This is a genomic window from Prescottella sp. GW823-FHT02E09 (assembly GCF_058797375.1).
Map to the genome: position 1 here is coordinate 111,760 of NZ_JBXAJP010000012.1, position 55,855 is coordinate 167,614.

At 68.4% G+C, this 55,855-nt stretch carries 52 protein-coding genes and 1 tRNA gene (1 of these 53 cut by a window edge); 33 read left to right on the forward strand and 20 right to left on the reverse strand.

Annotated elements, in window-relative coordinates; translation table 11 throughout:
- Positions 1 to 109 carry the start of a hypothetical protein gene (locus AC1RIF_RS24440; protein WP_492603964.1) on the reverse strand. The gene continues 251 nt to the left of window position 1, outside the view, so 109 of the gene's 360 nt are visible here — the first part of the coding sequence; the start codon lies at positions 107 to 109; its stop codon lies beyond the left edge, outside the window.
- Between the two features lie 203 nt (positions 110 to 312).
- Positions 313 to 386 (reverse strand) — tRNA-Leu (locus AC1RIF_RS24445).
- A gap of 109 nt (positions 387 to 495) precedes the next feature.
- Here AC1RIF_RS24445 and AC1RIF_RS24450 point away from each other — a divergent pair.
- Together AC1RIF_RS24450 and polA are read left to right on the forward strand one after the other, a co-directional pair.
- Positions 496 to 1,116, forward strand: a complete 621-nt coding sequence (locus AC1RIF_RS24450) for an ANTAR domain-containing response regulator (RefSeq protein WP_492603965.1) — start codon at positions 496 to 498, stop codon at positions 1,114 to 1,116.
- Between the two features lie 92 nt (positions 1,117 to 1,208).
- Positions 1,209 to 3,947: a DNA polymerase I gene (polA, locus tag AC1RIF_RS24455; RefSeq protein WP_492603966.1), complete on the forward strand. Its 2,739-nt coding sequence runs from the start codon at positions 1,209 to 1,211 to the stop codon at positions 3,945 to 3,947.
- 44 nt (positions 3,948 to 3,991) lie between these two features.
- On the opposite strand, the gene trxA is transcribed toward polA, so the two are convergent.
- Together trxA and AC1RIF_RS24465 are read right to left on the reverse strand one after the other, a co-directional pair.
- On the reverse strand, positions 3,992 to 4,363 hold the full coding sequence (gene trxA, locus AC1RIF_RS24460) for a thioredoxin (RefSeq protein ID WP_492603967.1): 372 nt from the start codon (positions 4,361 to 4,363) through the stop codon (positions 3,992 to 3,994).
- A 123-nt stretch (positions 4,364 to 4,486) separates the two neighbouring features.
- Positions 4,487 to 5,014, reverse strand: a complete 528-nt coding sequence (locus tag AC1RIF_RS24465) for a 2'-5' RNA ligase family protein (RefSeq protein WP_492603968.1) — start codon at positions 5,012 to 5,014, stop codon at positions 4,487 to 4,489.
- Positions 5,015 to 5,033: 19 nt separating this feature from the next.
- Between AC1RIF_RS24465 and AC1RIF_RS24470 the strand changes: the two genes are divergently transcribed.
- The 4 genes from AC1RIF_RS24470 (at position 5,034) to AC1RIF_RS24485 (ending at position 8,860) form a co-directional block, all read left to right on the forward strand.
- A complete protein-coding gene (locus AC1RIF_RS24470; RefSeq protein WP_492603969.1) occupies positions 5,034 to 6,131 on the forward strand; it encodes an isocitrate/isopropylmalate dehydrogenase family protein in 1,098 nt (365 codons plus the stop codon).
- 166 nt (positions 6,132 to 6,297) lie between these two features.
- Positions 6,298 to 7,137: an ABC transporter substrate-binding protein gene (locus tag AC1RIF_RS24475; protein ID WP_492604018.1), complete on the forward strand. Its 840-nt coding sequence runs from the start codon at positions 6,298 to 6,300 to the stop codon at positions 7,135 to 7,137.
- A 20-nt stretch (positions 7,138 to 7,157) separates the two neighbouring features.
- Positions 7,158 to 8,099 (forward strand): amino acid ABC transporter permease, encoded by a 942-nt coding sequence (locus AC1RIF_RS24480; protein WP_492603970.1) that lies wholly within the window; start codon positions 7,158 to 7,160, stop codon positions 8,097 to 8,099.
- Positions 8,100 to 8,107: 8 nt separating this feature from the next.
- Positions 8,108 to 8,860 carry an amino acid ABC transporter ATP-binding protein gene (locus AC1RIF_RS24485; RefSeq protein WP_492604019.1) on the forward strand — a complete coding sequence of 251 codons (753 nt, stop codon included), beginning with the start codon at positions 8,108 to 8,110 and terminating at the stop codon, positions 8,858 to 8,860.
- Between the two features lie 12 nt (positions 8,861 to 8,872).
- Here AC1RIF_RS24485 and AC1RIF_RS24490 read toward each other — a convergent pair whose 3' ends face one another.
- A complete protein-coding gene (locus AC1RIF_RS24490; protein ID WP_492603971.1) occupies positions 8,873 to 9,721 on the reverse strand; it encodes a class I SAM-dependent methyltransferase in 849 nt (282 codons plus the stop codon).
- A gap of 288 nt (positions 9,722 to 10,009) precedes the next feature.
- Here AC1RIF_RS24490 and rpsA point away from each other — a divergent pair, with 288 nt between their 5' ends.
- A complete protein-coding gene (gene rpsA / locus AC1RIF_RS24495; RefSeq protein ID WP_492603972.1) occupies positions 10,010 to 11,482 on the forward strand; it encodes a 30S ribosomal protein S1 in 1,473 nt (490 codons plus the stop codon).
- Between the two features lie 176 nt (positions 11,483 to 11,658).
- On the opposite strand, the gene AC1RIF_RS24500 is transcribed toward rpsA, so the two are convergent.
- Positions 11,659 to 11,871, reverse strand: a complete 213-nt coding sequence (locus tag AC1RIF_RS24500) for a hypothetical protein (RefSeq protein WP_492603973.1) — start codon at positions 11,869 to 11,871, stop codon at positions 11,659 to 11,661.
- Positions 11,872 to 12,000: 129 nt separating this feature from the next.
- Between AC1RIF_RS24500 and coaE the strand changes: the two genes are divergently transcribed.
- Positions 12,001 to 13,224: a dephospho-CoA kinase gene (gene coaE, locus AC1RIF_RS24505; RefSeq protein WP_492603974.1), complete on the forward strand. Its 1,224-nt coding sequence runs from the start codon at positions 12,001 to 12,003 to the stop codon at positions 13,222 to 13,224.
- A 13-nt stretch (positions 13,225 to 13,237) separates the two neighbouring features.
- Here coaE and AC1RIF_RS24510 read toward each other — a convergent pair whose 3' ends face one another.
- Positions 13,238 to 13,744, reverse strand: coding sequence for a ribonuclease FAU-1 family protein (locus AC1RIF_RS24510; protein ID WP_492604020.1), 507 nt, complete (start codon positions 13,742 to 13,744; stop codon positions 13,238 to 13,240).
- Between the two features lie 190 nt (positions 13,745 to 13,934).
- Here AC1RIF_RS24510 and uvrB point away from each other — a divergent pair, with 190 nt between their 5' ends.
- The 3 genes from uvrB to AC1RIF_RS24525 all read left to right on the forward strand — a co-directional run bounded on the left by uvrB (position 13,935) and on the right by AC1RIF_RS24525 (position 17,638).
- Complete coding sequence (uvrB, locus tag AC1RIF_RS24515) at positions 13,935 to 16,091, forward strand: excinuclease ABC subunit UvrB (RefSeq protein ID WP_492603975.1); 2,157 nt, start codon at positions 13,935 to 13,937, stop codon at positions 16,089 to 16,091.
- A 21-nt stretch (positions 16,092 to 16,112) separates the two neighbouring features.
- On the forward strand, positions 16,113 to 16,985 hold the full coding sequence (locus AC1RIF_RS24520) for an SCO6745 family protein (RefSeq protein ID WP_492603976.1): 873 nt from the start codon (positions 16,113 to 16,115) through the stop codon (positions 16,983 to 16,985).
- A 200-nt stretch (positions 16,986 to 17,185) separates the two neighbouring features.
- Positions 17,186 to 17,638 (forward strand): universal stress protein, encoded by a 453-nt coding sequence (locus tag AC1RIF_RS24525; protein ID WP_114722840.1) that lies wholly within the window; start codon positions 17,186 to 17,188, stop codon positions 17,636 to 17,638.
- A 10-nt stretch (positions 17,639 to 17,648) separates the two neighbouring features.
- Here AC1RIF_RS24525 and AC1RIF_RS24530 read toward each other — a convergent pair whose 3' ends face one another.
- Entirely contained in the window at positions 17,649 to 18,080 is a 432-nt protein-coding gene (locus tag AC1RIF_RS24530; protein WP_492603977.1) for a DUF732 domain-containing protein, read from the reverse strand.
- A gap of 121 nt (positions 18,081 to 18,201) precedes the next feature.
- Positions 18,202 to 20,487, reverse strand: a complete 2,286-nt coding sequence (locus AC1RIF_RS24535; RefSeq protein ID WP_492603978.1) for a HelD family protein — start codon at positions 20,485 to 20,487, stop codon at positions 18,202 to 18,204.
- Positions 20,488 to 20,661: 174 nt separating this feature from the next.
- Here AC1RIF_RS24535 and AC1RIF_RS24540 point away from each other — a divergent pair, with 174 nt between their 5' ends.
- Positions 20,662 to 22,101 carry an NAD-dependent succinate-semialdehyde dehydrogenase gene (locus AC1RIF_RS24540; protein ID WP_492603979.1) on the forward strand — a complete coding sequence of 480 codons (1,440 nt, stop codon included), beginning with the start codon at positions 20,662 to 20,664 and terminating at the stop codon, positions 22,099 to 22,101.
- A gap of 42 nt (positions 22,102 to 22,143) precedes the next feature.
- Here AC1RIF_RS24540 and AC1RIF_RS24545 read toward each other — a convergent pair whose 3' ends face one another.
- From AC1RIF_RS24545 to AC1RIF_RS24555, 3 genes are all read right to left on the reverse strand, one after another.
- Positions 22,144 to 22,422 (reverse strand): DUF7218 family protein, encoded by a 279-nt coding sequence (locus tag AC1RIF_RS24545; protein WP_492603980.1) that lies wholly within the window; start codon positions 22,420 to 22,422, stop codon positions 22,144 to 22,146.
- Between the two features lie 48 nt (positions 22,423 to 22,470).
- The gene (locus AC1RIF_RS24550) at positions 22,471 to 23,313 is read right to left on the reverse strand and encodes a DoxX family protein (RefSeq protein ID WP_492603981.1); all 843 of its coding nucleotides are present in this window, start codon (positions 23,311 to 23,313) and stop codon (positions 22,471 to 22,473) included.
- A gap of 104 nt (positions 23,314 to 23,417) precedes the next feature.
- Complete coding sequence (locus AC1RIF_RS24555; protein WP_492603982.1) at positions 23,418 to 24,110, reverse strand: MBL fold metallo-hydrolase; 693 nt, start codon at positions 24,108 to 24,110, stop codon at positions 23,418 to 23,420.
- Between the two features lie 157 nt (positions 24,111 to 24,267).
- Between AC1RIF_RS24555 and uvrA the strand changes: the two genes are divergently transcribed.
- Positions 24,268 to 27,222, forward strand: coding sequence for an excinuclease ABC subunit UvrA (uvrA, locus tag AC1RIF_RS24560; RefSeq protein WP_492604021.1), 2,955 nt, complete (start codon positions 24,268 to 24,270; stop codon positions 27,220 to 27,222).
- Between the two features lie 98 nt (positions 27,223 to 27,320).
- On the opposite strand, the gene AC1RIF_RS24565 is transcribed toward uvrA, so the two are convergent.
- From AC1RIF_RS24565 to AC1RIF_RS24580, 4 genes are all read right to left on the reverse strand, one after another.
- Positions 27,321 to 27,443, reverse strand: a complete 123-nt coding sequence (locus tag AC1RIF_RS24565; protein ID WP_492603983.1) for a hypothetical protein — start codon at positions 27,441 to 27,443, stop codon at positions 27,321 to 27,323.
- A 318-nt stretch (positions 27,444 to 27,761) separates the two neighbouring features.
- Positions 27,762 to 27,893: a hypothetical protein gene (locus AC1RIF_RS24570; RefSeq protein ID WP_492603984.1), complete on the reverse strand. Its 132-nt coding sequence runs from the start codon at positions 27,891 to 27,893 to the stop codon at positions 27,762 to 27,764.
- 237 nt (positions 27,894 to 28,130) lie between these two features.
- On the reverse strand, positions 28,131 to 28,553 hold the full coding sequence (locus AC1RIF_RS24575; RefSeq protein ID WP_492603985.1) for a DUF1801 domain-containing protein: 423 nt from the start codon (positions 28,551 to 28,553) through the stop codon (positions 28,131 to 28,133).
- Positions 28,554 to 28,621: 68 nt separating this feature from the next.
- The gene (locus tag AC1RIF_RS24580) at positions 28,622 to 28,999 is read right to left on the reverse strand and encodes a DUF1844 domain-containing protein (protein ID WP_492603986.1); all 378 of its coding nucleotides are present in this window, start codon (positions 28,997 to 28,999) and stop codon (positions 28,622 to 28,624) included.
- 366 nt (positions 29,000 to 29,365) lie between these two features.
- On the opposite strand from AC1RIF_RS24580, the gene infC reads away from it, so the two are divergent.
- The 7 genes from infC (at position 29,366) to AC1RIF_RS24615 (ending at position 35,803) form a co-directional block, all read left to right on the forward strand.
- Positions 29,366 to 30,016, forward strand: a complete 651-nt coding sequence (gene infC, locus AC1RIF_RS24585; RefSeq protein WP_492604022.1) for a translation initiation factor IF-3 — start codon at positions 29,366 to 29,368, stop codon at positions 30,014 to 30,016.
- A 54-nt stretch (positions 30,017 to 30,070) separates the two neighbouring features.
- Complete coding sequence (gene rpmI, locus AC1RIF_RS24590) at positions 30,071 to 30,265, forward strand: 50S ribosomal protein L35 (RefSeq protein WP_492603987.1); 195 nt, start codon at positions 30,071 to 30,073, stop codon at positions 30,263 to 30,265.
- Between the two features lie 62 nt (positions 30,266 to 30,327).
- Positions 30,328 to 30,717 carry a 50S ribosomal protein L20 gene (gene rplT / locus AC1RIF_RS24595; RefSeq protein WP_174910529.1) on the forward strand — a complete coding sequence of 130 codons (390 nt, stop codon included), beginning with the start codon at positions 30,328 to 30,330 and terminating at the stop codon, positions 30,715 to 30,717.
- Positions 30,718 to 30,740: 23 nt separating this feature from the next.
- Complete coding sequence (locus tag AC1RIF_RS24600) at positions 30,741 to 31,541, forward strand: TrmH family RNA methyltransferase (RefSeq protein WP_492603988.1); 801 nt, start codon at positions 30,741 to 30,743, stop codon at positions 31,539 to 31,541.
- Positions 31,542 to 31,645: 104 nt separating this feature from the next.
- A complete protein-coding gene (pheS, locus tag AC1RIF_RS24605; RefSeq protein ID WP_492603989.1) occupies positions 31,646 to 32,716 on the forward strand; it encodes a phenylalanine--tRNA ligase subunit alpha in 1,071 nt (356 codons plus the stop codon).
- A 55-nt stretch (positions 32,717 to 32,771) separates the two neighbouring features.
- A complete protein-coding gene (pheT, locus tag AC1RIF_RS24610) occupies positions 32,772 to 35,261 on the forward strand; it encodes a phenylalanine--tRNA ligase subunit beta (protein WP_492603990.1) in 2,490 nt (829 codons plus the stop codon).
- Between the two features lie 71 nt (positions 35,262 to 35,332).
- Positions 35,333 to 35,803 (forward strand): PspA/IM30 family protein, encoded by a 471-nt coding sequence (locus AC1RIF_RS24615; protein ID WP_492603991.1) that lies wholly within the window; start codon positions 35,333 to 35,335, stop codon positions 35,801 to 35,803.
- A 31-nt stretch (positions 35,804 to 35,834) separates the two neighbouring features.
- Here AC1RIF_RS24615 and AC1RIF_RS24620 read toward each other — a convergent pair whose 3' ends face one another.
- The gene (locus AC1RIF_RS24620; protein ID WP_492603992.1) at positions 35,835 to 37,505 is read right to left on the reverse strand and encodes an acyl-CoA dehydrogenase family protein; all 1,671 of its coding nucleotides are present in this window, start codon (positions 37,503 to 37,505) and stop codon (positions 35,835 to 35,837) included.
- 136 nt (positions 37,506 to 37,641) lie between these two features.
- Here AC1RIF_RS24620 and AC1RIF_RS24625 point away from each other — a divergent pair, with 136 nt between their 5' ends.
- From AC1RIF_RS24625 to AC1RIF_RS24675, 11 genes are all read left to right on the forward strand, one after another.
- Positions 37,642 to 39,180, forward strand: a complete 1,539-nt coding sequence (locus AC1RIF_RS24625; protein ID WP_492603993.1) for a class I adenylate-forming enzyme family protein — start codon at positions 37,642 to 37,644, stop codon at positions 39,178 to 39,180.
- Positions 39,181 to 39,238: 58 nt separating this feature from the next.
- A complete protein-coding gene (gene argC / locus AC1RIF_RS24630) occupies positions 39,239 to 40,321 on the forward strand; it encodes an N-acetyl-gamma-glutamyl-phosphate reductase (RefSeq protein ID WP_492603994.1) in 1,083 nt (360 codons plus the stop codon).
- The gene (gene argJ, locus AC1RIF_RS24635) at positions 40,318 to 41,562 is read left to right on the forward strand and encodes a bifunctional glutamate N-acetyltransferase/amino-acid acetyltransferase ArgJ (RefSeq protein ID WP_492603995.1); all 1,245 of its coding nucleotides are present in this window, start codon (positions 40,318 to 40,320) and stop codon (positions 41,560 to 41,562) included. The genes argC and argJ overlap by 4 nt, the downstream gene beginning before the upstream one ends.
- Positions 41,559 to 42,512, forward strand: coding sequence for an acetylglutamate kinase (gene argB, locus AC1RIF_RS24640; protein WP_492603996.1), 954 nt, complete (start codon positions 41,559 to 41,561; stop codon positions 42,510 to 42,512). The genes argJ and argB overlap by 4 nt, the downstream gene beginning before the upstream one ends.
- Positions 42,509 to 43,726: an acetylornithine transaminase gene (locus AC1RIF_RS24645; RefSeq protein ID WP_492603997.1), complete on the forward strand. Its 1,218-nt coding sequence runs from the start codon at positions 42,509 to 42,511 to the stop codon at positions 43,724 to 43,726. The genes argB and AC1RIF_RS24645 overlap by 4 nt, the downstream gene beginning before the upstream one ends.
- A 3-nt stretch (positions 43,727 to 43,729) precedes the next feature.
- Positions 43,730 to 44,704, forward strand: coding sequence for an ornithine carbamoyltransferase (gene argF / locus AC1RIF_RS24650; protein ID WP_492603998.1), 975 nt, complete (start codon positions 43,730 to 43,732; stop codon positions 44,702 to 44,704).
- On the forward strand, positions 44,701 to 45,219 hold the full coding sequence (locus AC1RIF_RS24655; RefSeq protein ID WP_492603999.1) for an arginine repressor: 519 nt from the start codon (positions 44,701 to 44,703) through the stop codon (positions 45,217 to 45,219). Before argF ends, AC1RIF_RS24655 begins: the two co-directional genes overlap by 4 nt.
- Before the next feature lie 49 nt (positions 45,220 to 45,268).
- Positions 45,269 to 46,468 carry an argininosuccinate synthase gene (locus AC1RIF_RS24660; RefSeq protein ID WP_492604000.1) on the forward strand — a complete coding sequence of 400 codons (1,200 nt, stop codon included), beginning with the start codon at positions 45,269 to 45,271 and terminating at the stop codon, positions 46,466 to 46,468.
- Positions 46,469 to 46,470: 2 nt separating this feature from the next.
- The gene (gene argH / locus AC1RIF_RS24665; RefSeq protein ID WP_492604001.1) at positions 46,471 to 47,919 is read left to right on the forward strand and encodes an argininosuccinate lyase; all 1,449 of its coding nucleotides are present in this window, start codon (positions 46,471 to 46,473) and stop codon (positions 47,917 to 47,919) included.
- 105 nt (positions 47,920 to 48,024) lie between these two features.
- On the forward strand, positions 48,025 to 51,015 hold the full coding sequence (locus tag AC1RIF_RS24670) for an acyl-CoA synthetase (protein ID WP_492604002.1): 2,991 nt from the start codon (positions 48,025 to 48,027) through the stop codon (positions 51,013 to 51,015).
- 63 nt (positions 51,016 to 51,078) lie between these two features.
- The gene (locus AC1RIF_RS24675; protein ID WP_492604003.1) at positions 51,079 to 51,297 is read left to right on the forward strand and encodes a Trm112 family protein; all 219 of its coding nucleotides are present in this window, start codon (positions 51,079 to 51,081) and stop codon (positions 51,295 to 51,297) included.
- Here the strand turns inward: AC1RIF_RS24675 and AC1RIF_RS24680 are convergent.
- The 3 genes from AC1RIF_RS24680 to AC1RIF_RS24690 are packed head-to-tail and all read right to left on the reverse strand — an operon-like array spanning position 51,294 to position 53,409.
- Positions 51,294 to 51,905: a TetR/AcrR family transcriptional regulator gene (locus AC1RIF_RS24680; RefSeq protein ID WP_492604004.1), complete on the reverse strand. Its 612-nt coding sequence runs from the start codon at positions 51,903 to 51,905 to the stop codon at positions 51,294 to 51,296. The two genes, AC1RIF_RS24675 and AC1RIF_RS24680, sit on opposite strands and share 4 nt — an antisense overlap.
- Entirely contained in the window at positions 51,905 to 52,666 is a 762-nt protein-coding gene (locus AC1RIF_RS24685) for an ABC transporter permease (RefSeq protein WP_492604005.1), read from the reverse strand. Before AC1RIF_RS24685 ends, AC1RIF_RS24680 begins: the two co-directional genes overlap by 1 nt.
- The gene (locus AC1RIF_RS24690; RefSeq protein WP_492604006.1) at positions 52,663 to 53,409 is read right to left on the reverse strand and encodes an ABC transporter ATP-binding protein; all 747 of its coding nucleotides are present in this window, start codon (positions 53,407 to 53,409) and stop codon (positions 52,663 to 52,665) included. Before AC1RIF_RS24690 ends, AC1RIF_RS24685 begins: the two co-directional genes overlap by 4 nt.
- A 115-nt stretch (positions 53,410 to 53,524) precedes the next feature.
- Here AC1RIF_RS24690 and AC1RIF_RS24695 point away from each other — a divergent pair, with 115 nt between their 5' ends.
- Together AC1RIF_RS24695 and tyrS are read left to right on the forward strand one after the other, a co-directional pair.
- Complete coding sequence (locus tag AC1RIF_RS24695) at positions 53,525 to 54,184, forward strand: DNA-3-methyladenine glycosylase (protein ID WP_492604007.1); 660 nt, start codon at positions 53,525 to 53,527, stop codon at positions 54,182 to 54,184.
- The gene (gene tyrS, locus AC1RIF_RS24700; protein WP_492604008.1) at positions 54,177 to 55,454 is read left to right on the forward strand and encodes a tyrosine--tRNA ligase; all 1,278 of its coding nucleotides are present in this window, start codon (positions 54,177 to 54,179) and stop codon (positions 55,452 to 55,454) included. The genes AC1RIF_RS24695 and tyrS overlap by 8 nt, the downstream gene beginning before the upstream one ends.
- Positions 55,455 to 55,855: the final 401 nt, after the last annotated feature.

The window sequence follows — 55,855 nt, forward strand, 5'->3', positions numbered from 1 at the left end:
GACAGGCGAAGGTCCACCCGGGCGCATCGGCCGCTTCGACCAAGTGTCGTCCTAGCGTCCCGGCGCAGGCGACGGCCAGAACGACGGCCACGATCCGGTTCAGCCACATGACGTCTTGCTATCAGATCGGCCGGGGACGAGTGCGCGGCGACACGAGCTCGGCGGCGGTGTCGACCATTGCGCCACTCGGCATTCCGCGTGGGCGGCCGAATGACCTACCGGTCGGGTTCCTGGGCTTTCCAGGCTTCCGGGGCGTCGCGCACTCGCGGGGAAGATCCGCCGACAGCGGGTTCGGTCGGTGGTCGTTCTCGGTGCCCTCGGTGAGACTCGAACTCACACTGCACGGGTTTTGAATCCGTTTCCTCTGCCAATTGGGATACGAGGGCGTCTTGCGGGTTCCTACTCTAGAAGATCGCGGGCTTCAGTCAAACCACCGGTACCCTCGAATCGTTCGCGCCCCGATCCGCGGGCGCCGACTCGAGGAGATTGGTGACTATGAACGCTCCCGCCACGCAGGGCACCGAACGACAGCCGCGGCGTGTGGTGGTGGCGGAAGACGAGGCGTTGATCAGGCTCGATCTGGTGGAGATGCTCCGCGAGGAGGGCTACGACGTCGTCGGTGAGGCCGGTGACGGTCAGCGTGCCGTCGAGTTGGCGGAGGAACTGCGGCCGGATCTGGTGATCATGGACGTGAAGATGCCGCGCCGCGACGGGATCGATGCCGCTTCGGAGATCGCCGCGAAACGAATTGCCCCCGTGGTCATCCTGACGGCGTTCAGTCAGCGCGAACTGGTCGAGCGGGCGCGTGACGCGGGGGCCATGGCGTACCTCGTCAAGCCGTTCTCGAAGGCGGACCTGGTACCTGCGGTCGAGTTGGCGGCGAGTCGATTCACCGAAATCTCCTTGCTCGAGCGGGAGGTCGCCAACCTGTCGGACCGGCTCGAGACCCGCAAGGTGATCGAACGTGCCAAGGGCATGCTCATGCAGTCCCAGGGGCTGTCCGAGCCCGAGGCCTTCAAGTGGATCCAGCGTGCCGCCATGGATCGTCGGACGACGATGAAGGCCGTCGCCGAGGTGGTTCTCGACACGCTGGGCGCCGACGCCGCGGGCGATTGAGGACCCTCTGACGGTGCTGTGAGCTCACCGGCCGGACGACGCGCGGGTACGAAGGACGTCGCTGTCGGCCCGGCTCCCTAGACTGGTCAACCGTGAGCCCCGCATCCACGTCCTCGTCCACTGCCTCCGCCACCCCCGACGCGTCCGGCACGGAGCGGCCGACGCTGCTGCTGCTCGACGGGCACTCGCTCGCCTACCGCGCCTTCTTCGCGCTGCCCGCCGAGAATTTCAAGACGCAGAGTGGGCAGACCACCAATGCGGTCTACGGGTTCACGTCGATGCTGATCAACCTTCTGCGCGACGAGCAGCCGACGCACGTCGCGGCCGCGTTCGACGTCTCGCGGCAGACGTTCCGCGCGGAGGCCTTCCCCGAGTACAAGGCGAACCGCAGCAAGACCCCGGACGAGTTCAAGGGTCAGGTCGAGATCACCAAGGACGTCCTCGGCGCGATGGGCATCCCGGTGATGGCGATCGAGGGCTTCGAAGCTGACGACATCATCGCGACACTCACCACCCAGGCCACCGCGCTCGGCTACCGCGTGCTGGTCGTGACCGGCGACCGCGATGCGTTGCAATTGGTGACCGACGACGTCACCGTTCTGTACCCCCGCAAGGGTGTCTCGGATCTCACCCGCTTCACTCCCGACGCGGTCGAGGAGAAGTACGGGCTCACCCCGCAGCAGTACCCGGACTACGCGGCCCTGCGCGGCGACCCGAGCGACAACCTCCCGGGCATCCCGGGCGTCGGGGAGAAGACCGCCGCGAAGTGGATCCGCGAGTACGGATCGTTCGAGAATCTCGTCGACAAGGTCGACCAGGTCAAGGGCAAGGTGGGCGAGTCGCTGCGGGCCAACCTGCCGGCCGTGGTCCTCAACCGTCAGCTCACCGAGATGGTGCGCGACGTGACGCTGCCCTACACGCCGGACCAGTTGGCGCTGGCGCCGTGGGACCGTGAACGCATCCACGCGCTGTTCGACGACCTCGAGTTCAAGGTGCTGCGCGACCGACTGTTCGCGACGCTGGCGTCGGCCGAGCCGGAGGCCGAGGAGGGCTTCGAGGTTCGTGGTCGCGCACTGGCTCCCGGCGAGGTGACCGGCTGGATCGCGGACCACGCGTCGACCTGCGAGCGGCACGGGTTGTCCGTCGTCGGCTCGGGTACACCCTACGGGGGAGATGTCACCGCGATCGCGATCGCGGCCTCCGACGGTGAGGGTGCGTACATTGCGGCCGCCACGGTGACGCCGGAGGACGAGGCGGCGCTCGTCGCGTGGCTGGCCGACCCTGCGCAGCCCAAGGCCCTGCACGAGGCGAAGCGCGCGATTCACGCCCTGTGGGGTCGTGGGTGGACGCTGGCGGGCCTGACCAGTGACACCGCGCTGGCCGCGTACCTTGTTCGCCCCGGGCAGCGCAGTTTCAACCTCGACGATCTGTCACTGCGCTACCTCAAGCGGGAACTTCGGGTGGAAGAGTCGGGGCAGCAACAGCTTTCGCTGCTCGATGACGAAGAGGCGGCGGACGCCGAGGCTGCCGAAGGCGAGATTCTCCGTGCCCGCGCCGTCGTCGATCTCGCGGCGGCCTTGGACACCGAGCTCGCGGACATCGAGGGCACCGGACTCCTTGCCGACATGGAGCTCCCACTGCTCGCGGTGCTGGCAGAGCTCGAGGCGACGGGCATCGCCGTCGACACGGCACACCTGCACGACCTGCAGAGCACGTTCGCCGCCCGGGTTGCCGAGGCGGCCGACGCGGCATACGAGGTGATCGGCAAGCAGATCAACCTGGGCTCGCCCAAACAGCTCCAGGTGGTGCTCTTCGACGAGCTCGAGATGCCGAAGACGAAGAAGACCAAGACCGGCTACACCACCGACGCCGACGCGCTGCAGTCGCTGTTCGAGAAGACTCAGCACCCGTTCCTCGAGCACCTGCTCGCACACCGCGACGCGACGCGTCTCAAGGTCACCGTCGACGGTCTGCTCAAGACCGTCGCGGACGACGGCCGGATCCACACCACGTTCAACCAGACCGTGGCCGCGACCGGTCGACTGTCGTCGACGGAGCCCAACCTGCAGAACATTCCCGTTCGGACCGACGCGGGCCGGCAGATCCGCGACGGCTTCGTCGTCGGTGACGGCTTCGAGACGTTGCTCACCGCCGACTACAGCCAGATCGAGATGCGCATCATGGCGCACCTGTCCCGCGACGAGGGCCTGATCGAGGCGTTCAACACGGGCGAGGACCTGCACAGCTTCGTCGGTGCCCGGGCCTTCGGCGTGCCGATCGAGGAGGTCACGCCGGAGCTGCGTCGCCGAGTCAAGGCGATGTCGTACGGCCTGGCGTACGGTCTGAGCGCGTTCGGCCTCGCCGCGCAGCTCAAGATCTCCACCGACGAGGCCAAGCAGCAGATGGACGCGTACTTCGCGCGGTTCGGCGGCGTCCGCGACTACCTGCACGAGGTGGTCGAGCAGGCCCGCAAGGTCGGCTACACCGAGACCCTGTTCGGGCGTCGGCGCTACCTCCCCGACCTCAACAGCGACAACCGTCAGCGCCGTGAGGTGGCCGAGCGGGCCGCACTCAACGCACCCATTCAGGGCACCGCGGCCGACATCATCAAGGTCGCGATGATCGACGTCCAGCGTTCGCTGCAGGAAGCCGGGCTCGCGTCCCGGATGCTGCTGCAGGTGCACGACGAACTCGTTCTCGAGGTCGCCGCCGGCGAGCGCGAGCGCGTGGAGGAGTTGGTGCGGGAGAAGATGGCGTCGGCCATCGAACTGTCGGTGCCGCTCGAGGTGTCGGTCGGCACCGGACGAAGCTGGGACGCCGCGGCGCACTGATGTGCGCCGGTCGGCGTCCCAGAGATTGCTGCGTCAGGTGCCGGTCAGTTGCCGGACGGCGCCTGCGCGGCGATCTGCTTGCGCACCTCGTCCATGTCGAGGGCCTTGACCTGGGTAATCAGGTCTTCGAGCGCGGCGGGAGGAAGGGCGCCGGCCTGATTGAACACCAGCACGCCCTCACGGAACGCCATGATCGTCGGGATCGAACGGATCCCGGCGCCGGCGGCGAACTCCTGCTCCGCTTCGGTGTCGACCTTGCCGTGCACGACATCGGCGTGCTTCTCGGCGGAAGCCTCGAACGTGGGCGCGAAGGAGCGGCACGGCCCGCACCACGAAGCCCAGAAGTCGACGAGAACGATGTCGTTGTCGTCGACGATCTGCTTGAAGTTCTGCTGGGTCAGAGTCTGGGTAGCCACAGGGGTCCTTCCGAGGGTGTCGTCGGGGAGTCGTCAGGATGATCGGCCCGTTGGCCCGTTCAACACTCCCGTTCTGCGAATTCTTCCGCATCCGGCGGGCGCGAGATCGCGTGCGGCGTCGAATCAGGGCCGCCGTGTGATCAGCCACTCACGTCTGGCGTCGGAATCCCACCGCCGGATGCCGTCCGACCGGCCGACGACGTCACGGCTGCCGGCCCTCGTCACCACGACCGCCGTGCCGAGATCCGTCGCCTGGAGCCGCCGCGACAGCGTCACGTGCGGCGTCCACTCGCCCGGAACGATGTGCGAGGGCACCCCCTCACAATCGACCATCAGTTCGTAGACGATCCTCTGGAGAGTCAGCAGCTCGGTGGTGGGCACTACCAGCCGGGCGAGGGTGAGCCGGCGACCGCCGAACACCACGACGCCGCCGAGGCGCAGGGACAGCGGGGCCGACGGCAGTTCGCGGACCAGCGCGACCTCGACGTCGGGGGGAACATGGTGCGCGACACCGAGCGTGACGTGCGGCCGGTTGGAGTCGGCGGTGATGCGGTCCTGGCTCGGCAGGCGCGCGGACGAGAGCCGGCGCCACTCGGCTCGTACGGTCGCGTCGACATCGCGGTCGAGAAGCAACTCCACGGACTGGACCATCGTGAGTAATGATTGCCTGATGGGGAGCGTGAGTACAGGAGATTTGCCGAAAGCGCGGATCGGCCTGCTGCAGGGCGACGGCATCGGACGCGAGATAGTGCCGGCCACCCGGGACGTCGTCGACGCCGCCGTGGCCGCGGCGGGGCTCGCCGAGGTGGACTGGGTGCCGCTCCCGATCGGGTACGACGCGATCGCCACCCACGGGTCGCCGACGCCCGAGAGCACCCTCGTCGCGCTTGCCGAACTCGATTCGTGGATCCTCGGCCCACACGACAGCGCGTCGTATCCCGAGCCGTTCCAGATGCAGCTGACCCCCGGCGGGATGATCCGCAAACGATTCGACCTTTACGCGAACATCCGGCCGGCGCGCGCCCTGCCGGGTGTGCGAGCGGTGTCCCCGCGCATGGACCTGGTCATCGTCCGGGAGAACACCGAAGGCTTCTACGCCGACCGCAACATGTTCGCCGGCAGCGGTGAGTTCATGCCCACCCCGGACGTCGCAATGGCGGTCGCGGTCGTCACCCGGCAGGCGTGCGAACGGATCGCGCACTCCGCCTTCGATCTCGCGCGCCGCCGCCGCAAGCGAGTGACGGTGGTGCACAAGGCCAATGTGCTCTCGACCACCACCGGCCTGTTCCGGGACGTCTGCCGGGAGGTGGCCGAGCACTATCCGGACGTCCGACTCGACGACGAGCACGTCGACGCGATGGCCGCATACCTGGTGCGCTGCGGTGAAGAGTACGACGTCGTCGTCACCGAGAACATGTTCGGGGACATTCTGTCCGATCTGGCCGCAGAGCTGTCCGGGTCGCTGGGCACGGCGGCGTCGATCAACGCGTCGGGATCGAAGGCCATGGCGCAGGCGGCGCACGGCGCGGCCCCGGACATCTCCGGACACAACCGCGCGAACCCGACGGCCTTGATGCTGTCGGCGGCGATGCTGCTCGACTGGCTGGCCTCGACTGGACACGACCAGAGGTTCGCCGCCGCATCCGCACGGATCCGCAACGGCGTCGAACGCACCGTCGAAGCGGGGGTGGCCACCGCGGATCTGGGCGGGCTCGCGTCGACGAGCGAGTTCACGGAATCGGTGATCGCACGGGTGATTCGGCGATGACCATGATCAACTTCCGTGGTGGGCCGTCGAGACAGTAGGGTTTCGGGGTCCAAACGGCCGGAGATGGGAGGAATGACCGATGTTCGGACGAGTGGCCGCCGCCACCGGCGGTCGGCGAACACGGTCGTTCCGGATTGTCGTCGGGGCGCTGCTGGTGTCGATCGCGATGACGGTCACGGGCTGCGTGACGAACAACGAGGGGCTCGTTCCGGTGCTGCCGCCGATCGAGGTCCCGCGTGTCGACGCGATCGCCGATCAGTTGCCGCCCGCGATCGCCGCGTCCGGGCGCCTCCGGGTCGGTAGCAATCCGCCGTACGCGCCCAACGAGTTCAAGGACGAGAACGGGGCGATCGTCGGATTCGACGTCGATCTCCTCGAGGCTGTCGGAGCGGTTCTCGGACTGACCCTCGACGTCAAGGAGACCGACTTCGACAAGATCATCCCCGCCGTGCAGGCCGGAACTCTGGACGTCGGCATGTCGTCGTTCACCGACACCCTCGAACGCGAGAAGTCCGTGGACTTCGTCACCTACTACAGCGCCGGCGTGCAGTGGGCGCAACGGGCGGGCGACGACGTCGACCCCGACAATGCCTGCGGGCTGCGTGTGGGCGTGCAGACGACCACCATCGAGGACATCGAGGAAGTTCCGGCCAAGAGTGAGGCGTGTGTCGCCGCCGGTGAACCGCCGATCCGGAAGGTCAAGTACGACAGCCAGGACGATGCCGCGAATGCGTTGATCCTCGGTCGCGTCGATGCCCTGTCGGCCGATTCGCCGGTGACTGCGTACGCGATCAAGCGCAGCAACGGGCGCCTCGTGACGGCCGGCGGCATATACGACGCGAGCCCCTACGGGTGGGTGATCGCGAAGGGCTCGCCCCTCGGGCCCGTGCTGCAGCAGGCAGTGCAGTACCTCATCGACGGTGGCCAGTACCGCGCGATAGCCGAAGCGTGGGGAGTCGAAGCGGGGATCATCGAAACCTCGGTCATCAACGGCGCAACGCAGTGAGCACGGGAGAGGGAACAGCCATGCCAGCCAACGAGAGCCGGCCACCGGACGTGGCGGCCTCCGAACCGGAGCCGATCAAGGCGGTCCCACTGCGGCATCCCTGGCGCTGGGTCGGGGCGATCGTGGTGCTGGGGCTGCTCGGGCTGTTCGTCTACGGCGCCGCCACCAACGAAGCGTTCCACTGGGACGTCTACGGCCAGTACCTCTTCGACAAGAGGATCACCGCGGCCGCATGGAAGACGATTCAGCTCACGGTGCTGGCGATGACGATCGCGATCGTGCTCGGCGTACTCCTCGCAGTCATGCGGCTGTCGCCCAACCCCGTCCTACGATCCGCCGCCTGGGTGTATCTGTGGGTGTTCCGCGGTACGCCCGTCTATGTCCAGTTGGTGCTGTGGGGGTTGTTCCCGGTCATCTACCAGACGATCGATCTCGGCGTCCCGTTCGGGCCCCAGTTCGTGCACATCGACATCAAGACACTCGAAGCGGCCTTCACGTTCGCGGTGATCGGCCTGGCCCTGAACGAGGCCGCGTACATGGCCGAGATCGTCCGCGCGGGTGTCGGGTCGGTGAGCGAAGGCCAGACCGAGGCATCGACTGCGCTCGGCATGTCGTGGGCGCAGACCATGCGCCGCACCGTGCTGCCGCAGGCGATGCGCGTCATCATCCCGCCGACGGGGAACGAGCTCATCAGCATGCTCAAGACCACGTCACTCGTCGTGGCCGTGCCCTACAGCGGTGAACTGTACGGCCGTGCCCGGGACATCTCCGGCGCCAACTTCTACCCGGTGCCACTCCTGCTGGTCGCGTCCACTTGGTACCTGGCGATCACGAGCGTCCTGATGATCGGTCAGTACTACATCGAGCGGCACTACTCGAAGGGCGCGTCACGAACCCTCACCGCCGGACAGTTGCAGGCTCTCGCCAAGGCGCAGCGGAATGACGAAGAGGGTGCAGTGTGACGACACCGATGGTCCGCGCCGAGCGCGTGTGCAAGAACTACGGCGCGCTGCAGGTGTTGCGGGGAATCACCCTCGAGATCCAACGAGGGCAGGTGCTGTGCCTGATCGGCCCGTCCGGATCCGGGAAGTCCACGTTCCTGCGCTGCATCAACCACCTCGAGCGCGTCGATGCGGGACGGCTGTACGTCGACGGTGAGCTCGTTGGCTACGCCGAACGCGGCGGCAAGCTCCACGAACTGAGCCCCCGCGCGGCCGCCCGCCAGCGTCGCGACATCGGCATGGTGTTCCAGCACTTCAATCTGTTCCCGCACCGCACCGCCCTCGAGAACATCATCGAGGCGCCGATGCAGGTGAAGAAGGTGCCCCGGGCCGAGGCGGTCGCGCGGGCTCGCGACCTGCTCGACCGGGTGGGGCTCGCGGAGAAGGCCGACGCCTACCCGGCGCAGCTGTCGGGTGGGCAGCAGCAGCGCGTCGCCATCGCGCGGGCGCTCGCGATGGACCCCAAGCTCATGCTCTTCGACGAGCCCACGTCGGCGCTCGATCCCGAACTCGTCGGCGAGGTACTCGGAGTCATGAAGCAGCTCGCGAAGGACGGCATGACGATGGTCGTCGTCACCCACGAGATGGGATTCGCTCGCGAGGTCGCCGACCAGCTGGTGTTCATGGACGGCGGTGTGGTGGTCGAGGCCGGCGAGCCGAGGCAGCTGCTGGGGAACCCGCAGCAGGAACGGACCAAGGCCTTCCTGTCGAAGCTTCTGTGAACCGTGCGCCCGTCAGTGCGGTCTGCGGGTGACGAAGATGGCCGTGCCGGGGAACAGTTGCCCGCGCAGCGGGCTCCACTGACCCCACTCGCGGTCGAGCCACTCGGGCCACTCGGGTTCGACGATGTCGCGCACCTCGAGGCCCGCCGCCACGGCCTCGCGAACCCGGTCACCGATCGTGCGGTGATGCTCGACATAGGTGGGCACCCCCTCGTCGTCGACCTCCACGTACGGCGTGCGATCGAAGTAGGGGAGCGCGGCGGTGAGTCCGCGCGGGCCCGGATCGTCGGGGAAGATCCAGCGGATCGGGTGGTTCACCGCGAACACCCACAGGCCACCCGGACGCAGCACCCGCGCGACCTCGGACATCACCCGTGCCGAGTCCGCGACGAACGGCACCGCACCGAACGCCGAGCACGCGATGTCGAAGCTCGCGTCACGGAACGGGAGGGACTCGGCGCCGGCCTGGATCAGCGGAACGGATGGACCACCCTGTTCCATCGCGGCGACGCCGCGCGCGAGCATCCCCATCGAGATGTCGAGCCCGACGACGTCCGCGCCCTGCCCGGCGAGCCACCGCGAGCACGGCGCCGACCCGCATCCGACCTCGAGAATGCGCTTGCCGGCGACGTCGCCGAGCAGGTGGACGTCTCCCTCGTGCAGCCCCTCCGGGCACCACATGAACTCACCGGCCGCGGAATCCACGCCGAGGAACTCGCCGTGGGTGCGGTGGTAGTCGTCGGCGTCGGCGTCCCACCACGCGCGGCTCGCGCGTTCGCTGGCCTCCGTGCCGATCCGGGAGCGGGTCACTCCGCTGGTACCGAGGGTGGAAATGGCGGCGGCATGGCGATCGTCGGACATGGGTATCAAGCGTAGAGACCCGTCCTCCGCTCCGAACCGCCAGGTGAATCGGCCGGGTGATGTCAGAGTTTGCCCAGCTAGCTCTAGGTCGCGTACCCTGTTGCTCGCGAGTGTCTTCGGCGCACGCCCGGCCGGTTGCAGATTGGCTGGACGGGTTGCGCAGAGGCCTCGTGGGGGACTGGAAGTCGGGTCGATTTCGGCGCTCTGCCGGAATCTACGGCATGCCGGTCCACCTGTCTGACAGAACACCATCAACCGACTATCAACCCGTCCGGAGCAACTCAACACATGCCCTCCAACACCGTGACCTCGCCGCAGGTAGCCGTCAACGACATCGGCTCCGCCGAGGACTTCCTCGCCGCCATCGACGCAACGATCAAGTACTTCAACGATGGCGACATCGTCGAAGGCACCATCGTCAAGGTCGACCGCGACGAGGTCCTGCTCGACATCGGTTACAAGACCGAAGGCGTCATCCCTTCCCGCGAGCTCTCCATCAAGCACGACGTCGACCCCAACGAGGTCGTCTCCGTGGGCGATGAGGTCGAAGCCCTGGTCCTCACCAAGGAGGACAAGGAAGGTCGACTGATCCTGTCGAAGAAGCGCGCTCAGTACGAGCGTGCCTGGGGCACCATCGAGGAGCTCAAGGAGAAGGACGAGGCCGTCAAGGGCACCGTCATCGAGGTCGTCAAGGGTGGCCTCATCCTCGACATCGGTCTCCGTGGCTTCCTGCCCGCGTCGCTCGTCGAGATGCGTCGTGTCCGCGATCTGCAGCCGTACGTCGGCAAGGAGATCGAGGCCAAGATCATCGAGCTCGACAAGAACCGCAACAACGTGGTCCTGTCGCGTCGCGCATGGCTCGAGCAGACCCAGTCCGAGGTCCGCAGCGAGTTCCTGCACCAGCTTCAGAAGGGCCAGGTCCGCAAGGGCGTCGTGTCCTCCATCGTCAACTTCGGTGCCTTCGTGGACCTGGGTGGCGTCGACGGCCTGGTGCACGTCTCCGAGCTGTCCTGGAAGCACATCGATCACCCGTCCGAGGTTGTCGAGGTCGGCAACGAGGTCACCGTCGAGGTTCTCGACGTCGACCTGGACCGCGAGCGCGTCTCCCTGTCGCTGAAGGCGACCCAGGAAGATCCGTGGCGCCAGTTCGCCCGCACCCACGCCATCGGCCAGATCGTGCCCGGCAAGGTCACCAAGCTGGTTCCGTTCGGCGCGTTCGTTCGCGTCGAGGAGGGCATCGAGGGCCTGGTGCACATCTCCGAGCTGGCCGAGCGCCACGTGGAGGTTCCGGACCAGGTTGTCGGCGTCGGCGACGATGCGCTCGTCAAGGTCATCGACATCGACCTGGAGCGTCGCCGCATCTCGCTGTCGCTGAAGCAGGCGAACGAGGACTACAACGCCGAGTTCGATCCGTCCAAGTACGGCATGGCCGACTCGTACGACGAGCAGGGCAACTACATCTTCCCCGAGGGCTTCGATCCCGAGACCAACGAATGGCTCGAGGGCTTCGACAAGCAGCGTGAGGAGTGGGAGTCCCGCTACGCAGAGGCTGAGCGTCGCCACAAGATGCACACCGCTCAGATGGAGAAGATGGCTGCCGACGAGGCTGCCGAGGCTGCTGCCGGCGCTTCCGGCACCAACTACTCCTCCGAGTCGGGTGCCGACGAGGGTGCTGCTGCGTCCACCGAGTCCGCTGGTGGCTCGCTGGCCAGCGATGCGCAGCTCGCCGCTCTGCGCGAGAAGCTGTCGGGCAACGCCTGATGACACCGGCCTGATTGCTCAGGCCTGATCTACCGAGAGACCCCGGCCCTCGTGGCCGGGGTCTCTCGCGTCTGCGGTGCCGGGCCCTGAACAGGTCCGGACATACGACAGTGGCCCGATCCGCTATGGATCGGGCCACTGTCGTATGTCGTACGCGGTGTGTCGTACGCGGTCGGTCAGTTCGCCGCGGCAGGCACCCATCGGGTCGGCATGGTCGCCGTGCGCTTCCGGATCGATGCGAAGCTGTGGCGGGCGGGCGTGAGCACACTGGTGAACCAGTTGCGGCGATGTTCCGCGAGTGCAGTGGCCACCTCGGGGATGAGGATGGCGTGGACGCCGTTGTCCATGCCCAGACGGTGCCGACCGGGACGGGTGGGATTGCTGCTCATGAGCTTCTCCTACTCGGATCGCGAATCGGCTGGTCGGACGGCTGTTTCAAGGCTATCCGACCAGGTCGCGGAACTCCGACATTTGGCCGCTTGATGATCTTCGGCGTGTTTAGTGCGACACTGGTCGGCGTGTTGAGAGTGGGCCTCACCGGAGGCATCGGAGCCGGTAAATCGACCGTGTCGAAGGTCCTCGCGGAGCTGGGTGCGGTCATCGTCGACGCGGACCTGATCGCGCGGGAGGTCGTCGAGCCGGGCACGCCCGGTCTCGCGGCGCTGGTCGACGCCTTCGGTGACGGCATCCTGCACCCCGACGGTTCGCTGAACCGCCCGGCGTTGGCCGAGCGGGCGTTCGGCAGCGAAGAGTCGCGACTGCTCCTGAACTCGATCCTGCATCCCCGTATCGGTGCCCGCACCGCGGAACTGGTCGACGGCGCAGCGGCCGACGGCATCGTCGTGCAGGACATCCCGTTGCTCGTCGAGGGCCGGATGGGGCCGGCGTTCAACCTGGTCGTCATCGTGTACGTCGACGAGGCGGAACGGGTTCGGCGGCTGGTCGAACTGCGGGGGATGCCCGAGGCCGACGCGAGGTCGCGGATCGCGGCACAGGCGTCGGACGACCAGCGTCGCGCCGCCGCCGATGTCTGGCTCGACAACAGTGGCGCCCCGGAGCTGATCGAGGCGCAGGCCCGTGCGCTGTTCGAGGACCGGTTGGTGCCCTTCGAGCAGAACGTGCGTACCCGGACGGTGGTGTCGGTCCCGGCGGTCCTGCGTCCGGCCGACCCGGCGTGGTCCGCGCAGGGGCAGCGATTGGTGGCGCGCCTGCAACTCGTGTGCGGCGATCGAGCGATCCGCGTCGACCACGTCGGTTCCACCGCGGTCGAGGGTCTCGATGCCCGGGATCTGATCGACGTGCAGATCACGGTTCCTGACCTCGCGACGGCGGATTCGTTGGCCGAGTCGTTGGAGGAGGCGGGGTACCCCCGTATCGGCGAGGTCACGCGTGACGATCCGAAGCCCGCCTACGGTGTCGGCGGTGAGGCCGATCCGGCGCTGTGGGACAAGCGAACCCACGGCGGCGCGGATCCGGGCCGCCCGGTCCGGATCGACCTCCGGGTCGACGGGTGGCCCGGTCAGCGATTCGCTCTGCTGCTCCGCGACTGGTTGCGGGACGACCCGCAAGCGCGTGCGGAGTTTCTCGAGGTGAAGCAGACGGCGGCGGCGACGGCCGCCGAGAACGTCCACGAGAACGACGCCGCGGTCGCATATTCGGAGGCGATGGCACCGTGGTTCGACAAGGGCTACCAGCGGGCCTGGGCGTGGGCGGAGCGCACCGGGTGGTCGCCCGCCGGCTGACCGGGCCCGCGTTTCACCGCCAGCTGACCGGCATCCCCTTCGACGCGAGCCACGCATCCGTGTCGTGCCCGTGGGCGGCGATTCCGTCCACCGCACGCATGGCCTTCTGGACGGCGCGGTCGGCGGTGCCGGTCGAGATCAGACCGTGCGCGGTGGCCGAGATCAGTTCGTCGACGTCGAGGAGTTCGGTTTCCCGGCCGGTCCGGACGACGAGGTCGAGGTAGTGATCCTCGGACTTCCACACGTCCGGACCCACTGTGAAGTCGCCGATGTCGATGTAGCGGTCCTGATCCCGCTCGTGGAACGGGTGGAAATGGAAGATCGACGCCCGGATCCCGAGGTCCGGAATCAGCCACGACTCCAGGTAGTGGAAGGTGGGGTGATCCGCCGTCCGCGCCATGTACAGACCCCAGGGTTCGAGTCGGTAGTGCTCGACGGGGCGGACGTACCCCTTGGGGTCGGTGTTGGTGCACTCGGTGATGTTGAAGTGCTCGATCTTGGGCCGGTGCGCGGGGACCATGTCGAGCGCCGGAACGAAGACGGGACCTGCGGGCACGACGGGAGCGGCCGAGGTGGCTCGGGTCGTGCTCTGTTCGACGTTCTCCATACAGCAAGAAATTACAGGCATTCGGGTGGCACGGCAGGGGCGATCGACGCGGAGCACCGAGGCGTTATCAGAACTTGTCGGAACCTGCGCATACCCTGGACGCATGGCGTTTGCATCCGAGCACCCCGTGGTCGCGCATTCCGCGTTTCGGCCGGTCAGCGAGATCGAACGATCCGACGCGCGGTTCGAGGTCGTCAGCGAGTACGAGCCGGCCGGTGACCAACCGGAGGCAATCGCGGAGCTCGAGCGCAGGCTGCGTGCGGGGGAGAAGGATGTGGTGCTGCTCGGCGCCACGGGCACCGGCAAGTCGGCCACCACCGCGTGGTTGATCGAGAAGTTGCAGCGCCCCACTCTCCTGATGGCGCCCAACAAGACACTCGCGGCACAGCTCGCCAACGAGTTGCGGGAAATGCTGCCCAACAACGCGGTCGAGTACTTCGTCTCGTACTACGACTACTACCAGCCCGAGGCGTACATCGCGCAGACGGACACCTACATCGAGAAGGACTCGTCCATCAATGACGACGTCGAGCGGCTGCGCCACTCCGCGACGTCCAGTCTGCTGTCCCGGCGCGACGTCGTCGTGGTGGCGTCGGTGTCGTGCATCTACGGCCTCGGCACCCCGCAGTCGTACCTGGATCGGTCGATCGAGCTCGAGGTCGGGGTGGAGGTCGATCGCGATGCGTTGCTGCGGTTGTTGGTCGACGTCCAGTACAACCGCAACGACATGGCGTTCACCCGCGGATCCTTCCGGGTGCGGGGCGACACCGTCGAGATCATCCCGTCCTACGAGGAACTGGCGGTGCGGATCGAGTTCTTCGGCGACGAGGTGGAGGCGCTCTACTACCTGCACCCGCTCACCGGTGACGTCGTGCGGCAGGTCGACACGGTGCGCATCTTCCCGGCAACGCATTACGTGGCCGGACCGGAGCGGATGGAGCACGCCGTCCAGAGCATCGAGGCCGAACTCGAGGAGCGGCTCACCGATCTGGAGAACCGCGGCAAGCTGCTCGAAGCGCAGCGACTCCGGATGCGTACCCAGTACGACCTGGAGATGATCAAGCAGGTCGGATTCTGCTCCGGCATCGAGAACTACTCACGGCACATCGACAATCGGCCCGCGGGTTCGGCACCGGCCACACTGATCGACTACTTCCCGGAGGACTTCCTCCTCGTCATCGACGAGTCGCACGTGACGGTGCCGCAGATCGGTGCAATGTACGAGGGCGACATGTCCCGTAAACGGAACCTCGTCGAGTTCGGCTTCCGCCTGCCGTCAGCCGTCGACAACCGGCCCCTCACCTGGGAGGAGTTCGCGGATCGGATCGGTCAGACGGTGTACCTGTCGGCCACCCCCGGACCGTACGAGCTGGGTCGAGCCGGCGGCGAGTTCGTCGAGCAGGTGATCCGTCCCACCGGACTGGTCGATCCCGAGGTGGTCGTGAAGCCGACGAAGGGCCAGATCGACGACCTGGTCCACGAGATCCGGGAACGGACCGAGAAGGATGAGCGGGTGTTGGTCACGACGCTGACCAAGAAGATGGCCGAGGACCTGACGGACTATCTGCTCGAGCTCGGCATCCGGGTGCGGTACCTGCACTCCGACATCGACACGTTGAGGCGTGTCGAGCTGCTGCGACAACTGCGGCTCGGCGAGTACGACGTCCTGGTCGGCATCAACCTCCTGCGTGAGGGTCTCGATCTGCCCGAGGTCTCGCTCGTCGCGATCCTCGACGCGGACAAGGAAGGGTTCCTGCGTAGCACCACGAGCCTCATCCAGACCATCGGCCGTGCAGCGCGCAACGTGTCCGGCCAGGTGCACATGTACGCGGACAAGATCACCGATTCGATGCAGCGCGCCATCGAGGAGACCGAACGCCGCCGCGAGAAGCAGGTCGCCTACAACCTCGAGAAGGGCGTCGATCCGCAGCCGCTGCGCAAGAAGATCGCGGACATCCTCGACCAGGTGTACGAGGAGGCCGAGGACACCGAGGTCGAGATCGGGGGTTCGGGCCGTAATGCCAGCCGTGGTCGGCGCGCCCAGGGTGAGGCGGGCCGCGCGGTCAGTGCCGGGGTGTACGAGGGCCGAGACGTGAAGTCGATGCCGCGGGCGGAGCTGGCAGACCTGGTCAAGGAGTTGACGGATCAGATGATGAATGCGGCGCGGGACCTGCAGTTCGAGCTGGCGGGCCGGCTGCGCGACGAGATCGCCGACCTCAAGAAGGAACTGCGAGGGATGGACGCGGCCGGCCTGAAGTAGCGCCCGCTAACGTTCTCGGTCATGGACGCACATGTCGCCGGACGCACCGCCCGCTCACTCGAACTGCTGCACTCGCTTGCCTACTTCGCCCCCGAGGTGGAGCAGGAACTCGTCGGAGTCGGACTCGAATCCGGCCGAATGACGTACTTCGCGGGCCGCGCGGCGCCGATGGGGGCCGTGGGTGCCGGAGTTGTGGCCGCGACCTTCTACAACTTCAACCCCGAACTGGTCGGTGACGTCCTCCCGCGGGCCTGGACCCTCGCCGCCCCGGAGCAGATCACCCGGGCGCGGTACCGCGGCGTCGATGCCGCCTACCGGAAGATCTTCGGGGAAGCGGTCACCGCGTCTCCGGAGATGTCGGAGGCGGCCCAGCTGGCAGCGATTGCGGCGCAGGGGATTCCGGGTGTCGACGGCCGACCCCTGTATGCGGGCTATGCGGCACTCGAGTGGCCGGACACGCCCCACCTCGTCCTGTGGCACGCACTGACGTTGCTACGCGAGTACCGCGGTGACGGTCACGTCGCGGCACTGCAGACCGCCGGACTCGGAGGCCTCGACGCACTGATCACGCACACCGCCACCGGAATCGGATTCCAGAAGAAGTTCGCCCAGAACCGGCGCGGATGGTCGCAGAGCCAGTGGGACGCCGCCGCGTCCAGCCTGCGCGATCGCGAACTGCTCGACGAGCGTGGCGGATTGACGGACGACGGGCGAGAACTACGTGAGGTGGTCGAGGACCTCACCGACGAACTGGCCTCGGCGCCGTGGACGCACCTGGGCGAGGACGGCGCGGCGCGGCTGGCCGAGCTCGCAGCGCCGTGGCGCCGATCCGTACGGGAATCCGGGCTCTTCCCGGAGACGCTGTTCGGTCCGCGCTACGGGGAGCCACGCTGACCGTGCGTCCCGCTTTCGCCGGCGCACGTGGTGAAATGAGTTACAGGGGTGGATCGTCCACCGGGGGATGAAGCATGTTGTGCCGCAATTCCGCCTGGTTCTGCGTCGATACGGCTAATGTCAGCGCAGCGAAGGGTGATCTCGGTCGAACAGGGCACTGCAGTCACCGTCCTCGATCAACTGCACACATGGAGGAATGAATGACCGCCTACCGGACCGTCGTCGTCGGAACCGATGGATCGGATTCGTCGTTTCGTGCTGTCGACAAGGCTGCGGCTCTCGCAGGCGCCGCCGATGCGGAGTTGGTGATCGCGTGCGCGTACTACCCGGCCGACCCGAAGGACACGGAGGCAGCGCAGGACACGTTGCGTGAGGACGCCTACCAGGTGACGGGATCGGCTCCCACCTACGAGATCCTGCGCACCGCACGCGAGCGGGCCGTCGCGGCCGGCGCGAAGAAGATCGTCGAACGTGCGGTCGTCGGTGCACCGGTCGATTCGTTGCTCGCGCTCGTCGACGAGGTCGAGGCCGATCTGCTGGTGGTCGGCAACCGTGGCCTCAACACGATCACCGGTCGACTGCTCGGCTCGGTGCCGTCCGATGCTGCACGCAAGTCGACATCGGACGTGCTGATCGTGCACACCGTGCGCTGATCGGCCGCGTTCAGCAGAAATCGGTGCGCGCCGCGTCCAGCAGCAGCTGCGCGGCGCTCTCCCCGGTGAGCGCACCACCGGAGAGGCTGGCGGCGTAGTCGCTCACGGGGCGGAGCTGTTCGAGGACCACCGCGTCGGGTGTGCCGGCGGCCAGCTGCCGGCACACCCCCTCGCCGACGGCGAACAGTGTCGGGTCCGGGACCACCGACGGGAATCCGCCGGAGAGGACCGCACGCGCGTAGCGGGCGGTGCGGTCCTCCGACGGAACCGTCGTGGCCGGCGCCGTCGGGGGTGCGGTGGTGACGGTGTTCGCCACCGCCGCCGCGTCGTCGGAGATCGCCGGGGCCCCGCATGCAGTGACCGACGATGCGATCCCGACAGCGCCGATCGCACCCGCCGTCACCGCGCGCAGACCGTGTCGGAACGTGGTCGGAGTGGACACGATTTTCTCCGTCTACTGGGCTGTCTGATGGGATCTGCCGCTGCGCGGCCGGAGCGCCGATCGGCTCGGCGCCCTTGGCACCGTACCGCTTCGGTTCCGCCGGGGAGGGCCGGTTCGGCGATCAGCCTCCGGAGACGGCGATTGCCGCGTCGAGGGTGCCGAGGACCGCCGGCAGAGGGCGCGCGTGCACGATGCCGAGCCGCTGCGTCGCACGGGTCAGTGCGACGTAGAGGTCGTTGAGTCCGCGTGGCGACTCGTCCAGCAGATCCTGGGGTTCGACGATCAGGACCGCGTCGAACTCGAGGCCCTTGGCATCCTTGACAGTGAGGACGCTGACCGAGTCCGACCGTAGATCGGCGAGCTCCTCGACGAGGTGGTGTCCGGCGAGAACCGCCGTCAGACCGGGCCCGGTCTCCTCGCCGACGCGGCGTCGCACCGCGGTGCCGAGATCGGATTCGTCGACGCGCTCGGCCCACGGGGCGAACCCCGATTCGCGCACCGACCGTGGCACGGTCTGATTCGGGTCGATCTCCTCGAGGACCCTGTGGGCCAACTCCATGATCTCGGCGGGCGTGCGGTAGTTGACCGTCAGTTCGGTCAGCTTCCAGCGTTGTGCGACATAGGGGCCCAGGACGTCCTGCCACGACGAGCTTCCCGCCGGATCGCCGGTCTGCGCGGTATCCCCGACGAGCGTCATCCAACGATTCGGGATGCGGCGCATGAGCATTCGCCACGCCATCTCCGACAACTCCTGAGCCTCGTCGACGATGACGTGCCCGTACGTCCAGGTCCGGTCGCCGGCGGCGCGCTCCGCCGTGGTCTGGTGGTGGCCGCGATCCTGGCGTTCCGCGAGCTGACTGGCGTCGATGAGGTCGTACGCCATGAGGATCTCGGGATCCAGATCGTCCTCGAGGTCCTGCGGCGCCGAGCCGGTGAGGATGTCCAACGCGCCCTGCGCATCGGCGATCTGTGCCCGCCAGCGCCGCTGCGCGCGCTCGCGTTCCGCGGCGTCGTCGACGCCGAGTAGTTCGGCCAGCTCGTCGAGGAGTGGAGCGTCCGCGGCGCTGAAGCCGATGCCCTCGGTGCGGAGGAGGACCCCCCGCTCGCCGTCGGTGAGCTCGGGTGCCGCCGACGCCAACCTCTCGGAGGAGCGGAGCAGGTCCGTGAGCACCTGCTGCGGCGTCAGATCGGGCCACAATCCGTCGAGAGCCGCCATGATCGCCGGGTCCTCACGCATCTCGTCGCGCATGTCGGCGATGTCGTCGCGGCTGAGGAGGTTGCCGCCGTCGACGATGTTCGCGCCGAGGGTGGCGGCGAGCTGATCGGCCAGTGCCTCGATCGCTGCGGACACGAAGATCGGCCGCGCCAGGTTGTGCGGGCGCCGCGACGACCGGGCCCGTCCGCGGGCGCGGGTGACGATCTTGCGGTCCAGCGTGATCGGGTAGGTGTCGAAGCGCAGTTCGATCGGCGCCTTGGGCACCTCCTGACGGTCGCGGACCGCCTTCTTCAGCACGTCGATCATCGAGAGGGCGCCCTTGAGCGCGCCCGCGTCGAGCGTGTCCTCGCGGGTGGCCCGGACACCGGGGTACAGGTCACCGATCGTGGAGAGCAGCACGCCGGTCTCACCGAGTGACGGCAGCACCTGGCTGATGTAGTCGAGGAACGTGGCGTTCGGCCCGATGATGAGCACCCCGGCCTTCTCGAGCTGCTGCCGGTACGTGTAGAGCAGGTACGCGGCCCGGTGCAGTGCCACCGCGGTCTTGCCGGTTCCCGGGCCGCCCTGAACCACGAGGACGCTCTTGTGGGTCGACCGGATGATGGCGTCCTGCTCGCTCTGAATCGTCTCGACGATGTCGTGCATCTGGCCGGTCCGGGCGGCGTTGAGCGCGGACAGCAACGCGCTCTCGCCGGCGACACCACCGGCACCGGCGGCGCCGCCGCCGTTCGCCTCGGCTGCGGCGAGGTCGAGGTACTCGTCGTTGATGGCGGTGACGGTCCGGCTGCGACTGCGGATGTGCCGTCGGCGCGTGACCCCCTCCGGTGCTGCCGGTGTCGCGAGATAGAACGGACGGGCGAGGGGAGCGCGCCAGTCGAGCAGCAGGGTCTCGTAGTCGTCGGACTCGTCGAGGATGCCGACGCGGCCCACGTATCGCGGCTCGTCGTCGACGTCGATGCGGCCGAAGCACAGACCGTTCTCGGCGGCGTCGTATCGGGCGATGTCCTCGGTGTACATCTGGGTGAACGATTCGCGTTCGCTGCGAGCCTGCGGTGTCCCGCCGGTCTCGAGGAGAACGCGGGCGAGGCGGTTCGACGCGTACTCGCGGAGACCGTCGAGACGCTCGTAGAGCATCGTCACGTACCCCTGCTCGTGTTCGAGTTCGGGGTGCACACGGGCCTCGTCCGACAAGAGGTCTCCTAGGTTCGGGAACGGCAGAAAAGCGCCCAAGCAGTCTAGTGCGCCCGCTCGTCCGCCGCAGAATCCCAGGTGAGATCGAGCGGTGTCACCGCTGTCGTCGCGCGATGCTTGACGAACCGGGTTTGCGGGTACTGCTGTCGTAGCTGCCTACCGGAAGGAGAGGTCATGACCTCGACCAGCACGCGGCCCACCGGAAAGTCCGGGTCCGACGCAGGGCCGTTCCACACCGTCGACCCGTACACCGGCCGGGTGATCGCCGAGTATCCGTATCTTTCGGGGGAACAGGTGGACGAGGCCGTCGAGCGGGCGGCCGACGCCTTCGGCGAGTGGCGCTCACTGCCGGTCGCGCGACGAGCACAGATCCTGACGCGTGCGGCCGAACTGATGCGCGAGCGGAAGAACGAGCTGGCCGGGCTCGTCACCCGCGAGATGGGAAAGCTGATCGCGGAGAGCCGCGCCGAGGTCGACATCGCCGCGGACATCGTGGACTACTACGCCCGACGCGGCCCGGGCTTCCTCCGCGCGCACAGTATCGACGTCGCGGACGGCGAGGCGGAGGTGGTGAACGAGCCTGTCGGGGTGCTCCTCGGAATCGAGCCCTGGAACTTCCCGCTGTATCAGGTCGCGCGGTTCGCGGCACCGAATCTGCTCCTCGGCAACGTGGTGCTGCTCAAGCACGCCGGTTCGTGCGCGCAGACCGCCGGCGAACTCGAACGACTCTTCTCCGACGCCGGTGTGCCCGACGGCGTCTACACGAACCTCTACCTGAAGGTCTCGGATGTGGAACGCGTGATCGCCCATCCGGCGGTGCAAGGCGCCTCGCTCACCGGCAGCGAGCAGGCGGGGGCGTCGCTCGCCGAGATCGCCGGACGGCATCTCAAGAAGTGCGTCCTCGAACTCGGCGGCAGTGACCCGTTCGTCGTCCTCGACGCCGACGGCCTCGACCGCACACTGGATGCCGCAGCGGCCGCCCGGCTCCTCAACGCCGGTCAGAGCTGTGTCTCGGCGAAACGATTCATCGTTCCGGACGCGATCTGCGACGACTTCGTCGTCGGACTGGCCCGGCGTTTCGGCGAGCTCGTGGTCGGGGATCCGACGGATCCCGAGACCACGCTGGCCCCGCTGTCGTCGGAGGCTGCCGCGCAGACGCTGCTCGCGCAGATCGACGACGCCCTGGACAAGGGCGCCACCGTCGCGGCGGGCGGGGGGCGCCCCGACAACCGTGGACCGGACGGCAGGGGTGCCTTCGTGGAGGCGACGGTGCTCACCGATGTGACGCGCGGGATGCGCGCCTTCGAGGAGGAGCTGTTCGGGCCGGTCGCGGTGGTCTATCGCGTCGCCGACGAGGACGAGGCTGTCGAACTCGCCAATTCGACCCGATTCGGGCTCGGCGGCACAGTGTTCGGGTCGGATCCCGATCACGCGCGTGCTGTCGCGGACCGGATCGGGAGCGGCATGGTGTGGATCAACCGCCCCACCTCGACCGAGCCGGAACTGCCGTTCGGGGGCGTCAAGAGTTCCGGATTCGGGCGGGAGCTGGGCGACCTCGGATTGTTCGAGTTCGCGAACCGTAAGCTGATCCGGACCGTACCCCCGAAGGGGTGAGGCGACGCGCGACGCCGGCCTCACCCGCCCGGATCGTGGATGTCAGTGGTTGCGGAGTTCGGAGATCAGTTCGGACTTGTTCATCGACGAGTACCCGGTGATCCCGAGTTCCTTGGCGCGCTCCCGTAATTCGTCGACGGTGCGGTCCTCGTAGTTCTCGGCCTTGCCGCCCCGGTGGCCCACCGAGGACCTGCCCTCGTTCGCGGCGGCATTGGAGATCCGCGCCGCCTTCTCCTTGGATTCACCTTCGTCCCTGAGCTTTTCGTACAGCTCCTGGTCCTTCAGGTGCGGGTCGGGATCGTTCGATCGATTCGTGGGCAACTCGATCACCTCGTTTCGCGGAGTGAGCTTCGGTGCCGGTGGATCGGGTCAGTCCTGGAGTTCGGCGGCCTTCGCCCGCGCGGTGGCGAGCGCCTTCTCGGCCTGCTTCCGCGCGCGTCGACTCAGCACCTCGCCCTGCTCGCTCGCCGCGGCGGCCCACTCGGTGCCGCGCTCGCGCGCGAGGTGCGCGAACTCGGTGCCGCGCTCCTTGGCCAATTCTGCGAGGACGGGGCCCCGCTCTCGAGCGACCTCGCTGAGTTCGGTTCCCCGCTCGCGGGCAAGGTGTGCAAGTTCCGCGCCGCGGTGACGGGCGGCATCGAGCAGTTCACCGCTGCGTTCCCCGGCCTGCTCGGCGGCGGTGCGGGCGCGGTCCGACACGACCGACAGGGCGTGATCGGTGTCTTCGTTGCTCGACACGACGTCGGCGACCTTGGCCTGAGCCTTCCGGGCTGCCCGCCGACCGCGCCACCCGAGCGACGGCTTGCCCTCGGTGTCGACGGCCGCGATCAGCAGCCCGCCGAGCATCGTCATGTTCTTGAAGAACTGCATGCGCTGCATCGCGCGCTGCTGCGGATCGTCGACATTCCAGAAGTCGTGTCCGGCGAGCGTCGTCGGGACCAGTGTCCCGGCAAGGACGAGCGACGACGCGCGGGGCGCCTTACCGAGCGCCAGCATCGCGCCGGCCCCGATCTGGACCGCCGCGTTGATCTTCACGAGCGTCTCGGGGTCGGACGGGAGCCTGTCCGTGACGGTGCCCGGCAGGGTCTCGACACTCTTCTCGAGGAAAGGCCCTGCGGCCTGCGCCTTCGGCGCCGGGCTGCGCAGGGAATCGATTCCACCGGCGATGAACACGGTGGACAGCAACGGGCGGGCAATTCGGCGAACGATCATGGACGGCCTCCCAAACCTGGATTCTCGTTCCACCGTATCCAGGTGGAGACGATCCGGCACGGGACGAGACCAATGCGAGGCCGACCGGTCTCGATCGTCCCGTTTCACCAACCGCGCTCGCGCCACTCACCGAGGTGCGGGCGTTCTGCGCCGAGGGTGGAGTCCTTCCCGTGGCCCGGGTAGAAGACGGTGTCGTCGGGGAAGCGGGCGAACAGCTTGGACTCGACGTCGTCCATCAGCGATGTGAATCGCTCCGCGTCCGGGGTCTTGCCGACACCGCCGGGGAAGAGCGAGTCCCCGGTGAACAGGTGGACGCGCCCGCCGTCGTTCTTCTCGGTCAGGGCGAGCGTGATCCCGCCGGGGGTGTGCCCGGCCAGGTGGATCACCTCGAGCGTGAGATCGCCCACCGTCACGAGGTCGCCGTCGTTCAGTGCACGCGCCGGGGTGACGGACAGGATCTCGGAGTCCAGCGGGTGCGCAGCGGTGGGGACACCGGTGGCGGCGGCGACCTCGGCGAGTGCGAACCAGTGGTCGTGATGCTGGTGCGTGGTGACGATCAGCTCGAGCCGGGGCGCCTGCTCCGCGACGAGCGCCGCGATACGTTCGGCGTCGTTCGCCGCGTCGATGAGCAGCGCCTTTCCGGTCTCGGAACACGTCACGAGATAGGTGTTGTTGTCCATCGGGCCCACCGACATCTTCACGATCGTCGCGCCGGGCACGGTGCGACGCTGAGCGCCCGAGGCCGCAGAGAGGTCGCCGGTGTAGTCGTCGTCGATGGTGATGCGCTGCTGCTCCATGATCGGGAGGCTACCGTCGAATCGTGGCGTCGCGGATCGCAGCCGCTGATCACCGGGAAACCCGCTGGTCGGAGAGTTTGTCGGTGCCCACGCCTACCATGGTCAGCGCCCGGACGAGTATGTCCGCGCCATGGTCGAAACCGAGAAGGGACTACGTGTGGCGGATCGCCTGATCGTGCAAGGTGCGCGTGAGCACAATCTGCGAGGGATCAATCTCGATCTGCCCCGGGACAGCCTGATCGTCTTCACGGGTCTGTCGGGCTCCGGCAAGTCCAGTCTCGCGTTCGACACGATCTTCGCCGAGGGACAGCGACGCTACGTCGAATCGCTGTCCGCGTATGCGCGCCAGTTCCTCGGCCAGATGGACAAGCCGGACGTCGACTTCATCGAGGGCCTGTCGCCCGCGGTGTCGATCGATCAGAAGTCGACCAACCGCAACCCGCGGTCGACCGTCGGAACCATCACCGAGGTGTACGACTACCTGCGGCTGCTGTACGCGCGGGCGGGTTCCGCGCACTGCCCGGTGTGTGGCGAGCAGATTGCGCGGCAGACGCCGCAGCAGATCGTCGATCAGGTCCTCGAGATGGAGGAGGGCACCCGCTTCCAGGTGCTCGCTCCCGTGGTCCGGACCCGCAAGGGCGAGTTCGTCGATCTGTTCGAGCAGCTCAACTCGCAGGGTTACTCGCGGGTGCGGGTCGACGGTGTCGTTCACCCGCTGACCGACCCTCCGAAGCTGAAGAAGCAGGAGAAGCACGACATCGAGGTCGTCGTCGACCGACTGACCGTCAAACCGAGTTCCAAGCAGCGGCTCACCGACTCGGTCGAGACGGCGCTGCGCCTCGCCGAGGGCATCGTCGTGCTCGACTTCGTGGACCGCGACGAGAACGCTCCCGATCGTGAGCGCCGGTTCTCCGAGAAGCTCGCCTGCCCCAACGGACACCCGCTGGCCATCGACGATCTCGAGCCGCGCTCGTTCTCCTTCAACTCGCCGTACGGGGCCTGCCCGGAGTGCACGGGTCTCGGGATCCGCAAGGAGGTCGACCCGGACCTGGTGGTCCCGGACCCCGAGCTCTCGCTCGAGGACGGCGCCATCGCGCCCTGGTCGATGGGGCAGAGCGCCGAGTACTTCGGGCGCCTGCTGTCCGGTCTCGGGGACATCATGGGCTTCGACATGACGACGCCGTGGAACAAGCTCCCGGCGAAGGCGCGCAAGGCGGTCCTCGAGGGCAGCACCGAGCAGGTCCACGTCAAGTACAAGAACCGCTACGGCCGCACCCGCTCGTACTACGCCGAGTTCGAGGGCGTCATGCCATTCCTGCATCGTCGGCTCGAGCAGACCGAGTCCGAGCAGATGAAGGAGCGCTACGACGGCTACATGCGCGACATCCCGTGTCCCGCATGCAACGGCGCCCGCCTGCGGCCGGAGATCCTGTCCGTCACGATCGCGTCGGCGACGTACGGCAAGATGTCGATCGCCCAGGCCTGTGAACTGTCGATCGCGGACTGCGCCGCATTCCTGAACAGCCTGACCCTCGGCTCCCGCGAGGAGGCCATCGCCGGTCAGGTCCTCAAGGAGGTGCAGGCGCGGCTCGGCTTCCTGCTCGACGTCGGACTCGAGTACCTGTCTCTGGCCCGCGCGGCGGGCACGTTGTCGGGCGGCGAGGCCCAGCGCATCCGGCTGGCCACGCAGATCGGTTCCGGTCTCGTCGGCGTGCTGTACGTGCTCGACGAGCCGTCCATCGGCCTGCACCAGCGTGACAATCGGCGACTCATCGAAACCCTCACGCGCCTTCGGGATCTCGGCAACACCCTCATCGTCGTCGAGCACGACGAGGACACCATCCGCACGTCCGACTGGGTCGTCGACATCGGCCCGCTCGCGGGTGAGCACGGCGGCCGGGTGGTGCACAGCGGCACCTACAAGGAACTGCTGACCAACACGGAGTCGCTCACCGGCGCCTACCTCTCCGGGCGCAGCACCATCGACGTGCCGGCCGTGCGCCGGGCGGTCGACCGCAAGCGCCAGGTCACCGTCGTCGGCGCCCGCGAGAACAATCTCGACGGCATCGATGTCAGCTTCCCGCTGGGAGTGCTCACCTCGGTGACCGGGGTGTCGGGTTCCGGGAAGTCGACACTGGTGAACGACATTCTCGCAACGGTGATGGCCAACAAGCTCAACGGTGCCCGTCAGGTTCCCGGCCGGCACACTCGGATCAACGGGCTCGACCAGCTCGACAAGCTGGTGCAGGTCGACCAGTCGCCGATCGGTCGTACGCCGCGCTCCAACGCCGCCACGTACACCGGTGTGTTCGACAAGATCCGGACCCTGTTCGCGGCCACCACCGAGGCGAAGGTGCGCGGCTACCAGCCGGGCCGGTTCTCGTTCAACGTCAAGGGCGGTCGCTGCGAGGCGTGTTCGGGCGACGGCACCCTGAAGATCGAGATGAACTTCCTGCCCGACGTCTACGTTCCGTGCGAGGTGTGTCACGGCGCGCGGTACAACCGCGAGACGCTCGAGGTGCACTACAAGGGCAAGACCATCGCCGAGGTCCTCGACATGCCGATCGAGGAGGCCGCCGAGTTCTTCGAGCCGGTGACCTCCATCCATCGGTACCTGAAGACGCTCGTAGAGGTCGGGCTCGGCTACGTTCGGCTGGGGCAGCCCGCGCCCACCCTCTCCGGCGGCGAGGCGCAGCGCGTCAAGCTCGCGGCCGAACTGCAGAAGCGGTCGACTGGTCGCACGGTCTACGTCCTCGACGAGCCGACCACCGGCCTGCATTTCGAGGACATCCGCAAGCTGCTCAAGGTGGTCAACGGTCTGGTCGAGAAGGGCAACACCGTGATCGTGATCGAGCACAACCTCGACGTGATCAAGACGTCCGACTGGATCATCGACATGGGACCCGAGGGTGGCTCGGGCGGCGGCACTGTGGTTGCCGAGGGGACCCCGGAAGCTGTTGCGGCGGTGCCGGAGAGCTACACCGGCCGGTTCCTGAAGGAAGTTCTCGAAGCGCCCTCCGCGGCCGGTAACGGGGCGGCGCCCAAGGCGACCGCGCGCAAGGCCGCCGCGACACCGCGTAAGCGGGTCAAGAAGGCCGCTGCCGTCGGATAGATCGGTGCGATTCCGTCCGCGACTGCGGCGGTCGCGACACACGAACGGCGGTGGGGACCGAGGTCCCCACCGCCGTCAAGCTGTCAGCTGGCTCGCGCTCAGGCGGGCGCCTGCTGCTGGCCCGCGGAGCCGCTGGTCAGGGAGCCGAGCAGAGCCGCGATGTCGAAGTCGCCGCCGAGCGCGCCGAGCAGGGGGCCGAGAAGTTCGGTGATGGAACCCATTCGATTTCTCCTTTGATTCGGTCCTTCGAGTGAAAGGACCCGGTGGGGTTGCGTGACCTGGATCACGCGATCAGGACGCTACAACACAGCGGATGCGGCGAGGGCGGTTTCAGGCGTTCACATTTCGTATTTGCCCGATCGTCTCCCCTGGAGGATGGGCAAATCGGACATATGTCCAGATCTGAGCGGGTGTGGCGGATTCCCGCATCCCGCACCCGCGAGTGGGTGCCGTCGGCGCGCTCGGGGATCACTTGTGGCGCAAACGGACCGGCGGCGGTGGGTACTCGATGAGTGCCCACCGCCGTCGAGAAATGGTGCTTACTGGCCGCCGCCGCCCTGCTGCTGTTCCGCCGATCCGCTGAGTAGGCCGCTCAGGAGGGCGGCGATGTCGATATCTCCGTTGGTGATGGCGTTCATCAGGCCGCCGAGGATGGTGGAGATTGATCCCATGAGTAGCTCCTTCGGTTCGGCCCCCGGGAATCGAGGGCTCGATGGGGGAGATGCGCAACCGCGATCGTGATCTTGATCACGCAAGTTGGACGCTATCAATGTGACGGGCGTTACGGGCGGAATGTCGGCTGTTGGCTTATCCGTGTTGCGCCGAACGGGCGCCGGGCGCGCCAAGTCGAGTGTTTGATCAGTTTCCGCCGTGAGGGGAGCGTCGAAGTATCTCTCGGCGAGAGGCTTTCAGTCCTCGTCGAGTTTGCGCCCCGCTGCCACCGATCGCTCGATCAGCGAGACCAGGGTCGCCTTGTCGACTCGGCCGAGGCGGGTGATGTACAGGCAACTCTTGCCGAGCTTGTGGGGGCCCAGGTCGGTGAGGGTGGCGGCCTCGGCGTCGAAGTCGAGGGTCAGGTAGAGCGTCAGCGCGGATGCGCGGGGAGAGAAGCCGATCAGGGGAGTCTGGCCTGACCGGCCGCTCGCGTACCGGTAGGACCGTGTGCCGAAGCCGACGATGCTCGTCCCCCACATCGTCGCCGGTTCCCCGGTTGCCGACTCCATCAGGGATCGCAGCTCGAGCGCGTCGGCCCGCCGGGTCGGATCCGCGACCCGGTCGAGGAACTCGGCGACGCTCGCGGCGGTGGCGTGGGTCTTGTTCGTTGCGGCCATATGTGCAGGCTAGGCCGCCCGCGACATCGGCGACGGGGTGCCGGTGCCGGCCGGGTGCCGGCGGGCGGTCAGAAGACCGGCCCGGTGTACTTCTCGCCGGGGCCCTTGCCGGGCTCGTCGGGGTGTGCCGAGGCCTCCCGGAAGGCGCGCTGCAGGGCCTGCAGGCCCTCTCGGATCGGGCCGGCGTGGGGGCCGAGGTACTCGACCGAGGCGGTGACCAATCCGGCGAGCGCGGTGATCACGCGGCGTGCCTCGTCGAGGTCGAGGTGCGGGCTGTTGTCCGGGTCGGCATCCGACAGGCCGAGCTTCTCGGCGGCCGAGCTCATCAGCATCACGGCGGCGCGGCTGATCACCTCGATTGCGGGAACCTCGGCGAGTTCGCGCACGTCGTCGAGATCGTCCTCGGCGTGCTGGACGGAATCGGCCGGATCGGGGTTCTGCGTCATGATGAAGAGGATTCCATCCGCGTGGGGGCACCGCCGCGACAGGGTGATGCGGGCGGAGACGATTCGATCGGCGTCCCGATCGATGCTACGCTGTTCGTCACGACCGCCCTCGGCCTCGGCCAGGGCAGCAAAGTGGAGTCCGACTCCCACCTCTGCGCGGCACCGTCAGGTGCAGTTCAGTGGTCCGGTCGCCGCACGGACCAGCGTTGATCGTTCCGATCAGTGATTCCGGGCGGCTCCTTCGTTCTCGCGAAGGGACGGCAGCCCCGAAGTCTCGGGCTGGTGTCTGACCGGTCGACATCGGGCCCCGCACGGCGATTCAGTCGCCGACGCGGGGCTTTCTTGTTGGGGTAGAGGGCGCACGGGCTGCGGCGCGGTCACCGGACTGCACCGCTCAACCTAGGAGGCCCCATCAGCACTGAGACCCGCATCAACGATCGCATCCGCGTTCCCGAGGTTCGCCTCATCGGACCCGGCGGTGAGCAGGTTGGGATCGTGCGTGTTGAAGATGCGCTCCGCGTCGCCCTCGAGGCAGACCTCGACCTGGTCGAGGTGGCTCCCGATGCCCGTCCGCCGGTCTGCAAGATCATGGACTACGGCAAGTTCAAGTACGAGACGGCGCAGAAGGCGCGCGAATCGCGCAAGAACCAGCAGCAGACCGTCATCAAGGAGCAGAAGCTCCGCCCGAAGATCGACGATCACGACTACGAGACCAAGAAGCGGAACGTCATTCGCTTCCTCGAGGCCGGATCCAAGGTCAAGGTCACGATCATGTTCCGTGGCCGCGAGCAGTCTCGGCCCGAGCTCGGGTTCCGTCTGCTGCAGCGTCTCGGCGCCGACGTCGCCGACCTCGGTTTCGTGGAGACCTCCGCGAAGCAGGACGGTCGAAACATGACGATGGTGCTGGCACCGCACAAGGGTGCGAAGACGCGCGCGAAGGCACAGGAAGGCGCCCAGGCCGTTCCGCCGAAGCCGGCGGCCGGTGACGGTGGCGCTGCTCCCACGCCGAGTAGCTAGCCAGACCACTTCACGCAAGACCGAAGTACAGAGAACACAAGAACTGAGGACTCCATGCCCAAGTCGAAGACCCATAGCGGCACCGCGAAGCGATTCAAGGTGTCCGGTAGCGGAAAGATCCTGCGCCAGAAGGCCGGACGTCGCCACCTGCTCGAGCACAAGAGCTCCCGCGTGACCCGTCGCCTCGACGGCAAGGCCGTCGTCAGCGACAGCGATGCTCCTCGCATCAAGCGCCTGCTCGGCATCTGAGCACTTCTCCTACTGACCACACGGGGCCGCACCCGCGCCCCGAAGATTGACAGGATTTTGCAGTGGCACGCGTAAAGAGGGCAGTCAACGCCCAGAAGAAGCGTCGTTCGATTCTCGAGGCCTCGAGCGGCTACCGCGGACAGCGTTCGCGCCTGTACCGCAAGGCCAAGGAGCAGCAGCTCCACTCGATGACCTACGCCTACCGTGACCGTCGCGCGCGCAAGGGCGACTTCCGGAAGCTGTGGATCGCGCGTATCAACGCTGCGGCTCGCGCCAACGACATCACCTACAACCGCTTCATCCAGGGCCTGAAGGCTGCGGGTGTCGAGGTCGACCGCAAGATCCTCGCCGAGCTCGCGGTCTCCGACGCCGAGGCGTTCGCCGGCCTGGTTGCCGTCGCGAAGGCTGCTCTGCCGGCCGACGTCAACGCTCCGGCCGGAGAAGCGGCCTGAGTCAGCAGTTCCGGAATCGACCCGTGGATCCGTTCACCGAACGGACTCCGCGGGTCGTTTCTGCTGTCAAGCTCCTGCGCGGCGCAGAGCGCAGGAAGGCGGGCCGGTTCCTCGCCGAGGGCGAGAACGCGGTCACCGAGGCGCTCGCATCCGTGCCGGTCCACGAGCTCTTCTTCACCGAGAATGCGGCCGAGCGATACCCCGATCTGATCGAGAAGGCGCGCGTTGCCGGCGTCCGCAGCTCGCTCGTCACCGATCGCGCGATCCGGGCCCTGAGCGACACCGTCACCCCGCCGGGCGTCGTCGCGGTCTGCGACCTGCTGGACGTGCCGCTGGACGCCGCGCTGTCCGGCACGACACGCCTGCTCGCGGTGCCGGTGGCGATCGCCGAGCCCGGTAACGCGGGCACCGTCATCCGGGTCGCGGACGCGGTGGGCGCCGACGCGGCGATCCTCGCGGGTGACAGCGTCGACCCGCACAACGGTAAGTGCGTGCGGTCCTCCGCCGGGAGCCTGTTCCACCTGCCGATCGTGCGCGAGCGGAACACCGACGTGGTGCTCGACGCGCTGTCGGCTGCCGGTATCCAGATCCTCGCGACCGCCGCCGACGGTGAGGTCGACCTGGACGAGGCCGACGACCTGCTGGCCAGTCCCACGGCCTGGCTGTTCGGCAACGAGGCGCACGGCCTCGATCCTGCGGTCGCGGCGCGCGCCGATCACCGGGTGCGGATCCCCATCCGTGGGCGCGCGGAGAGCCTCAACCTCGCGACGGCCGCGTCCATCTGCCTCTACGCCAGCGCGCGCGTCCAACATCGAGGGTCGTGACCGGTCCTCGAACTCGTTCGAGTCGTCCTGGGGCAATCGCCTAGGATTCGAGTGTTGTGCTCGCGCGCGTTTTATCCATCGATAGACAAGGAGTTGCACCGGTCGTGGCCAAGAATGAGGGCGTAGCCCCGCCGACTGTCGATGCGAACGCGCTCACCGAGGAGGCGCTCGCCGCCGCGGCGCTCGCGGCAGAGGAGGCCTTCGCGGCCGCCGCCGACCTCGATGCGCTCGCCAAGGCGAAGATCGAACATCTCGGTGACAAGGCGCCGATCGCGCTCGCCAAGCGTGGCCTGGGCGCGCTGCCCGGGAACGAGCGGGCGGACGCCGGTAAGCGCGTCAACGTCGCGCGGACCCGCGTCAGCACTGCCTTCGATGCCCGCCGGGAAGTCCTGCTCGCCGAGCGTGACGCCGCGGTGCTCGTCGCGGAGGCCATCGACGTCACGTTGCCGTCGGATCGTCGTCCGGCGGGTGCGCGGCATCCGATCACGATCATCTCCGACCAGATCGCCGACGTGTTCGTCGCGATGGGCTGGGAGGTCGCCGAGGGTCCCGAGGTCGAGACCGAGCACTTCAACTTCGACGCGCTGAACTTCCTGCCTGATCATCCGGCGCGGACGATGCAGGACACCTTCCACATCGCCCCGCCGAACTCGCGGCAGGTGCTCCGCACGCACACGTCGCCGGTGCAGGTGCGCACGATGCTCGAGCGCGAGGTGCCGATCTACGTCGTGTGCCCGGGCCGCACGTTCCGCACCGACGAGCTCGACGCCACCCACACCCCGGTGTTCTCGCAGGTCGAGGGTCTCGCCGTGGACAAGGGCCTGACGATGGCGAACCTGCGCGGCACACTGGACGCTTTCGCGCGCGCACTGTTCGGTCCGGACACCCGGACCCGGATGCGCCCCAACTACTTCCCGTTCACCGAGCCCTCCGCGGAGGTCGACGTGTGGTTCCCGGACAAGAAGGGCGGCGCCGGCTGGGTCGAGTGGGGCGGCTGCGGAATGGTGAATCCGAACGTGCTGCGCGCGTGTGGGATCGACCCCGACGAGTACTCCGGTTTCGCGTTCGGCATGGGTCTCGAGCGGACCCTGCAGTTCCGCAACGGCATCCCGGACATGCGGGACATCGTCGAGGGCGACGTGCGTTTCACGCTGCCCTTCGGTGTGCAGGCCTGAGCGGCCGGAACGCCCAGAGAACTACAGACTTCACGAGCGAGAGAGCTGAGAAGACGTGCGAGTAGCGCAATCGTGGCTGACCGAGATCCTGCAGCGGGCGACCCCCGAGTGGCAGGTGACCGCCGAGGAGTTGGACGCCGGGTTCGTCCGTGTCGGTCTCGAGGTCGAGGAGGTCGACACCCTCGAGCCGGTGTCCGGTCCGCTGGTGGTGGGCCGGGTCCTGGAGATCACCGAGCTCACCGAGTTCAAGAAGCCGATCCGCTTCTGCAAGGTCGACGTCGGTGCCGACGAGCCGCAGGAGATCGTGTGCGGTGCACGCAACTTCGGTGAGGGTGACCTGGTCGTCGCGGCACTTCCCGGCGCCGTGCTCCCCGGCGGTTTCGCGATCGCGTCCCGCAAGACGTACGGCCAGGTGTCCAACGGCATGATGTGCTCGGCGTCCGAGCTGGGTATCGGCAAGGACCACTCGGGGATCCTGGTCCTCGAGCCGGGCACGGCCGAGCCGGGAACCGACGCGAACGAGCTCCTGGGCCTCGACGACACGATCATCGAGCTCAACATCACCCCGGACCGCGGCTACTGCTTCTCGGTCCGTGGTCTGACCCGTGAGCTCGCGTGCGGCTTCGACCTCGAGTTCGCCGACCCGGCGGTCGTCCCGGCGCTGCCCGCGGACGGCGGCGAGGCGTGGCCGATCGAGCTGCAGCCCGAGTCGAAGGCCACCCGCTTCACGGCCCGCCGGATCACCAGCATCGATCCGAAGGCAGTCAGCCCGTGGTGGCTGCAGCGGCGGCTGCTGCTGTCGGGCGTGCGCCCGATCTCGCCGGCCGTCGACGTCACCAACTACGTCCTGCTCGAACTCGGCCAGCCGCTGCACGCGTTCGACGCAGCGAAGGTCGACGGCGGCCTCGTCGTCCGGCGCGCCGAGGCGGGGGAGAAGCTGACCACGCTCGACGGTGTCGAGCGCACCCTCGATGCCGAGGACGTCGTCATCGCCGACAACTCCGGCGCGATCTCGCTTGCCGGTGTCATGGGTGGTGCCACCACCGAGGTCCACGACGGCACCACCGACATCCTGCTCGAGTCGGCGACGTGGGATCCGCTGGCGGTGTTCAAGACCGCACGCCGGCACAAGCTGACGAGCGAGGCCAGCAAGCGCTACGAGCGGAACGTCGACCCCGAGGTGGCCCTGCCGGCGCTCGATCGCGCGGCCGTGCTCCTCGTGGAGATCGCGGGCGGCACCATCGAGCCCGTCCTCAGTGATGTGGGCGGCGTGACCCCGGCCGGCCCGATCCGCATGGACATCGATCTGCCGGACCGCGTCGCAGGCGTGACCTACCCGAACGGCACCGCCGCACGACGTCTGACCCAGATCGGCTGCGTCGTCGAGGTCGGCGTCAGCGAGACCGGACACGGCCAGTTGGTCGTCACCCCGCCGTCGTGGCGTCCCGACCTGGTGCAGCCCGCCGATCTGGTCGAGGAGGTGCTGCGCCTCGAGGGGCTCGAGCAGATTCCGTCGGTGCTGCCGCATGCCCCCGCGGGCCGGGGACTGACCCCGAAGCAGCGTCGTCGCCGCGCCGTCGGTCGCACGCTGGCCGCGTCGGGCTACGTGGAGATCCTGCCGCCGGTGTTCCTGCCGCACGCGGTGTTCGACACGTGGGGACTCGACGCCGACGACCCGCGTCGAAACACCACCAGGGTGCTCAACCCGCTCGAGTCGGATCGCCCCGAGCTGAACACCACGCTACTGCCCGGCATGCTGGAGGTTCTGGCGCGCAACAACTCTCGTGGCCAGCGCGACCTGGCGCTGTACGGCATCGCGCAGGTGGTGCTGCCGGGTCCGGACACCAAGCCGGTCGAGGCGCTGCCGGTGGACCGTCGCCCCACCGACGAGCAGATCGCCGAACTGCTGAAGTCGCTGCCGGCGCAGCCGCTGCATGTGGCCGTCGTCCTCGCGGGTCAGCGGGAGCCGTCCGGACCGTGGGGCGCGGGGCGTGCTGCCGAGGCGTCGGACGCGTTCGCCGCGGTCCGCACTGTCGCCGACGCCGCCGGTGTCACCGTGGAACTGCGTGCCGCGCAGTACCTGCCGTGGCATCCGGGTCGCTGCGCCGAGGTGCTGTTCGACGGTGCAGTGGTCGGTCATGCGGGCGAGTTGCATCCGGCGGTGCTCGAGCGTGCCGGTCTCCCGGCGCGGACGTGCGCGGTCGAGATCGATCTGGACGCGCTGCCGATCGCGGAGGTGCTGCCGTCCCCGCGGGTCTCGCCGTTCCCGGCCGTGCTGCAGGACGTCGCAGTGGTCGTCGACACGTCGGTGCCGGCCGCGGCCGTCGAGGCTGCGCTCCGTTCGGGCGGTGGCGAACTGCTCGAGGACATACGCCTGTTCGACGTGTTCGAGGGCGAGCAGGTGGGCGAGGGCCGCAAGTCGCTGGCGTTCGCGCTGCGCTTCCGCGGCGCCGATCGCACGCTGACCGAGGACGAGGCCAGCGCGGCGCGTGACGCGGCCGTCGCCGCCGCCTCTGATGCGGTGGGAGCCGTGCTCCGCGGCTGAGACCGGAGATCGATCGACCGACGAGGGGCTCCTCTCGGTAGCCTGGAAAGCGCTACTGGGAGGAGCCCCTCATGGTCGATATGGATGATGTCCTCGCGCAGCTTCGGAGCGCGAGCGACGCGGAACTGCTGGCGCTGGTGCTGGCGGTCACCGGGGACCGTCCCGGACTGTCTCCGGTGCACGCGGCCGCGTTCGCGCTGTCCGAGCTGTACAGGGGTGGGGGCCACACCCCCGACCTGCCGCCCGACCCGTCGCGTCCCGCGATCCCGCCGGAGGTGCCGCCACCGCTGACGATGGCCGGGGGGTCGGTGCCGTCGGGTTCGGTGCCGTCGGGTCCCGCGCCGGACTACACCGAGGCCGGCGTCCCCACGTTCGACCGGGTACGCGACAGGATCGAGGAACGGTTCGGCACCGCCCTCGGCTCCGAGGAACTGGAGCGCGACAGCGGCGCCGGGCGCGACCTCGACGAGCAGTGGCAGGCACGCGAGAAGGCCGGCCGCGACAAGCTCGACGAGATCCGCCGCTCGATGAAGGGCGAGTAGCCCGACCGCCCGACCTCAGTGACGCCCGACCTCAGTGACGTTCGAGGATTGCCGCGAAATCGGTTCCCGCGGGGAGGGTTCCGTACTCCAGGTCACGATCGGCGCCGAGACGCGCGGTGACGAATGCCTCCGCGACGGCGGTGGGGGCGGTGCGCAGCAGTAGCGAACCCTGCAGGCCGAGCGCCATGGCCGCGGCGACCGGTCGCGCCCGCAGCTGCGCGGACGCCTGGTCGAGCGTCGCGAGTTCGGCGAGCATGGCGCGGACCCGATCGAGGTGCGCGTCGAACACCGACGACGCGCCGCGCGCGAGGTTCAGTTCGGCGTCGAACGCCTGCACCGACTCCGGCTCGCGGGTCATCGCGCGCAGGACGTCGAGCGCGATGACGTTGCCCGATCCCTCCCACACCGCCATCACCGGCTGCTCGCGGAACCGGCGTGCCAGCGGGAACGCCTCGGTGTAGCCGTTGCCGCCGAGGCATTCGAGCGACTCGTAGGCGTGGTGCGGCCCGCGCTTACAGATCCAGTACTTGCTGACCGCGGTCGCCAACCGGCGGAACGCCTTCTCGGACTCGGTCGCATCGTCGTCGTGGGCGCGGGCCAGACGCAGCGCGGTCGCCGTCGCTGCCTCGGACTCGAGTGCCAGGTCGGCGGCCACCGCCGTCATGGCCGGCTGATCGACGAGTGTCGCGCCGAACGCGGACCGGTGCCGCACGTGCCACAGGGCCTCGGCCACCGACTGTCGCATGCCCGCGGTCGAGCCGTACACGCAGTCGAGCCGGGTACGGGAGACCATCTCGATGATCGTGCGCACGCCACGGCCGGGCTCGCCGACCAGGTGACCGATGGTGTTGTCGAGTTCGATCTCGGACGACGCGTTCGACTTGTTGCCGAGCTTGTCCTTGAGTCGCTGGATACGGAACACGTTGCGGGTGCCGTCCTCGAGGACCCGCGGCACGAGGAAGCACGACAGCCCCTCGGGTGCGTTCGCGAGGACGAGGAACGCGTCGGACATCGGCGCCGAACAGAACCACTTGTGCCCGGTCAGCAGGTAGGTGCGATCGGCGAGCGGCTGCGCGGTCGTCGTGTTGGCGCGGACGTCGGAGCCGCCCTGCTTCTCGGTCATCGCCATGCCGAACAGGACGCCGGGCTTGTCGCCGGGCGCCGCGAGCGCGCCGTCGTACCCGCGGGAGTACAGGCGTGGCAGCCAGCGCTGTGCGAGCTCCGGGTCGAGCATCAGTGACGGGACCGCCGAGTGCGTCATCGAGATCGGGCATGCATGCCCGGGCTCGATCTGCGCGAACAGCATGAACGTAGCGGCGCGGGCGACGTTCGCGCCGGCGCGCGGCTCCGCCCACGCCGCGGTGTGCGCCCCGTGCTCGACGGCGGCCGAGATCACCCGGTGGTAGGCCGGGTGGTATTCGACCTCGTCGATGCGGTGGCCGTACCGATCGTGCGAGTGCAGGCGGGGAATCTCGGTGTTGGCGAGTTCGGCGGAGTGCTGGAACTCGGCGGTGCCGACGAGCGCACCGACCTCCGACAGGTGCTCGGCCGACCAGTCGGCGTCGTAGCGTGCGACGCCCTCGACGAGCGCCCGGTTGGCCGTGAACTCGTTGACGTCGACCCGCGGTGGCGCCTGGTTGAACACTTCGTGTGTGCGGTGTCCGCCGTTCGCCGTGATCGTGGAGTCCTGTGTTGCCGTCATGTCCTAGACCCTTCCGCCAAGCTATGAATCGTGATTCAATTCTTTCTGGTGACTGTAGAACGGATTCGCGTGACGGGCAACGGTCGCACCGGACGCGGGTCCGGTCGCCGCCCGTCGAAGAGTTGAGGAGAACCCGGTGCATCTGAACGTGCTGCTCGAGAGCGCCTGCAGAAAGTTTCCCGAGAAGGAAGCGCTCGTCTACGGCTCGCGCCGCATCACCTACCGGGAACTGGACTCCGCATCCCGGCGGGCGGCCGAGGTGTTCCGTCGTGAGGGTGTCCGGCCCGGTGACCGGGTCGCGGTGATGACGTACAACTCGCCGGGCTTCGTGATCGCCGCGTTCGGGATCTGGCGCGCAGGCGGCGTGCTCGTGCCGGTGAACCACAAACTCACCGCGCCCGAGGTCGCGTACACGATCGGTCACAGCGGTGCGCGCGTCGGCGTCGTCTCGGCGGACCTGGTCTCCGCCGCCCGCGATGGGGCGTCGGACACCCGCTGGCTGCTCACCGAGATGGCCACGCACGGAGGGGGCGGCGACGCGTCGGACGACTTCGATGCGGCCGTCGAGGCGGCGCCCGAGTGGGACGGTGTCGACGGCAGCGAGGAGGACGTCGCGCAGATCCTCTACACATCCGGCACGACCAGCGCACCCAAGGGCTGTATCCACACCCATCGGTCGATCACGTCGGTGCCGCCGCTGATCGTCGCGACCGTCGGCCTCGAGCGCGACGACCGCTTCCTGCTCGCGATGCCGATCTGGCATGCGTCGCCACTGAACAACTGGATGCTGACGACGCTGTTCCTCGGCGGCACGGTCGTCCTGCTGCGGGAGTACCACCCGATCGAGTTCCTCGAGACCGTGCAGCGGGAGCGGATCACCGCGTTCTTCGGCGCTCCCATCGCCTACCTCGCCCCGGTGCAGGTCGCGAAGGCGCAGGGGATCGATCTGTCGTCGTACGACCTGAGTTCGGTCCGGCGCTGGCTGTACGGCGGTGCGCCGATCGGCGCCGAGACCGCGCAGCTGCTCGCCCGCGTCTACGGCTCGGAGGACTTCTACCAGGTGTACGGGATGAGCGAGATGGGGCCGGTCGGCACCGCGCTCTATCCGCACGAGCAGGTCGAGAAGGCGGGATCGATCGGTCGCGGCGGGATGCCAGGCGTGGACCTGCGGGTGGTCCGACCCGACGGCGCGGACGCGGGACCGGGGGAGACCGGTGAGATCTGGCTCAGTGCCGACACCCGGATGCGCGGCTACCTCGACAACGACGCCGCCACCGAGGATGTGTTCGACGGGCGCTGGTACCGCAGCGGCGATGTCGCGCGGGTCGATGCCGACGGGTACCTGTTCATCGTCGACCGTCTCAAGGACGTCGTCATCACCGGGGGCGAGAACGTCTACTCGCAGGAGGTCGAGGAGGCGATCCGGCCGCACGACGACATTCTCGACGTCGCGGTGATCGGCCGGCCGCACCAGGAGTGGGGCGAGACAGTGGTCGCCGTCGTCGTGCCTGTCGAGGGGAGGACACTGGAACTCGAGGATCTGCGCTTGTACCTGTCAGGCAAGCTCGCCCGGTACAAGATGCCCCGGGAGCTGGTGCTCGTCGATGCGTTGCCGCGGAATCCGTCGGGCAAGCTGACCAAGCATGTGCTGCGTGAGGCCGTGCTTCCCGGGTGATCCGGGCACCGGGAAACCCGCTATGAATGAGTTTGCATGATGGTGCATAATCATCCGTATGGGTACTTCTGGAGACGCTGGAGCTTCGGAGGCCGGTAACCGGTCTCCGATCAAGGTCGCGATCGCGGGTGCGAGCGGGTACGCGGGTGGCGAGATCCTGCGCCTGCTGCTCGGTCATCCCGCCTATCGCGACGGTTCGCTCGTGATCGGTGCGCTGACCGCGGGCGGCAACGCGGGCACGACCCTCGGGTCGCACCACCCGCACCTGCTGCCGCTCGCCGATCGCGTCCTGGGGCCGACCGACATCGAGACCCTGTCCGGGCACGACGTCGTCTTCCTGGGCCTGCCGCACGGCAACTCGGCCGAGATCGCCGAGCAGTTGCCCGAGTCGACCGTCATCATCGACTGCGGCGCCGATTTCCGGCTCACCGACGCCGACGCGTGGGAGAAGTACTACGGCAGCCCGCACGCCGGTAGCTGGCCGTACGGGCTGCCCGAGCTGCCCGGCGGCCGGGAGAAGCTCGTCGGTGCCACCCGCATCGCGGTGCCCGGCTGCTACCCGACCGCGTCGTCGCTCGCGCTCGCCCCGGCCGTCGCGGCCGGTGTCGTCGAGCCGCGGGTCACCATTGTCGCGGTCAGCGGAACCTCCGGCGCCGGCAAGGCGCCCAAGGCGGACCTGCTCGGCTCCGAGGTGATGGGGTCGGTCCGGGCGTATGGCGTCGGCGGTGCGCACCGGCACACCCCGGAGATCACGCAGAATCTCTCGGCGGCGGCCGGCACGGACGTCACCGTCTCCTTCACGCCGGTCCTCGCGCCGATGCCGCGCGGCATCCTCGCCACCTGCACCGCGCCCACCACGTCCACCGCCGACGAGATCCGCGCGGTCTACGAGAAGGCCTACCGCGACGAGCCCTTCGTGCACGTGCTTCCCGAGGGCCAGCTGCCGCAGACCGGGGCCGTCGTCGGCTCCAATGCGGTGCAGATCGCGGTCACCGTCGATACCGCGGCCGGTGTCCTCGTGGTCATCGCGGCGATCGACAACCTCACCAAGGGCACCGCCGGCGGTGCTGTCCAATCCATGAACCTGGCCCTGGGCCTGCCCGAGACCGATGGTCTCTCGACTGTGGGAGTTGCTCCGTGACAACCGAATCCGACTTCGCTGGATCCGACGCGGTCGAGATCGCCGGTGGCCGGCTGATCCGCACCCAGGGTGTCACCGCGCCCGCAGGATTCCGTGCCGCCGGCATCAAGGCCGGAATCAAGGTCAGCGGTCGCTCCGACCTGGCGCTGGTCTTCAACGAGGGACCCGAGCTGGCCGCCGCGGGCGTGTTCACGGCCAACAAGGTCAAGGCCGCACCCGTGCTGTGGTCGCAGCAGGTCCTCACCACCGGCCGGCTGCGGGCCGTGGTCCTCAATTCCGGCGGCGCCAACGCGTGCACCGGGGCGCCCGGCTTCCAGGACGCCCATCAGACCGCCGAGCATGTGGCCGCGTCACTCAGCGACTGGGGCACCGATACCGGCGCGATCGAGGTCGCGGTGTGCTCCACCGGGCTGATCGGTGACCGGTTGCCGATGGACAAGGTCCTGTCCGGCGTGACCGAGATCGTGCACGAACTGGCCGGTGGCATCTCCGGTGGCACCGACGCCGCGCACGCCATCATGACCACCGACACGGTCCCGAAGCAGGCGGCGCTGCACCACACCGACAAGTGGAACGTCGGCGGCATGGCCAAGGGCGCGGGCATGCTCGCCCCGTCGCTCGCTACGATGCTGTCGGTCATCACCACCGATGCCGTCGCCACCGCCGAGCAGCTCGACGAGGCCCTGCGGTTCGCGACGCGGATGTCGTTCGACCGGCTCGACGTCGACGGTGCGACCTCCACCAACGACACCGTGCTGCTGCTGTCGTCGGGTGCCAGCTCGGTCGCCCCGTCGCAGGACGAGCTGAACGCCGCCGTGCTCGCGGTGTGCGACAGCCTCGCCGACCAGATGATGGCCGACGCCGAGGGCGTCACCAAGCGGGTGCGGGTCACCGTCAGCGGTGCCGCGTCCGAGCAGGACGCGCTCGTCGCCGCCCGCACCGTCGCCCGCGACAGCCTGGTCAAGACCGCGCTGTTCGGCTCCGACCCCAACTGGGGTCGCGTGCTGGCCGCGGTCGGCATCGCCCCCATCACGCTCGACCCGGACCGGATCGCGGTGTCGTTCAACGGCAATCCCGTCTGCATCGACGGTGTCGGCGCTCCCGGCGCCCGCGAGGTGGACCTGTCCGGCATGGACATCGACCTCGACATCGAGCTCGGTGTCGGCGAGCACAGCGCGTCCATCCGCACCACCGACCTGTCGCACGCCTACGTCGAAGAGAACTCGGCGTACTCGTCATGAGCGGCGGCATCGGCGACACGGTGGCCACCGACCCGAGCATCGCGAACCTGACATCGAGCCAGAAGGCATTCGTGCTCGCCGAGGCGCTGCCGTGGCTGCAGCGCTTCCACGACAAGGTCGTCGTGATCAAGTACGGCGGCAACGCCATGATCGACGACGAACTCAAGAGCGCGTTCGCCGCGGACATGGCGTTCCTGCGCACGATCGGGATCCACCCGGTTGTCGTGCACGGCGGCGGACCGCAGATCAACGCGATGCTCAAGCGCCTCGGCATGGAGGGCGAGTTTCGTGGGGGCTTCCGCGTCACCACGCCGGAGGTCATGGACGTCGTCCGCATGGTGCTGTTCGGTCAGGTCGGGCGCGAGTTGGTCGGCCTGATCAACGCGCACGGACCGTTCGCCGTCGGCATCTCGGGTGAGGACGCGCGGCTGCTGACCGCGACCCGCCGCACCGTCCAGGTGGACGGCGAGGCCACCGATATCGGGCTCGTCGGCGACGTCACCACCGTCAATCCCGACGCGGTGCTAGACCTCATCGCCGCCGGACGCATCCCGGTCGTGTCCACGATCGCGCCCGACGAGGACGGCGTGGTCCACAACATCAACGCCGACACCGCGGCCGCGGCCATCGCGGAGGCGATCGGTGCCGAGAAGCTCGTCGTCCTCACCGACGTCGAGGGGCTCTACACCGACTGGCCCGACCGCGGCTCGCTCGCGTCCGAGATCGACACGGCCGCACTGCGTCAGCTGCTGCCGAGCCTCGACTCGGGCATGGTGCCCAAGATGGAGGCCTGCCTGCGCGCCGTCGAGGGTGGCGTGCCCACCGCGCACGTCATCGACGGCCGCGTCGCGCACTCGGTCCTGCTCGAACTCTTCACCGGCGAGGGCATCGGCACCATGGTGACCCCCGCTCCCACACTCAACCCTGTTGCCCCGGAAGGACGGAAATGACTGCCACCACGGATCTCCAGCAGCGCTGGTCCGGCGCGCTGATGAACACCTACGGCGTGCCGCGGGTGGCATTGGTCCGCGGTGAGGGCGCCGTCGTCACCGACGCCGACGGAAAGCAGTACCTGGATCTGCTCGCCGGCATCGCCGTCAACATCCTCGGGCACGCGCATCCGGCGATCGTCGAGGCCGTCACGACCCAGCTGTCCACGCTCGGGCACGTGTCGAACTTGTACGCCAGCGAGCCGGCCGTCGCGCTGGCCGAGCACCTGCTCGAGCACCTGGGTGCGGGCGAGGTCGCCGGCACCGTCACGGGCCGGGTGTTCCTGTGCAACTCGGGAACCGAGGCCAACGAGGCCGCCTTCAAGCTGGCCCGGGCCACCGGACGGCGCAAGATCATCGCCGCCGAGAAGGCGTTCCACGGCCGGACGATGGGCGCGCTCGCTCTCACCGGGCAGCCCGACAAGCGGGCGCCGTTCGAGCCGATGCCCCCCGGCGTCGAGCACGTGCCCTACGGCGATCTCGAGGCGCTCGACCGGGCGGTCGACGAGGACACCGCGGCGGTGTTCCTCGAGCCGATCATGGGTGAGGGCGGCGTCGTGGTTCCGCCGGAGGGCTACCTCGCCGGCGCGCGGAAGATCACGGCCGACCGTGGCGCACTGCTGATCCTCGACGAGGTCCAGACCGGCATCGGCCGGACCGGCTGGTTCTACGCGCACCAGGCCGCGGGCATCGTGCCCGACGTGATGACGCTCGCGAAGGGCCTCGGGGGCGGCATGCCGATCGGCGCGTGCATCGCGACCGGCGCGGCGGCCGAGCTCTTCGGTCCGGGCAAGCACGGCACCACGTTCGGCGGCAACCCGGTGTGCGCGTCGGCCGCGCTCGCCGTGCTGCGGACGATCGCGTCCGAGGACCTGCTGTCACACGCCGACAACATCGGCAAGGTGCTCTCCACCGGCATCGAGGGACTGGGACACCCGCTCGTCGACCACGTGCGCGGATCCGGGCTGCTGCTGGGCGTCGTGCTCACCGAGGACGTGGCCCCCGCCGTCGAGACCGCGGCCCGCGACGCCGGGTATCTCGTGAACGCGGCGCAGCCGGGCGTGATCCGGTTGGCACCCCCGTTGATCCTCACCGAGGAGCAGGCGGAAGGATTCGTCGCGGCGCTGCCGGGAATTCTCGATGCGGCTGCGGTGGAACCGGCAGGAGGCAAGTAGTACATGACGATTCGACATCAGAGTGAAGCCCGCGGAGCTACCGTGCGGCACTTCTTGAGGGACGACGACCTGACCCCGGCCGAGCAGGCCGAGGTGCTGTCGCTCGCCCGTGAGCTCAAGGCGAATCCGTTCTCGCAACGGCCGCTCGAGGGCCCGCGCGGCGTCGGCGTCATCTTCGACAAGAACTCGACCCGCACCCGTTTCTCGTTCGAGATGGGCATCGCGCAGCTCGGCGGGCACGCCGTCGTCGTCGACGGCAGCAAGACCCAGCTCGGCCGTGACGAGACGCTGCAGGACACCGGACGCGTGCTGTCCCGGTTCGTCGACGCCGTCGTCTGGCGCACGTTCGGTCAGGAGCGGCTCGAGCAGATGGCCGAGGGTGCGACGGTTCCGATCGTCAACGCGCTGTCGGATCAGTTCCATCCGTGCCAGGTGCTCGCGGACCTGCAGACCATCGCCGAACGCAAGGGTGAGCTGGCGGGCCTGCGGCTGACGTACCTCGGCGACGGCGCCAACAACATGGCGCACTCGCTGCTGCTCGGCGGCGTCACCGCCGGCATGCACGTGACGATCGCGGCGCCGCTCGGGTTCGCACCCGACCCGGTGGTGGTCGACGCCGCCCGCGCGCGGGCTGAGCAGACCGGCGCGATGGTCACGCTCACCGACGATCCGCAGGCCGCGGTGGCCGGCGCCGACGTGCTGGTGACGGACACCTGGACGTCGATGGGGCAGGAGGAGGACGGTCTCGACCGCGTCGGACCGTTCCGGCCGTTCCAGATCAACGCCGACCTGCTCGCGAAGGCGGCACCGGACGCCGTCGTGCTGCACTGCCTGCCCGCGCACCGCGGCGAGGAGATCACCGACGAGGTGCTCGACGGACCCCAGTCCGCGGCGTGGGACGAGGCGGAGAACCGGCTGCACGCGCAGAAGGCGCTGCTCGTCTGGCTGCTCGAACACAGGTCCGGGGCACGGCCGTGACCACCGCCCCGGGGCCGCACTCGGCTCAGCCTGCCGCCGCCGTCGCGCACACGCGCGCCGGCCGGCAGGCGCGGATCACCGCTCTGGTCGCAGAGCGGCACATCCGCAGCCAGGCCGAACTCGCGGCGCTGCTGGGCGCGGAGGGGATCGAGGTCTCCAACGCGACCCTGTCGCGTGACCTCGAGGAACTCGGCGCGGTGAAGCTGCGCGCCGCCGACGGCGGCGCCGGGGTGTACGTCGTGCCGGAGGACGGCTCGCCCGTGCGGGGTGTCTCCGGGGGCACCGACCGGTTGTCCCGACTGCTGGGGGAACTGCTGGTCTCGACCGATGCCAGCGGGAACCTCGCCGTGCTGCGTACCCCGCCGGGGGCCGCGCACTACCTGGCCAGTGCGCTCGATCGGGCGTCTCTGCCCGACGTTGTCGGCACCATCGCGGGCGACGACACCATCCTCGTCGTGGCGCGCGAGCCGCTCACCGGAGCAGAGCTTGCCGCGGCGATAGAGCGCCTGGCCTGACCACTAGACTCTTTCTCGAACACTTCGATTTCTAAGGAGCACACACACCATGGCTGAACGCGTCGTACTCGCCTACTCCGGCGGGCTGGACACCTCGGTGGCCATCAGCTGGATCGGCAAGGAGACCGGCAAAGAGGTCGTCGCCGTCGCCATCGATCTCGGCCAGGGCGGCGAGGACATGGAGGTCGTGCGTCAGCGTGCCCTCGACTGCGGCGCCGTCGAGTCGGTCGTGGTGGATGCGCGTGACGAGTTCGCGAACGAGTACTGCCTGCCGACCATCCAGGCCAACGCGCTGTACATGGACCGCTACCCGCTGGTCTCGGCCATCAGCCGTCCGCTGATCGTCAAGCACATCGTCGAGGCCGCGCGTGCGCACGGCGGCACCGTCGTCTCGCACGGCTGCACCGGCAAGGGCAACGACCAGGTCCGCTTCGAGGTCGGCTTCGGCGCCCTCGCACCCGACCTCGAGGTCATCGCGCCGGTCCGCGACTACGCGTGGACCCGCGAGAAGGCGATCGCCTTCGCCGAGGAGAACAACATCCCGATCAACGTCTCGAAGCGCTCGCCGTTCTCAATCGACCAGAACGTGTGGGGCCGCGCCGTCGAGACCGGGTTCCTCGAGGACCTGTGGAACGCTCCCACCAAGGACGTCTACGACTACACGCAGGACCCGACCCTCAACTGGAACGCCCCCGACGAGCTGATCATCAGCTTCGAGGCCGGCAAGCCGGTTGCGATCGACGGCAAGCCCGTCACGGTCCTCGAGGCCATCCAGGAGCTCAACAAGCGCGCGGGCGCACAGGGCGTCGGCCGCCTCGACGTCGTCGAGGACCGCCTCGTCGGCATCAAGAGCCGTGAGATCTACGAGGCGCCGGGCGCGATGGTTCTCATCACCGCGCACCAGGAGCTCGAGCACCTCACCCTCGAGCGCGAGCTGGGCCGCTACAAGCGTCAGATGGAGCAGCGCTGGAGCGAGCTGGTCTACGACGGCCTGTGGTTCTCGCCGCTCAAGGACGCGCTCGACTCGTTCGTCGCGAAGACCCAGGAGCGGGTCACGGGCGACATCCGCCTGTTCCTGCACGGCGGTGCGATCACGGTCAATGGTCGCCGCAGCCCCGAGTCGCTGTACGACTTCAACCTCGCGACCTACGACGAGGGTGACTCGTTCGACCAGTCGTACGCGAAGGGCTTCGTCAACATCCACGGCCTGTCGTCCAAGGTCGCGGCGAAGCGCGATCTGGGCCTCTAGTCGTGTCTGATCAGAGCAACGTCGGGGGTGCTCCGCACCAGGGCACCAACGAGGGCGCCCTGTGGGGCGGCCGGTTCGAGTCCGGACCGGCCGCCGCCATGGCGGCCCTGAGCAAGTCGACGCACTTCGATTGGGTCCTGGCCCCGTACGACGTGCGGGCATCGCAGGCGCACGCCAAGGTTCTGCACAAGGCCGGCCTCCTCAGTGAGGCCGACCTGGCGACCATGCTCGACGGCCTCACCCGGCTCGCCGAGGATGTCGCCTCCGGTGCGTTCGGGCCGGCGGAGTCCGACGAGGATGTCCACGGCGCCCTCGAGCGCGGTCTGATCGAACGGGTCGGTCCCGAAGTCGGCGGACGGCTGCGTGCCGGCCGCTCGCGTAACGACCAGGTGGCCACCCTGTTCCGGATGTGGTTGCGGGACGCGGCACGGCGGGTCGCCGACGGCGTGCTCGACGTCGTCGACGCTCTCGCGACGCAGGCCGCGGCGCACCCCGACGCGGTGATGCCGGGCAAGACGCACCTGCAGGCGGCGCAGCCCGTGCTGTTGGCGCACCACCTGCTCGCCCACACACATCCGCTGCTGCGCGACGTCCAGCGTCTGCAGGACTTCGACAAGCGGGCCGCGGTGTCCCCGTACGGTTCCGGCGCCCTGGCCGGATCGTCACTGGGCCTGGACCCCGACGCGATCGCCGCCGAGTTGAAGTTCGATTCGGCCGCCGAGAACTCGATCGACGCGACGTCGTCGCGGGACTTCGCGGCCGAGGCTGCGTTCGTGTTCGCGATGATCGCGGTGGATCTGTCGCGGATGGCCGAAGAGGTCATCATCTGGAGCACACCGGAATTCGGCTACCTCACGCTGGCCGACGCATGGTCGACAGGCTCGTCGATCATGCCGCAGAAGAAGAACCCGGACGTTTCCGAGCTGACTCGCGGTAAGGCCGGACGGCTCATCGGCAATGTCACCGGCCTGCTGGCCACGCTCAAGGCGCAGCCGCTCGCGTACAACCGCGATCTGCAGGAGGACAAGGAGCCGGTCTTCGATTCGGTCGCACAGCTCGAGCTGCTGCTGCCCGCGATCACCGGTCTGGTCGCCACCCTCGAGTTCCACACCGATCGGATGGCGGAGCTGGCCCCGGCCGGGTTCACGCTCGCCACCGACATCGCGGAATGGATGGTGCGTCAGGGCGTTCCGTTCCGTGTTGCCCACGAGGCCGCGGGCGCCTGTGTCCGGGTCGCGGAGGCGCGCGGAGTGGGGCTCGACGAACTCACCGACGACGAGCTCGCGGGTGTGGATCCGGCGCTCACGCCGGCGGTGCGCGACGTGCTCACCGTCCACGGATCGATCGCGTCGCGCAACGCGCGCGGCGGCACGGCCGGGGTGCGGGTCGCCGAGCAGCTGGGCGGCGTCCGCCGTTCGGCGGAGGCGTTGCGGGAGTGGACCCGGGCCTAGCCGGGACCGGAGATCGACTCGGTGTAACCGCAGTCCCACATACGCAGTAATGTGGAAGGCTCATCGAACATGATGTGATGCAAGTCACGATGGGTTGCTGGGGGAGTGCTGGTGAGTCTGAGCTCCGACTACGTGGTGGGTTCGCTGCGGCGAGCGGTCGCCACGGCGCAGAACGGCCTCGAGGTGGTTCGCCTCGGCGGTCTGGAAACCGGTGCCACGCCGTCACCGTTCCAGATCGTCGAGCGCGCCCCGATGTATCGACTGCGCCGATACTTCCCGGACACCCCGCCGGAGAACGCCGGGCCGCCGATCGTGCTCGTACCGCCGATGATGATGTCGGCGGACGTGTACGACGTAACCCGCGATCAGGGTGCCGTCGGGATCCTCCACGAGATGGGTGTCGATCCGTGGGTCGTCGACTTCGGTTCCCCGGACTCCGAGGAGGGCGGCTGGGACCGCACACTCGCGGATCACATCGTCGCGATCAGCGAGATCATCGACCGAGTCCACGAGCACACCGGTCGTGACGTCCACCTGTCGGGCTACTCGCAGGGCGGCATGTTCTGCTACCAGGCCGCGGCGTTCCGGCGCTGCCGCAACATCGCCTCGCTGATCACCTTCGGCGCGCCCGTCGATACGCTGGCGGCGCTGCCGTTCAACATCCCCGAGGGCATCGCGACCAAGGCCGCCGACGTCCTCGCCGACCATGTGTTCAATCGTCTGTCCATCGCCGGGTGGATGGCGCGCACCGGCTTCCAGTTGCTCGACCCGGTCAAGACCGCCAAATCCCGGCTCGACTTCCTGAGGCAGTTGCATGACCGCGAAGCCCTGCTGCCGCGCGAGCAGCAGCGCCGCTTCCTGGCGCAGGACGGCTGGGTGGCCTGGTCCGGACCCGCGGTCGCCGAACTGCTCAAGCAGTTCATCGTCCACAACCGGATGATGACCGGTGGGTTCGTCATCAAGGGCACCCCGGTGAGCCTCGCCGAGATCTCGTGCCCGATCCTCGCATTCGTCGGTGAGGTCGACGACATCGGCCAGCCGCTCGCCGTCCGTGGGATCAAGCGGGCCGCGCCCCGCGCCGAGGTGTTCGAATCAACCCTGCGCGCAGGGCACTTCGGCCTTGTCGTCGGCTCCTCCGCCGCCTCCCGGACGTGGCCGACGACCGGCCAGTGGGTTCGATGGCGTGAGGGTACCGGGCCGCGCCCGGAGACCGTCGACGTGATGATCCACGACGAGCCGTCCGGCACCGACAGCGGCGTGAGCATCGCCAACCGGCTCGCGCACACTGTCGCGTCCATCGCCGAGGTCGGCGTGGGCGTCGGCAAGGGGATCGCGGATCTGGCCACCGACACCGTGCGCGGGACCCGAGAACTGTCGGTCGAGGCGGCGCGCGCGTTGCCGAGGCTGGCTCGGCTCGGGCAGTTGCAGCCGCACTCGCGGATCTCCCTGGGGCTGTTGCTCGCCGAGCAGGGACGCAAGGCGGCGAACGGGGAGTTCTTCCTGTTCGACGACCGGGTGCACACCAACGCCGCGGTCAACACGCGCATCGACAACGTGGTCCGAGGCCTCATCCACGTCGGTGTCCGGCCGGCCAACCACGTCGGTGTCCTCATGGAGACGCGGCCCAGTGCGCTCGTCGCGATCGCGGCCCTGTCGCGACTGGGTGCAGTCGCGGTGCTGCTGCCGCCGGGTGGGGATCTCGGCGAGGCGGTGCGGCTCGGCGGGGTCGACCGTATCCTCGCCGACCCCGACCACCTCGAGGACGCGGTGGCGACCGGCAGGAAGGTTCTGGTGCTCGGCGGCGGTGAGTTCCGCGGTCTCGACGTCGAACTGGGTCCGGATGTGGTGGACCTGGAGCAGGTCGATCCGGATGCGGTGACGCTGCCCGGCTGGTATCGCCCGGATCCCGGGCTCGCTCGGGAACTGGCGTTCGTGATCTTCAGTGGGTCGCGTGGCAGCCTCGAGGCCAAGTTCATCACCAACTACCGCTGGGCGCTCTCGGCGTTCGGTACGGCCTCCGCGGCGTCGCTCAGCCGCGGCGACACGGTGTACTGTCTTGCGCCGCTGCATCATTCGTCGGGACTGATGGCCACCCTCGGCGGGGCGGTCGCGGGCGGTTCGCGGATCGCGCTGTCGCGTGGGCTGGATCCGGAACGCTTCGCGGAGGAGATCCACCGCTACGGCGTCACCGTGGTCAGCTACACGTGGACGATGCTGCGCGAGATCCTCGACGCCAAGTTGCTGCCGCTCGAGCACGGACATCCGGTACGACTGTTCATCGGTTCGGGAATGCCGCCCGGGCTGTGGCGCCGAACCACCGAGCGGTTCGCCCCGGCACGGGTGCTCGAGTTCTACGCGTCCACCGAGGGCGACGTGGTGCTGGTGAACGTCTCGGGCGCGAAGGTCGGTTCCAAGGGCCGTCCTCTACCCGGCAGCGCCGAGGTTCGTCTGGGAGCGTACGACCCGATCGAGGGGCGTCTCCTCGAGGACGCGCAGGGATTCGTCCGGGAGTGCGACGACGACGAGGTGGGTCTGCTCCTGGGACGCCCGGGCGCCCGCGCCGAGGCGGTTCCCGGTGTTATGCGGGGTGTCTTCGCCGCCGGCGACGCCTGGGTGCCCACCGAGAACCTCTTCCGACGGGATGCGGACGGCGACTACTGGCTGGTCGACCACAAGCGCACCGTGGTCGCGGCCGCACGTGGTCCGGTGTTCACCCAGCCGATCGTCGACGCGCTCGGGGAGCTGCCGCACGTCGAACTCGCGGTCGCCTACCCGGTGCCCGCGGGTGAGTCTCAGGTGGCGGTCGCGGCAATCACCGTCCACGAGGATCGCGTTCCCAGTGCGGCCGAGATCGGAGCCGCGCTCGGACCGTTGCCGATCGAGCAGTGCCCCGACATCGTGCACGTCGTCGACAGCATCCCGCTCGGCGCCTCGTACCGCCCGCGGGCGTCGGAGCTGCAGGCAGCGGGCGTGCCGAAGCCTGGCGTGCGCGCGTGGTACCTCGATGTGGACACCGGCCGGTACAAGCGGCTCACGAAGGCGGCCGCGGCCGGCTTCACCGACACCGCGGCGAAGCCGGGTGGGGTGCCCGCGTGAGGACTCCGTCGCCGACTTGTAGCCTGGACCGGCCGAGATCCCGGACGGCCCGAGAGGACTGAAGTGGTTATTGATCCCACCCTGCTCAGCATTCTGGCGTGCCCGCAGGACAAGGGGCCGTTGCTGTTGGTCGGTGACGAGTTGCTCTACAACCCGCGGTTGCGCCGGGCCTACCCGATCGAGAACGGGATCCCCGTGCTGCTGATCGACGAAGCCCGCGACGTCACCGACACCGAGCACGACGACTTCGTCGCCCGCGGCATCGCCTCCGGCGCCGACTAGGCCGGTTCCAGTGGCCCGGTGAGGTAGCGCTGCAGCGTCGGCGCGATGAGCCGGACGGTGTGTTCCGTGGACAGGTTCCGCAGGGCATCGATCCCCAGCAGGTGGCGGGAGACGAACATTCCCGTCATCTGTGAGGCGACGAGCGCGACGCGCAGATCTCCGGTTCCGGCCGGGGAGTCCACTCGTGTGGCGATGTCTTTCAGCGCCACCTGGAGGAGGAAGCTGCGGACGAGATTCTCCTCGCCGCCCGTCAGCGCCGACCGTACCGCGGCCACTACGGCCGGTTGGTGGGCGGAGTCCCAGACCCCGATCACCTTTCGCGCGAGAGTCTCGCCCAGAGTCTCGACCGGGGCCGCCTCGAGCGCTCTCAGGATGGTCGCGGGGTCGATTGGCAGCTCGATAGCATCGACGAGTAGGCGTTGCTTCGTCCCGAAGTAGTGGTGGACGAGTGCCGAGTCGACCCCCGATTCCGACGCGATCGACCGGATGGTCGTGTGGTCGAACCCTTTGCTCGCGAACTGGTTCCGAGCGACCTGCAGGATCCGGTCGCGGGTGCCCGAGCGTCCGGGGCGCCGACCGGAACGGGCGGGCGAGGACGGCTCCGCCATCACGGTGTCCGTCGACGCAGTGTCGCGGCACCGAGACTCAGTGCCACCACCACGAACCCCACCACGATCCCGAGATCACGCCACATCAACGCTGTCGTACCGGGATTGGTGGCTACCTGCTGCAGGGCCTCGACCGCGTAGCTCAGCGGGAGCACGTTGCTGATCCACTCCAGCCACTGCGGCAGTTGCCCGCGCGGGACCAGCAGCCCACACAGCAGGAGTTGCGGGATCACGATGACCGGCATGAACTGCACGGCCTGGAACTCGGTGCGCGCGAATGCACTGCACAGCAGACCCAGCGCGACGCCGAGCACCGCGTTGACCACCGCGATGAGCAGGACCCAGATCACGCTGCCCTCGGTGGTCAGGCTCAGGAATCCGAAGGCGACCGCACAGGCGAGACCGGCCTGCGCCGCGGCGGCGAGTGAGAACGCGGTGCCGTAGCCGGCCAGCAGGTCGAGCTTCGACAGGGGAGTGGTCAGCAGGCGTTCGAGGGTGCCGGAACTGCGCTCGCGCTGCATCGCGATCGAGGTCACCAGGAACATCACGACGAACGGGATGATGCCGAGCATCGTGATCGCGATCCGGTCGAACAGCGGTGTCTGGCCGGGCGGGGTCGGGACGTTCTGATACAGGAAGTAGAGAAGCACCATCAGCAGCGACGGCACCACCAAGATCATCGCGACAGTCCGGTGGTCGACGCGGAGTTGACGCAGGATGCGCGTCGTACTCGCGGCGTAGATGCGCGGGGCGATGATCATGGCTGGACTCCCACCTGCTGCGCCCGGATGAGCGAGAGGAACGCTTCCTCGAGGTTCGCCTTGCCGGTGCGGCGCCGCAGTTCGTCCGGTGGCACGTGCGCGAGCAGCCGACCGTCCCGCAGCAGCAGGAGGTTTTCGCAGTGGTCGGCCTCGTCCATGACGTGGCTCGACACCAGCAGGGTCGTCCCCGCCCCGGCCAGCGAGGCGAAGTGTTCCCACAGTTCGGCGCGCAGGACGGGGTCGAGTCCCACGGTGGGTTCGTCGAGCACCAGGACTTCCGGCCGGGCGACCAGCGCGCACGCCAGCGAGACCCGGCCGAGCTGACCGCCGGACAGATCGCCGGCCTGGTGGTTGGTGTGGCTGGTCAGTCCGACGGCCTCGATGGTGTCCGCGACCGCGTCGTTGCCGCGGCCGTACAACGACGCGAAGTACCGCACGTTGTCGCGGATCGTCAGGTCCAGGTAGACGCTCGGTGCCTGGGTCACATAGCCGACCCGACGACGCAGATCCGCCGAGCCCGCCGGCCGACCGAGCACCGTGACGGTGCCGGACTCGACGATCTGGGTGCCGACGATGCACCGCATCAGCGTCGTCTTGCCGCACCCCGACGGCCCGAGCAGGCCAGTCACGGTCCCGCGGGCGATCTCGAGCGTCACGTCTCGTAGCGCGGGGGCACCGCCGCGTCGGACATCGAGCCCGTGGATCTCTATCGCCGCGACGGGCGAAGCGGAGCTTCCGGTCATGTCGACCTCGATTCATCGAGTGATGAACTCACCGTTCGATGAATTATTTGCCCGTGCGAGGACGCCCGTCAACGTTCCGCGCGCCCGGGAGCGACGTCGGTGCACAATCGTCACCGTGACCAGTCTCGGACGCGACGTCCTCCGCGACGCCGCACATCCGCTCGACGCGGCCCGGGCGGTTCTCGGCGCAACGCTCACGGTGGGTGCGGTGCGCGCGCGGATCGTCGAGGTCGAGGCGTACGGGGGCGACCCGGCCGGCCCATGGCCGGATCCCGCATCGCACTCGTATCGCGGACCGTCGGCGCGGAACGCGGTGATGTTCGGTGAGGCGGGCCACCTGTACGTGTACCGCAGCTACGGCATGCACTACTGCGCCAATGTCTCGTACGGACCGGAGGGCATCGCCGGTGGCATCCTGCTGCGCGCCGCCGAGATCGTCGACGGCCACGAACTGGTCGCTTCGCGGCGCCCGGGAATCCGGCGTCACGCCGACGCCGCCCGCGGACCGGGCAACCTGGGTTCGGCACTCGGGCTGACCCTCGACGACAACGGGGCCGACCTGTTCGGGAGTCACCCGGACACGTGCCTCGAAGACACGCGCCTCCAACCGGGAGAGCAGCAGGCGTATCGCGGCGGCCCACGGGTCGGGATCGCCGTCGCCGCGGATCGGCCGTGGCGCCTGTGGATACCGGACTCGGCGGCTGTCTCCGTGTACCGCCGTAGCCCGCGCGCACCCGCGATCACCGCGCGGTGGGATGATCGGGTGCGTGACTGAGAACATCCTTGACGAACTGACCTGGCGGGGCCTCATCGCCCAGTCGACCGATCTGGACGCACTGCGTCGTGAGACCGAGGCCGGTCCAGTCACGTTGTATGCCGGTTTCGACCCGACCGGGCCGAGCCTGCACGCAGGCCACCTGGTCCCGTTGCTCGCCCTCAAGCGCTTCCAGCGCGCCGGCCACCGGCCGATCGTGTTGGCCGGCGGGGCCACCGGCATGATCGGCGACCCCCGCGATGTCGGCGAGCGCACCATGAACTCGGCCGACACGGTCGCCGAGTGGGCCGACCGCATTCGTTCGCAGCTCGAGCGTTTCGTCGACTTCGACGACTCACCGACCGGCGCGGTCATCGAGAACAACGCCAACTGGACGTCCAAGCTGACGGCGATCGACTTCCTGCGCGACATCGGCAAGCATTTCTCCGTGAACGTCATGCTCGCCCGGGACACCGTCAAGCGGCGCCTCGAGTCCGACGGAATGTCGTACACCGAGTTCAGCTACATGTTGCTGCAGGCGAACGATTTCGTGCACCTGCGCCGCAACTACGGCTGCGTGCTGCAGGTCGGTGGGTCCGATCAGTGGGGCAACATCATCGCCGGCGTCGACCTCAACCGGAAGCTCGACGCTGCCTCGGTCCATGCGATGACGGTCCCGCTGGTGACGTCGGCCGACGGGAAGAAGTTCGGCAAGTCCACGGGTGGCGGCAGCCTGTGGCTCGATCCCGAGATGACCAGCCCGTACGCCTGGTACCAGTACTTCGTGAACACCGGCGACGCCGATGTCATGCGTTACCTGCGCTGGTTCACGTTCCTCACACAGGACGAACTCGCCGAACTCGAGCTCGCTACCGCGGAGCGCCCGCAGGCCCGTGAGGCGCAGCGCCGCCTCGCGGCCGAGATGACCACGCTCGTCCACGGACAGGCCAATACCGACGCGGTGGAACTCGCGAGCAAGGCGCTGTTCGGCCGCGCCGAACTGGCGGACCTCGACGAGTCGACGCTGGCGTCGGCGCTGAAGGAAGCTTCGATCGCAGACGTTCGGACAGGCGAGCCGAACACCATCGTCGATCTCCTGGTTGCCAGTGGTCTGTGCGACAGCAAGGGCGCTGCACGCCGGGCCGTCAAGGAGGGCGGCGCCTACGTGAACAACGAGCGCGTCGAGGCCGACGACTGGGTGCCCGCTGCCGAGGATCTACTGCACGGCCAGTGGCTCGTCATCCGACGTGGACGAAAGAACTTCGGCGGCATCAAGGTAGTCGCCGGCTGACGTGTCCGGCGTCACGAAGATCAAGTTCTTGCCGAACGGGGCGGGGTTCGCCTCGCCCCGTTCGGTCTACCTGCGGGTTTTCGACTCGACCTCGCGACGCATGGGCTCTGAACAGGCGATTTGGTGTTCGGGGGCAAAGCCCCGTAACTTATTGCAGGTCAGAGCGACACGGACACCGACCCGCCGCCGAGCTTCGCAGCTCAGCGAGGGAAAACGAGGTTGTACGGAGAGCGCCTGAAAATCCGAGTGTGGCACTTCCTGTAGGGTTGTGGTGTGCGTTCGGGTGGCCGGAGAAGTTGAGGATTTGCGTCCGAGGCTTGGTTCGGTTAGGCTGGAACGGTTGCCCCGGAACGAGGAGCCTTTGGGTTTCTGGTGATGGTGTGTGCGTGTTCTTTGAGAAC

Bases quoted from the DNA above. Each gene is read 5' to 3' on its own strand.
- AC1RIF_RS24450 (WP_492603965.1), top strand. From the start codon at position 496: ATGAACGCTCCCGCCACGCAGGGCACCGAACGACAGCCGCGGCGTGTG.
- AC1RIF_RS24465 (WP_492603968.1), bottom strand. From the start codon at position 5,014: ATGGTCCAGTCCGTGGAGTTGCTTCTCGACCGCGATGTCGACGCGACC.
- AC1RIF_RS24470 (WP_492603969.1), top strand. From the start codon at position 5,034: ATGGGGAGCGTGAGTACAGGAGATTTGCCGAAAGCGCGGATCGGCCTG.
- AC1RIF_RS24475 (WP_492604018.1), top strand. From the start codon at position 6,298: ATGACGGTCACGGGCTGCGTGACGAACAACGAGGGGCTCGTTCCGGTG.
- AC1RIF_RS24480 (WP_492603970.1), top strand. From the start codon at position 7,158: ATGCCAGCCAACGAGAGCCGGCCACCGGACGTGGCGGCCTCCGAACCG.
- AC1RIF_RS24485 (WP_492604019.1), top strand. From the start codon at position 8,108: ATGGTCCGCGCCGAGCGCGTGTGCAAGAACTACGGCGCGCTGCAGGTG.
- AC1RIF_RS24490 (WP_492603971.1), bottom strand. From the start codon at position 9,721: ATGTCCGACGATCGCCATGCCGCCGCCATTTCCACCCTCGGTACCAGC.
- rpsA (WP_492603972.1), top strand. From the start codon at position 10,010: ATGCCCTCCAACACCGTGACCTCGCCGCAGGTAGCCGTCAACGACATC.
- AC1RIF_RS24500 (WP_492603973.1), bottom strand. From the start codon at position 11,871: ATGAGCAGCAATCCCACCCGTCCCGGTCGGCACCGTCTGGGCATGGAC.
- AC1RIF_RS24510 (WP_492604020.1), bottom strand. From the start codon at position 13,744: ATGGTCCCCGCGCACCGGCCCAAGATCGAGCACTTCAACATCACCGAG.
- uvrB (WP_492603975.1), top strand. From the start codon at position 13,935: ATGGCGTTTGCATCCGAGCACCCCGTGGTCGCGCATTCCGCGTTTCGG.
- AC1RIF_RS24520 (WP_492603976.1), top strand. From the start codon at position 16,113: ATGGACGCACATGTCGCCGGACGCACCGCCCGCTCACTCGAACTGCTG.
- AC1RIF_RS24525 (WP_114722840.1), top strand. From the start codon at position 17,186: ATGACCGCCTACCGGACCGTCGTCGTCGGAACCGATGGATCGGATTCG.
- AC1RIF_RS24540 (WP_492603979.1), top strand. From the start codon at position 20,662: ATGACCTCGACCAGCACGCGGCCCACCGGAAAGTCCGGGTCCGACGCA.
- AC1RIF_RS24550 (WP_492603981.1), bottom strand. From the start codon at position 23,313: ATGATCGTTCGCCGAATTGCCCGCCCGTTGCTGTCCACCGTGTTCATC.
- AC1RIF_RS24555 (WP_492603982.1), bottom strand. From the start codon at position 24,110: ATGGAGCAGCAGCGCATCACCATCGACGACGACTACACCGGCGACCTC.
- AC1RIF_RS24565 (WP_492603983.1), bottom strand. From the start codon at position 27,443: ATGGGTTCCATCACCGAACTTCTCGGCCCCCTGCTCGGCGCGCTCGGC.
- AC1RIF_RS24570 (WP_492603984.1), bottom strand. From the start codon at position 27,893: ATGGGATCAATCTCCACCATCCTCGGCGGCCTGATGAACGCCATCACC.
- AC1RIF_RS24575 (WP_492603985.1), bottom strand. From the start codon at position 28,553: ATGGCCGCAACGAACAAGACCCACGCCACCGCCGCGAGCGTCGCCGAG.
- AC1RIF_RS24580 (WP_492603986.1), bottom strand. From the start codon at position 28,999: ATGACGCAGAACCCCGATCCGGCCGATTCCGTCCAGCACGCCGAGGAC.
- rpmI (WP_492603987.1), top strand. From the start codon at position 30,071: ATGCCCAAGTCGAAGACCCATAGCGGCACCGCGAAGCGATTCAAGGTG.
- AC1RIF_RS24615 (WP_492603991.1), top strand. From the start codon at position 35,333: ATGGTCGATATGGATGATGTCCTCGCGCAGCTTCGGAGCGCGAGCGAC.
- AC1RIF_RS24620 (WP_492603992.1), bottom strand. From the start codon at position 37,505: ATGACGGCAACACAGGACTCCACGATCACGGCGAACGGCGGACACCGC.
- argC (WP_492603994.1), top strand. From the start codon at position 39,239: ATGGGTACTTCTGGAGACGCTGGAGCTTCGGAGGCCGGTAACCGGTCT.
- argB (WP_492603996.1), top strand. From the start codon at position 41,559: ATGAGCGGCGGCATCGGCGACACGGTGGCCACCGACCCGAGCATCGCG.
- AC1RIF_RS24645 (WP_492603997.1), top strand. From the start codon at position 42,509: ATGACTGCCACCACGGATCTCCAGCAGCGCTGGTCCGGCGCGCTGATG.
- argF (WP_492603998.1), top strand. From the start codon at position 43,730: ATGACGATTCGACATCAGAGTGAAGCCCGCGGAGCTACCGTGCGGCAC.
- AC1RIF_RS24660 (WP_492604000.1), top strand. From the start codon at position 45,269: ATGGCTGAACGCGTCGTACTCGCCTACTCCGGCGGGCTGGACACCTCG.
- AC1RIF_RS24680 (WP_492604004.1), bottom strand. From the start codon at position 51,905: ATGGCGGAGCCGTCCTCGCCCGCCCGTTCCGGTCGGCGCCCCGGACGC.
- AC1RIF_RS24685 (WP_492604005.1), bottom strand. From the start codon at position 52,666: ATGATCATCGCCCCGCGCATCTACGCCGCGAGTACGACGCGCATCCTG.
- AC1RIF_RS24690 (WP_492604006.1), bottom strand. From the start codon at position 53,409: ATGACCGGAAGCTCCGCTTCGCCCGTCGCGGCGATAGAGATCCACGGG.